This is a genomic window from Mycolicibacter minnesotensis, assembly GCF_010731755.1.
Taxonomy (GTDB): domain Bacteria; phylum Actinomycetota; class Actinomycetes; order Mycobacteriales; family Mycobacteriaceae; genus Mycobacterium; species Mycobacterium minnesotense.
Window position 1 is genome coordinate 623443 of the sequence record NZ_AP022589.1, and the last position, 56374, is coordinate 679816.

A 56374-nucleotide genomic window follows, 5' to 3' on the forward strand; every position below is an offset into this window, starting at 1 on the left:
ACCACATCGACACCGCGGCGCTCAAGGGCCTCGCGCAGGAGCTCAAAGTGGCCCATCTCGGCGGCGGCCATCGCCGCCATCGAGATCCGGCCGCGCAGGTCGGGCGCCATCCGGGCTTCGTCGGTGAGCCGGTAGAACGCGGCCACCTCGCCGTAGGCCAGTGCCGCGAACAGCTCGTTGACACCGGGATGATCGGCGGACAGCCGTGGCGTGCACGGCTGCGTTTCCGCGTCGGCCGAGGGAACCGAATTCATCACCACACTGTAGGCGTTCCGCGGCAATGGGCCGCTTCCCGGCCCGACCAGGTACTATGACTCTCAGGCATTGCCCCTTCGGCACTGCCGCGCAATGTGCGTACACGCGGGTGGCCCGCCTACAGGCGAGTGCAGGGCCCCCGACGGAGCCTTTTGAAAACGGGCGAAGTATTGACCGTCGAAGTGTGTGCGCCCCGACCCACACCGCGATCGACTGACATACCGCGCCGACTTCGAAAGGCACCCGCCAGCGCATGACCCCATTGATTTCCACCACTGTCCCCACCGCTCCCCCGACCTTCGCCGAACTAGGCGTTCGCGACGAGATCGTTCGCGCGTTGGCCGAGAACGGCATCGAGCACGCCTTCGCGATCCAGGAGCTGACGCTGCCCCTTGCGCTGGCCGGCGACGATCTGATCGGCCAGGCCCGCACCGGCATGGGTAAGACCTTCGGCTTCGGCGTCCCGCTGCTGCAGCGGGTCAGCACCAGCCCGGACCGGCCCCTGACCGGCGCACCCCGAGCGTTGGTTGTCGTTCCCACCCGCGAACTGTGCATCCAGGTCTCCGGCGACCTGGCCGATGCAGCCAAGTACCTGACCGCCGGGGACCGCCCGCTGTCGGTGCAGGCCATCTATGGCGGCCGTCCCTACGAGCCACAGATCGCGGCCCTGCAAGCCGGCGCCGACGTCGTGGTGGGCACCCCGGGCCGGCTGCTCGACCTGGCTCAACAGGGCCACCTGCAACTGGGCGGACTGTCCGTGCTGGTGCTCGATGAGGCCGATGAAATGCTGGACCTGGGCTTTCTGCCCGACATCGAACGCATCCTGTCCCGCATCCCCGACGATCGCCAATCGATGCTGTTCTCGGCGACCATGCCCGGACCGATCATCACCTTGGCCCGTAGCTTCATGAACCAGCCCACCCACATCCGGGCCGAGGCTCCGCATTCTTCAGCAGTGCACGACGCCACCGAGCAGTTCGTGTACCGCGCCCACGCGCTGGACAAGGCCGAACTGGTCGCCCGGATACTTCAGGCGCGGGGCCGCGGCGCCACGATGATCTTCACTCGGACCAAGCGGACCGCACAGAAAGTCGCCGACGACCTGGGCGAGCGCGGCTTCAAAGTGGGTGCGGTGCACGGGGACCTCAATCAGGTGGCCCGCGAGAAGGCACTCAAGGCGTTCCGCACCGGCGACGTCGACGTGCTGGTGGCCACCGATGTGGCCGCCCGCGGCATCGACATCGACGACGTCACCCACGTCATCAACTACCAGTGCCCCGACGACGAGAAGACCTACGTACACCGGATCGGCCGCACCGGCCGCGCCGGCAAGACCGGCGTCGCCGTCACCCTGGTCGACTGGGACGAACTGGCCCGCTGGACGCTGATCGACAAGGCACTCGATCTGAGCTGTCCCGACCCGGCGGAGACCTACTCCAGCTCGCCGCATCTGTTCACCGAACTGGATATCCCCACCGACACCAGCGGCTCGATCGGTAAGACCCGCCGGTCGCCGGCCAAGCGGCCCGAAGGCGGCGACGAAGAACGCCGCGAAACCTCGGCTGACCGGCAGCGTGCGCCCCGCAACTCGACTCGGTCGCGGCGACGCACCCGGGGCGGTCAGACCGACGCCGACGACGGCGCCGCGCAGGCCGTCGAATCGGGCGAGACGGGACCCGCCACCAGCTCTGACGCCGGTGCACCCAGTGCACCCCGGCGTCGTCGCCGGCGCCGCCCGAACAAGCCGGCGGCCGCTGCCGCGAACGGCAGCTGAGCTAGGCCGCCGACGTGGTGCGACCCGAGCGCCGCACCCCCGGCGATCTGGTCGCGGCGGCGGTGATCGCGGTCGTGATCGTGGTCGTCGGGGTGGCCATCTGGTGGACCAGCGATGCCCGCGCCACGGTCAGCCAGGCTGCATCGGACTCAGCGACCAATCCCCCGTCGGCCGTGATGGTGCCTGCGGCACTGGCACAGGCATGGACCGCTGCGAGCCCGGCAACCTGGGCGCCGGTGCTGGTCTCGGGGACAGTGATCACCGGCGATGGCCGGCGAATGAGCGGACGCGACCCAGCTACCGGTGAGGAACGCTGGAGCTATTCCCGTGACGTCGACCTGTGCGCGGTGACCTGGATCTATCGCTACGCCGTCGCGGTGTATCCCGATGCCCGCGGCTGCGGCCAGGCCAGTGCGATCGTCGCCGCCACCGGGCTGCGCGGGCCGGCCCGCACCAGCTACGCCGACCCGACGGTGCGGGTCACCTCCGAGGGCAGCGCGGTGCTCTCCGCCGGTCCCACCCGCCTGGAATTGTGGCGTTCGGACCTGGTCCGGGTGCTCTCCTATGGCGAGATCGACGCCAGGGTGAAGCCCTCGGCGCGCGGCCGTGGCCAGGGCTGCACCCTGGTGTCGGCAGCGGCGGCCTCGTCGGCGGTCTCGGTCCTGGAAGCCTGCGCCGGCCAGACCGACCTACAGCTGACCCTGCTTCGTCCGGGCAAAGAGGAAGACGACCCGGAGACCCAGCGCATTCCCCAGCCCGGGGTGGCCGCCGACTCCGGCGCCCGGGTGCTCGCGGTGACCGACTCGGATTCGGGGCCCAACACAGCGATCTATCTGCCCACTCCGCAGCCCCGGGTCGAGGTTGTCGACCAGACGGGCAGCACGATCGCCAAGACCTTGCTGCCGGGCAATCCCAGCGCCGACAGTGCCGCGTTGCCGGTATCGCGACCCACCGGTCTGATCTGTTGGTGGACCGGCGACGCGGTCATGGTGTTCGACTCCGGGACCCTGGCCTACCGCTACACCATCGCAGCGTCGGGTGCCGCGGTGCCGCTGGGGCCGGCCGCCCGGATGGCCGATCACCTGCTGATCCCGGTCACCGACGGGGTCGGAGTCTTCGATCAAGCCACCGGCGCAGCCGAACGCATCATCCCGGTCAGCCGCCCTCCGGGGGTTTCCACGGTATTTCCGGCCGTGTCAGGTCCGATGGTGCTGGAACAGCGCGGCGACACCGTGGTGGCACTGGGCTGAACCGCTCGAGAGCAGCGACCCGCTGCTGATCAGACCTCGGGGGTGAAGGTCGGCAGTTTTTTGCCGCTCTTCCAGTACTTGAGTAATGCCTCGGCCAGCTGCCGATACGCCTGCGCGCCCTTGTTCTTACGCGCGGCGATCACCGACGCGCCCGATGCGCTGGCCTCGGCGAAACGCACCGTACGCGGGATCGGTGGGGCCAGCACCGGCAGGTCATAACGGTCGGCGATGTCGAGCAAGACATCACGGCTGTGGGTGGTGCGCGAGTCATACAGCGTCGGCAAAGCACCCAACAACGTCAGCTTCGGATTGGTGATCTGCTGAACGTCGTTGACCGTACGCAGGAACTGGCCGACGCCGCGATGCGCCAGCGTCTCGCATTGCAGGGGCACGATCACCTCGCCGGCCGCGGTAAGTCCGTTGAGGGTCAACACGCCCAGGGAGGGCGGGCAGTCGATGACGGCGACATCGAACTGGTCTTCCAATTTGGCCAGCGCACGCTGCAGGGCGTATTCCCGGCCGGCCCGCATCAGCAGCATCGCCTCGGCCCCGGCCAGGTCGATGTTGGCCGGCAGCAGGGTCATTCCCTCCTCGGTCTGGACCAGCGCTGCGTTCGGCTCCACCTCACCGAGCAGCACTTCGTGCACCGAGACCGGCAGCTTGTCGGGGTCCTGCCCCAGCGAGAACGTCAGACAACCCTGCGGGTCGAGGTCGACCAGCAATACCCGCCGACCGAGCTCGGCCATCGCCGCGCCCAGCGACGCCACCGTCGTAGTCTTGGCCACGCCGCCTTTCTGGTTGGCAACCGCCAAGATCCGCATCCCCGTCACACCGACATACTGGCACGGCTTGCCCGGCTAGAGCACCAAACGGGGGTCGATGTCCGCCGTCGGGCAGAATCGACGGGCGTGGGGATCGAGGAGCACCGACTTCTGCTGCTGCGCCACGGTGAAACCGAGTGGTCCCAAAGCGGTCGGCACACCGGACGCACCGAGCTGGAGTTGACCGAGGTGGGCCGGCGCCAGGCCATCGCGGCCAGCGCACCACTGGCCGATCTGGCACTGCAGGACCCACTGGTGCTCTGCAGCCCGCGACGACGCGCGCAGGTGACCGCAGAGCTTGCCGGGCTGCACGTCGATGAGACGATCGAAGACCTCGCCGAATGGGACTACGGCCGCTACGAAGGCCTGACCACCGCACAGATCCGCGCCGCCGAATCCGACTGGCTGATCTGGACGCACGGCGGTGCCGGCGGCGAGACAGTGGCGCAGGTCAGCGATCGCGCCGACAGGATGGTGGCGGTGGCGTTGCGGCAGTTGGCCACGCGTGACGTGGTGTTCGTCAGCCACGGCCACTTCTCCCGGGCGGTGGTCACCCGTTGGCTCGAGTTCCCGTTGGCCGAGGGAGCACGCTTTGGAATGCCGGTGGCCTCGTTAGCCGTCTGCGGTTTCGAGCACGGCGTGCGCCAGCTCGTCGCCCTCGGGTTGACCGGGCCGAAAGCCGCAGGACGGTGAGGCCGTCCTGGACGCCGCCGGCGTTCGTGCTTTCCGGACCGGCCGGGACTATATCGGCCGAGGCGGCGGTAGCCGGCTTTGCCGACGTCGCCGACGCCCAGGCCGCATTGTCCGCGGGACGAGCCCCGATTGTGTTAGGCGCGTTGCCTTTCCGTCCGGGCGCTGCCGCGGCACTGTTTGTCCCGCGTGGTCTGCGCCGCGAGCGCTCGCTACGGCCCGCGCCCATTGTCGGCATACCGGAGGTCCGCGTCGTCGAACGTGTTCCCTCACCCGCAGAGCACCGCGTGAGGATCCGGCGGGTGCTGGAGGAGCTGAATGCGCCGCACAGCACCCTGCAGAAGGTGGTGCTGGCTCGCGGACTGCGTTTGAGCGCCGACGCACCGCTGGACGCCGATGCTCTGTTGCGCCGGTTGGTCGCCGCCGACCCGAGCAGCTACGGCTACCTCGTCGACCTGAGCGCCGCCGGGGCCCCGTACGCCGGCACGATGCTGGTGGGCGCCAGTCCAGAGCTGTTGGTCGCGCGCGACGGCGACCGGGTGACCTGCCGGCCGTTCGCCGGTTCGGCCCCGCGCTCGGCCGACGCCGATGTCGACGCCGCCAACGCCGCCGCATTGGCCGCGTCCGGAAAGGACCGTCATGAGCACCAGTTGGTGGTCGACCAGCTCCGCAGCGCGCTCGCACCGCTGTGCGCCGAGCTCGACGTCGCACCGGAGCCACTGCTCAGCAGCACCGCCGCGGTATGGCACCTGAACACCCCGATCACCGGCCGACTACGCGAAACTGCCACCACCGCACTGGATCTGGCACTGGCTTTGCACCCGACAGCCGCCGTGGGCGGGGTACCGACCGCAGCTGCGGTGGAACTCATCACCGAGGTGGAAGACGACCGGGGCTTCTACGCCGGCGCGGTCGGCTGGTGCGACGCAGCCGGCGACGGCCGATGGGTGGTGGCGATCCGCTGTGCGCAGCTGTCCGCCGACCGCCGATCCGCACTGGCGCACGCCGGCGGTGGAATAGTCGCCGAATCCGATCCGGACGAAGAACTGGCCGAAACCGTGACGAAGTTCGGCACGATCCTGTCGGCTATGGGCGTTGCTCGGCCCAACGCAGCGCTGCCGGACTGAACAAGGCCGCCAGGACTGCCACCGCGACCACACCGACCGCCACGCCGTATCCCCAGCGTTGCGAGCCCACGCCCAGGTACCAGGCGACCGGCAACAGCAGCAGATTGGCAAACACCGCAATGCCGCGCCCGAACCGCCGGCCCCGCAGCAGCGCCCACCCGGCCGCCGAGACCGCGGCTCCGACCAAGGCAAACCACGCCGCGGTTCCATAACCGTTGGCGGCCTCTTGATCGGCACCGGCCAAGGCCCTCACCACCAGGATTGCCGCAACCAGCCACGCGGCCGCGCCCTGCACTGCAACGATCAGGCCCGCGCCGAATACGGCGCGCGGTGGGTCAGCGACGGCTTTCACGCCGCCAGCGTAACCACCCTTCCCATAGACTCGTCAGTCGTGCGTGCCGTGCTGATCGTCAACCCCAATGCCACGTCCACCACGCCCGCGGGCCGAGATCTCCTCGCTCACGCGCTCAAAAGTCGCCTCGACCTGACCGTGGTGCACACCGACTATCACGGTCACGCCAACGAGATCGGTCAGGCCGCATGCCGTGACGGTGTCGACCTGGTGATCGCGCACGGCGGCGATGGGACCGTGCACGGTCTGGTCAACGGCATGCTCGGGGCGCCCGGCGCGCGGCCGCCGGCGAATCTGCCGGCGGTGGCGGTGGTGCCCGGCGGGTCGGCCAACGTCTTCGCCCGCTCGCTCGGGATCGCGGCCGACCCGATCGCCGCCACCAACCAGCTCATCGAGTTGATCAATCCGCCGGGCGGGCCCGCCTGGCGCCGGATCGGTCTCATCGACTGCGGCGAACGGTGGTCGGTACTCAACGCGGGCATGGGCGTCGACGGCGAGGTGGTGGCCGCGGTGGAGGCCGAACGGGAGAAGGGCCACGTCGTCACCCCGCTGCGCTATATCCGGGCCGCGGTCCCTGCGGTGCTGGCCACCGCCCGCCGGCCACCGACGCTGACGCTGCACATGGGCGACGACCCGCCCGTCGACGGGGTGCATCTCGTCTTTGTCTCGAACTGCGCGCCGTGGACCTATGCCGACGACCGGAGCGTGTGGACCAACCCCGACACCACCTTCGAGTCGGGAATGGGCGTATTCGCGACCACCAGCATGAAAGTTCTACCCACACTGAGGCTAGTTCGGCAGATGCTGGCGAAACGACCGAAGCTGCGCGCCAAGCAGCTGATCCGCAACGACGACGTGGCCACACTGCACGTGGATGCGGGCGACACACCGATAGCGACGCAGATTGATGGCGAATATCTGGGCCTGCGTACCACAATGACGTTCCGGGCCGTCCCTGATGCATTGAGCGTGGTCGCCCCACCGGCAAATAAATCCCGCTGACCTGCGGAGATATCGCCCAAATCGGTCAATGAGCGCACAGTTAAGCCCACTGTAGTACACGCCCGCGGGCACGCTCGGAGCAGCCCCGCGCAAACGTGACGTTGACCACGTGATAAAGCGCACCCTTGACATCTGTCCAGGCTGTGACACGATCGAGCGATCGGATGCAAGCCGTATTGATTTCTTGCGCCGCTTATACACAGACGAAAAGCACTAGCGCAACGCTGCGCGCAAAGTAAGGAGTTGGAAGCCATGGATTGGCGCCACAAGGCGGTCTGTCGCGACGAGGACCCGGAGCTGTTCTTCCCGGTGGGAAACAGTGGGCCGGCTCTCGCCCAGATTGCTTCCGCTAAGCAGGTCTGCACCCGTTGCTCGGTAGTGACCGAGTGCCTGACCTGGGCGCTGGAGACCGGCCAGGACGCCGGCGTGTGGGGCGGCATGAGCGAGGACGAGCGCCGCGCACTCAAGCGCCGCAACGCCCGCACCCGGGCCCGCAGCGGGGTCTAATCCCGCCGAGAAAACGACGCGGCCCCGACTTTGGTCGGGGCCGCGTCGTTTTGTGTCGGGACTGGTCAGCGCCTCACAACGCCTGACGGAGCCGGCGCCCCCCGACCGGAATGCGCAGCACCATCTCGGTCCCCCCACCTGGCGCGTCCTGTGCGGTCAACGTGCCATTGAGGTCCGCCGACACCAGCGTGTTGACGATCTGCAAGCCGAGCTGGTCAGAGGTTTCCAGGCGAAATCCCTCCGGCAGCCCGTGGCCGTCGTCGTGGACCACAACGTCGAGCCAACGCGCCGAGCGTTCCGCACGTATCGTGACGGCGCGCCGATCGGCGTCCGCGGAGAAAGCGTGCTCGATCGCGTTCTGCACGAGTTCGGTGATCACCATGATCAGCGCGGTGGCCCGATCGGCATCAAGCGATCCGATCGATCCGTCGCGCGCGACATGGATCGGGATATCGACGCTGGCAACGTCATTCATCATCGGCAGGATGCGGTCGACAACCTTGTCGAGGTTTACCACCTCGTCGACCGACATCGACAGTGCGTCGTGGACCAGCGCGATCGAGGACACCCGTCGCACCGACTCCAACAGCGCCTCGCGCCCTTCGGTGCTGGCCGTGCGGCGCGCCTGCAGACGCAGCAACGCCGCCACGGTCTGCAGGTTGTTCTTCACGCGGTGATGGATCTCGCGGATCGTGGCGTCCTTGGACAGCAGCGCGCGGTCGCGTCGCTTCACCTCGGTGACATCGCGAACCAGTATGGCCGCCCCCGCAGGTTGGCCGTGGACGATCAGGGGCAGGGTGCGCAGCAGGACCACCGCGCCGGCGGCGTCCACCTCGAACCGCATGCTCGCTCCCCCCGACAGCGACTCCCGCACGTGTTCGGCCAATTCGTGCGCCTCGAACGGGTCGGAGATCAGGGGCCGGGTGACGGCGACCAGGTCGTGGCCGGCCAGCTCGGCGGCCAAGCCCATCCGGTGGTAGGCCGACACCGCGTTGGGGCTGGCGTAGCGCACGGTGCCGTCGACGGCCAGCCGGATGAATCCGTCGCCGACTCGCGGGCTGGAACGCGACACGGCGATGTCGCCGACATCGGGGAAGGTGCCCTCAGACAGCATGTGCAGCAGATCGGCCGCGCAATCCAGGTAGGCCGCTTCCAGCCGGCTGGATGCCCGGCCGCCCGTCAGTGCGGTCTGATGGGTCAGCACTGCCACGATCCGGTCACCATGCCGAATCGGCACAGCTTCCATGTTGCGTTGTCCAGCAGCGCCTTCGGAACCTTCCCGCCAAATCTTTCCCGACTCGAATGCCGCGACCGCTAACGGCATCGAGTCCTGCACGGCGACCGTTCCCACAGCGTCGCTGAGCAACACCGTGGGGGCGGTGTTGGGCCGGCACTGCGCCACGCATACCAGCGCGCCATCGACGTCGGGGTCGCGGCGCACCCACATCAAGTAGTCGGCGAACGACAAGTCCGCCAGCAGCTGCCACTCCCCCACCACGGCATGCAGGTGGTCCACCGCGCTACCGGGCAATACGGTGTGTTCGGCTAGCAGATCGCCGAGAGTGGACATCGGTCAGATGACGCCGTTGCGACCGGCTGCGTTCAGCTGATCACGGCGATGAGGTCGCCGGCCTGGATCACGTCACCGACCTGCACGGCCACCTCGCTGATGGTCCCCGCAGTCTCAGCCAGCACCGGGATCTCCATCTTCATCGACTCCAGCAACACCACGGTGTCACCTTCGTTGATCAGGTCGCCCTCGTGGACCACGACTTCGAGCACGCTGGCCACGATCTCCGCGCGAACGTCCTCGGCCATCTTCACCTCGTTCATCACCCTGCCAACGATTGCATAAGCCCAAAAAGCTTGGACCTATCGAACCACAAGCCCGCCGGCGGTTGAGCACGGCGCTCGGGTAAGTGAACTCCAAGATAATTAAGAGGACTTAGAGAGTTCGATCTGTGATCATGTCGTGTTTCTGCTGTGACAATTGCATAGCACCGTTACTCGAGTGTTTTTAACGCGTGACGAAACCGCCGTGACGCGGCACAAGTCGACATCGAACTTGAGGAGTACCGCGTTGTCTGTAAACCGTCTTACACAGCCCCGTGTCCGGCTGACCCTGGTGTGCGCCGGCGCGATGGCGCTGGCAACGCTGGGGTTCGGCGTCGCCTCCGCCAAGGCAGCCCCAGCCCTGATTGATGACCAGATGCCGATTCCGGCTCCGATCAGCTCCCCGGCCCCCCTCGGCGCCCCCAGCCCGCTGGGCGTACCCGGCGCACTCGGCGCCCCCAGCCCGCTGGGCGTACCCGGCGCACTCGGCGCCCCCAGCCCCCTGGGCGTACCCGGATCTGCCGTCGGAGGCTCCTCAGCCGGCGTGAACGCCGCGAACTCATTCCTGCAGGCGTTGAATGGCATGCTCAACCGCGTCGTCCCCGGCGTGGGGTCGATCATGCCCACCGATGTCAGTGCGCTGACGCCGCCTGGTGCGCCCATGTCCGCAGGGCCTGCCCTGGAGACCCCGCCCGCCCCGGCGACGCCTCCGGCCCTGGTTCCGCAGACCCTGGCAGGCGCTCGGAACTTCTCGGTGCACTAAGGCGGTGAGTCGGCCGTCGGATTCGCCCGACGGCCGGCTACACCGGCCAAGTCATCAGTGTTGCGCCGCAACGACCGCGTCCAACACCTCGAGTCAAAGCCCGGTGTGGCGACGGCTTCAATCCGCAGATGGCCGGTTTACCGCCATTTTTCCGCCCAGGCAGACCGGTCATCCGCGCGCGATTATTGCCACACCCCGTCGTGTGAGAGACTGGTCAGTCAGAAGATCTGCTAGGAGGAGCCACCATGGCCAAGCGAGGCCGCAAGAAGCGCGACCGCAAGCACAGCAAGGCAAACCACGGCAAGCGGCCCAACGCCGGCTCGAAGTCCGTATAAACCTGGCCGACCCAGCCACTCAACCTCGGCCCGCCGAGGGCTGGACTGTCCGCAAGGTGTGAAGCTCTACCCAAACCGCCCAGGCTCGTCGAGCCCGGGCGGTTTCTTCATCGGACGTGATCTACTCGCCCGCGGGGAACGTCCCGTGAACAATGGTGGTGCGGCTGATCTCCAGCCGCACCCGTTCGTACAGATGCCGCGGCGCCTTGTCACCACTGCACTTGCGGGCGATCAGCGTCTTGATCTGCTCCTCCACCCCATAGTGCCGCAGACAACCCGGGCACTCTTCGAGGTGCTGGCGCAGCTTGGCCTTGGTCTCGGCGGTGCATTCGCCGTCGAGCAGCGTCCACACCTCGGCGATCACCTCTGAGCAGTCGGCGTGGGATCCGCCGGCCGCGGGGGACGTGTTGCAGTCCTGCGGGTGCTCGGTCACGACGACACCTCCTCGGATTCCTGCCCGTCGCGGATAAATCCACGGTCGCGGGCGACATCGGCCAGCAGACTTCGCAACTGGCGTCTTCCGCGGTGCAGGCGCGACATCACTGTGCCGATCGGCGTATCCATGATCTCGGCGATCTCCTTGTACGGGAATCCTTCGACGTCGGCGTAGTACACCGCCATCCGGAACTCTTCGGGCAGCTGCTGCAGCGCCTCTTTGATCTCGGTGTCGGGCAACGATTCCAAAGCCTCGACCTCCGCCGAGCGAAGACCGGTCGACGAATGCTCGGCGGTGGCCGCCAGCTGCCAGTCGGTGATCTCATCGGTCGGGTACTCGGCAGGCTGACGCTGCTTCTTGCGGTAGCCGTTGATGTAGGTGTTGGTCAGAATGCGGTACAGCCACGCCTTGAGGTTGGTGCCCTCCCGAAACGAGCGAAATCCGGCGTAGGCCTTGACCATGGTCTCCTGCAACAGATCTTCGGCATCGGCGGGATTGCGCGTCATGCGCAACGCGCCACCATAGAGCTGATCGAGCAGCGGGATCGCGTCTCGTTCGAACCGCGCGGTCAGCTGCTGATCGGTCTCATCAGACCGGACAGGGCCCGTGGATTCAGCAGAAGCCTTAGACCCGATACCACTCTCGCCGTCAGCCATCTCGATCGCCGCAGTCCCTTCTGTCGCGGTGCCCGCAACCCGTCCAGCCATGGGCTCGACTTCCAGCAGATCGATTGTCGCTGACACCCGGACTCCTTCCCGATCCTAGGACCGCGATCACCGCCCGTATGCAGCGACCACGCAACTGCCCTAGTCAACAGCGTCGGCCACCGAGGTAATTCCCGCCGTATCCTTACCCGGTGAGTCGCGCGGCAACCCCGGCTATCGCTGCATTGATCGCCGCACAGGTCCCCCACGAAGTGCTGCGCTACCGACATGATCCAGATCGACAGTCGTTCGGAGCAGAGGCCGTTGAACAGCTGGCCGACGCCGGCCCGGCCGGTGTGCGACCCGAACAGATCTTCAAGACATTGATCGTCGCCCTCCCGCGGGGCCTGGGGGTCGCGGTGCTGCCGGTGCCGGCGAAGCTGTCACTGAAGGCGGTTGCCGCAGCGCTCGGCGTGCCCAAGGTGACCATGGCCGACCCCATGGCGGCGCAAAGATCGACCGGCTACGTGTTGGGCGGTATCTCACCGCTGGGGCAGCGCAAAGCCCTGCCGACGGTGGTGGACGCTTCGGCTCTCGACTTCGATCGGGTGCTCTGTAGCGCGGGGCAACGCGGCTGCGACGTGGCGTTGGCGCCCGCGGATCTGATCCGCTTGACGGCTGCGTTGACCGCCGACGTTCAGGCCCACTGACCGCGCGCCCCGGCCCGTTCAGCCGCCCAGAACCGGCCCGGGGTCACGACGCGGCACGCGCCCGAGCGCTTCGTCGATGTTCGCGGCCAGCGACAGCTCGGAGTCGAGCCCTGCCGCGTTCACCACCCGCGTGACCACCGGCTGATCGCTGACCAGATACAGCATGATGCCGCGGACACGGCATCGGGCCGCTTCATCGACCAGCACCGCGAACGCGCAGACAGCCATGAATTCGAGAGCCTTGGCGTCGATGACCAGCGGACCCGGAGCCACGGTCGCCGTTGCCGCCTCGGCAATCAACCGGCGCCAGAGCGCAACGTTGGAGGCATCGACGCTGCCGCCGGCGTGCACCAGCAACGCCGTGCCATCGCGTTCCACGACAGCACCCAGACGTTCCCCCGGATAGCTCGTCCCGATGCTGCACGAGAGACCGGGGCCGGCGAGGCTGGAGCTGGCAGCCACCGACGCGCCGAGAGCACAGCGGGCACGTTTACGACGTAAACCGAACGGCATGCGACCGAAACTACGCCGGTTTGTTTACGTTGTAAACCCGAATCTGGCTGGACGCACAACGCGCCCCGCCCGAGCAGGCCCGGGCGGGGCGCGTCGCTGACCGCTCAGTCCCTGAACGCGTCCTTGATGTTCTCGCCGGCCTGCTTCAGGCTGGACTTGCCCTGATCAGCCTTGCCCTCGTTACGCAGACTGTCATTGCCGGTGACGTCACCGACCACCTCTTTGGCCTTGCCCTTGGCGTCCTGCGCAACGTTCTTGGCCTTATCTGCCAGCCCCATCGTGAAGCTCCTCCCTGGTGCAACTCTTGCGACCGGGGACATACCCATGGCATTTACGACGTAAACACGTCCACGAGGCGTCTCAGTGCCGCGCAAGCAGCAGCTCAAGCCGGTCGAGCATGGCTTCCAGGGCTTCTTCGAACTCGGCGGTGCTGTGGTCTTGGGACAGCATCGGTTGCAGACGGTGCAGATGTCGATAATCCGTCAGATCGCGACCGGACCGGTCGGTGTCGTCAAGAAGCGCCTCGTCAGGATGCAGTTCAGCCCCGTGCGCGGAGACTTCCAACAGCAGGTGACCGATCAGGAACGTGGTGTAGGAGCGGTAGGCGGCCACCGCCGCGATGTCATCGAATCCGTAGGAGATCAACGTGTCGAGAAAGCTTTCCATCCAGCGCAGGCTGCGCAGCGGCGGGCGGACCCACGGGGCATCCGGGGCCTGGGTGGCGACCAGCGGAAAGACCTCGGGATGGTCGAGCGCAATCTGGCGCACACCGTGAGCCAAGCGCATCAAGTAATCCTGCCAACCGTCCTCTTGTCGCCGCGCGGCAAGTTGATCGCTGTAAAGCCGCTCGATGATGTGGTCGACGACGCCGGTCAACAAATCGCCGCGCCCGTGCACATAGCGGTAGAGCGCCATCGCCTCGACCCCGCAGGCGGCGCCCAACCTGCGCATGGTCAGCTTCGCCAGGCCGTGCTCGTCGATGAACGCGATGGCCATCTCCAGGATCCCGTCACGGCTCAACTGCAGCGAAGGACGCGCGCCGTCAGCCGGAGCGTCCACCTCGGGGTCCACCAGATCACCTCTTCTCCGCGTTCTTTGCGCTCGACGTGGCGACTGGCGCCCTAGTTTACGTCGTAAGCCCGGTTGCAGAGACAAAAGCTCCGGGTCTGCCGAGCGCCCGCCGGACATCGCAGGCATCGCAGGCATCGCAGGCATCGCAGGCATAGGGTGACACCCATGCCAAACCCAGGACCCCTCGCAGGCAAGACCATGTTCATCTCGGGAGCCAGCCGCGGTATCGGGTTGGCGATCGCCAAACGCGCAGCCGCCGACGGCGCCAATATCGCGCTGATCGCCAAGACCGCCGAACCGCACCCCAAGCTCGACGGCACCATTTACACCGCGGCCGCCGAGATCGAGGAGGCGGGAGGACAGGCCCTGCCTATCGTCGGTGACATCCGGGACGGCGAGTCTGTGGCAGGTGCTGTGGCCACCACCGTCGAACGCTTCGGCGGCATCGACATCTGTGTGAACAATGCCTCGGCGATCAATCTCGGGTCGATCCTCGAGGTACCGCTCAAGCGCTTCGACCTGATGAACGGCATCGAGGTGCGCGGTACCTACGCGGTGTCGCAGGCCTGCATCCCGCACATGATCGGCCGGGACAACCCCCACATCCTGACGCTGTCCCCGCCGATCCGGTTGGAAGCGCAATGGCTCAAACCCACCGCCTACATGATGGCCAAGTTCGGAATGACGCTGTGCGCACTGGGCATGGCCGAGGAACTCCGCGGACACGGGATAGCCTCCAACACCCTGTGGCCGCGCACCATGATCGCGACCGCCGCGGTTCAGAACCTGCTCGGTGGGGACGAGGCGATGGCCCGGTCCCGAACACCTGAGGTCTACGCCGATGCCGCTTACGCGATTGTGACCAAGCCGGCCCGCGAATACACCGGCAACTCCCTGCTCTGCGAGGACGTGCTGGTGGACTCCGGTGTCACCGATCTGTCGGTCTATGACTGTGTTCCCGGCAGCGACTTGGGCGTGGACCTGTGGGTCGACACCGTCAACCCGCCTGGATACGTACAGCCCTAGCTTGGGTGGGCCGCCACCCCGGGAATCACCAGCCGGAAGCAGGCACCACCTTGGTGGGGCACGCAGGTCAGCGTCCCGCCGTGCGCGACGGCAAGTGCCCGGGCGATCGGCAGACCTAGCCCGGCACCACCGTGGTCACGGCCGCGGGCGCTGTCTAGCCGTACCAGCCGATCAAAAATGCGCTCCGCATCCTCGTCGCGAACGCCGATGCCGGTGTCGGTGACCACCACCGCGACGCTGTCGTTGCCGACGCCCTCGTCGATTCGGACATCCACGGTGATCTGCCCATCGGGCAGGGTGTGACGGCGCGCGTTGTCGAGCAGATTGGACAGAATCTGCGCGACCCTCGTGGGGTCGACCCGAACGGCCACCGCGTCTACGCCGGTACGCACCAGGCGCAGCTTTGGAGCAAGCAGCGCTGCCCGATCCAGTTGATGATCGACGATCCCGATCAGGTCGGTGTCCTTGAGCTCCAGTGGCAGTCCCGCATCGATGTAGCTCAAGTCCAGCATGTCGGTCACCAGCCGGGTGGCGCGCCGCGCCTCGGTCAACAGCAGACTGGCCCGGCGGTGCTGACGGAGCACGTCAGCTTCGATCGCATCGTCGCTCGCTGCCGTACCGACGTGCTGGCTGACATTGCCGGCGATCTGCTCCGCGGCGGCCTGCATCCCCGCGATCGGGGTGCGCAGCTCATGGGCGGCGTCGGCGAGGAACCGTCGCACCGCGGCCTCCGCTCGCTGTGCCCCTTGCGCCGCAAGGTAGGCACGCTTCTCGGAGGCCTCCAACTCATCAAGCATGTCATCGAAAGCTTCTGCCGCCCTGCCCAGTTCGGTCTTGGGGCGATCGGGGCGCAATCGGCGGCCGCGATCGCCCGTGGTGATGTCACGGGCAAGGTCGGTGAGCCGGTCCAGCGGTGCGAGCAGAACACGACTCCCGCCGGCCAGCAGGATGGCAGCGAGCACCAAAGTCCCCAGGCCCGCTGCGATCATCAGGCGCCGCAACCTGAGCAGTGTCTCGTCGGACTCGGTCGTGTCGACGGTCAGAATCACCCTGTCACCATTGGCCAACGGGTGCACCAATACCGCCTGGGAGTCACCGGGCTCCAACAGCGGGGCCGAGACCTTCGCGCCGGTGGTCGCGTCGGGATCGATCGCGGGATCACCGAAGGTTTCGCCGTCGGCGGTGACGACAAGCGCGCCGAAGATGCCGCCATTGAGGTGATCGGCCAATTGCTCGGCAGAGATCCCCAGTGCCACGAGGGAGTCCGCTCGGGCCTGCGAAGCCGCCAACCGTTCATGCACGCTGCGATTGGCAAGCGCACCCAAGCTGGTGTTGATCACCAGCCCCATGGCCACCATCAGCACCGCGAGTAGAGCCAAGACCAGCACCGTCAGTCGGCGCCGCAGCGAAGGCGTTGTGGTCATCGCGCCGACAGTTCCAGTCGGTACCCGATCCCGCGAACCGTATGCAGGATCCGCGGACCATGCGACTCGAGCTTCTGACGCAGCCCGCTGATGTGGACTTGAACCAGGTTGGGGTCGTAGGCCTCATATCCCCACACCGCGTTGAGAATCTGGGCACTGCTGACAATGCGGCCACGTTGTTCGACCAGGTAGACCAATATCTTCAGTTCGGTGGCGGTCAGGCCCAGTGGCGTCCCTGACCTCGCGGCGACCCCGGCATCGACGTCGACCATCAGGTCTCCGAACTGCACGGCTGCCGGCAACCGGCCCCGCCGGCGCAGCACGGCGCCAACCCTGGACACCAGCTCGGCGAGCTCGAACGGCTTGACCACGTAGTCGTCGGCGCCCCCGTCAAGACCGCGCAGCCGGTCAGGCAAGCCGTCCCGCGCGGTCAGCAACACCACGCCGACCGCACCCCAGCGCAGCACCACATCCATCAGCGCAAAACCGTCGCGGCCCGGCAACATGACGTCAAGCACCACCAGGTCCGGCCGGAATCCATCCAGCACCTCCTCCAAGCCCTCACCATCGGGCTGGGTGTCGGTCAGATATCCGGCATCCGAGAGCGCCTCACTGACCATCTCGCGGATGGTCTCGGAATCCTCCACCACCAAGACACGTGGCAGCCCCACGCTGAAAGGCGTACCGCCGCGAGGTTGGGCGGGCCGGGAATTTGCCATGGTCCATTGATAACACCGTCGCGCTGCTATGGGCAGATCCGGCTGAGCGCGTTCCTCGCTCGCGATCGCCTCTTCAGGTTCGCTTCAAGTTGGCTGGCTAGGGTCGCCGGAACCGAGTGCACTCGACACCCCGTCGCATCTGCGGACACCGGGGCCTTCCGGAGAGACAATGACGCCTAACACCAACAGGATTGTCTGACAATGGATTTCGCAATGCTGCCGCCCGATGTCAATTCAAGCCGGATGTATTCCGGCGCGGGTGCCCAGCCACTGATGGCTGCAGCCTCGGCTTGGAAGGCTCTGGCCGCCGAACTCACCAGCATGGGCCTGGCCTACGACGCGATGATCGACGAGCTGTCCGACGACCGGGTCGGACCGATGACTGCCGCTGCGGCGGCGTACGCCCAGTGGCTGCATACCACCGCAGCCCAAGCCGGACGCGCGGCATCGGCGGCCCGTTCCGCAGCCGCCGCCTACGACACCGCCTTCGTCATGACCGTGCCACCCGCACTGGTCACTGCCAACCGCGCTCAGCTGAAATCGCTGGTGGCCAACAATTTCCTGGGCCACAACACCGCAGCGATCGCGGCCACCGACGCCCAGTACGCCGACATGTGGGCCCGCGATGCCATGGCCATGTACGGCTACTACGTCTCGTCGACTGCCGCGGCCGGGCTGCACCCCTTTACCCAGCCCCCACACACCACGATCTCGACGCCGGCCTCCAGCCCGTTCGGCACGCTTGCCATGGACCCGGCCGCAGCTTTCGGTGTCGACCTGAGCACTGTCGGCAAGATCGAGGACACGCTGTTGCTCGAGGTCGCCGCCTCCCCCGCGTCGGCTTCGGTGGGCGCCGAACTGGGCGTGGCGGCCACCCTCAATGGGCTGTCGGTCCCGCAGTCTTGGGCAACGGCAGTCCCGGCCAGGGTGATCGGCCGGGCGGTGTCGATCGCCGCAGACACCGTATTGCGGGCCGCCGCCGGGACCACTGCACTACCCCTGGTCGCCCTCGGCCCGGCCAGCCGGGCCACCGCCGGTTTTCGTCGGGTTCGCGGTGCCTCCGCCGGCCCGAAACCACCCTCGAATGGATCACCCCGCGCAATCGTCAGACAGCGCGGCCGATCCGAGCAACCGAAGAAGCAGGCGGCACGGCCGCCGAAGGGGGCCGTCCCACGCATCTTGGGAGAGCTACGGGAACTTGCCGACCCACGGGATACGAGAATCCTCTCCGATGAAGAGCGCACTCGGACAAAGCGGCGCCTGCACGGTCGGTAGTTGCCGGCACCGTCGGCACGGCCGCTAGAGCAGATAGCCCTGCCGGGGCTCCGGCAGGGCCGGCGCGATCAGCTCGGGAGAGTTATTGCGCACGCTGTTCACCAGAGTCGACACCTCGCGCAGCGCGATGCCGGTCACGTCGGGCGGGCGGGCCAGCAGCGTGGTGTCGATCACGGAGTCGGGATCTAGCCAGCTGTCCCATCGGTTTTCGGGCAACAGCAACGGCATCCGGTCGTGTATCTCGGCAAGCTCACCGACAGCCTCGGTGGTGATGATCGCGACGCTGAGCACCGGGGCGGAGAGCCGATCAGGCCGCCAGGCCGACCACAGACCGGCCGCGAACAGCATCGCACCGTCCCCGTGGATGTAGAACGGGGTCTTGCGGACCCGAGACTTGGCCCTGGCCCCCGCCGGATCACCGGGCTCAAGCGGGTCTGGGCGCCATTCGTAGTAGCCGTCCATCGGCACCAGGCACCGTCGCCGCTCCGCGGAGGCGCGGTAAGCCGGCGACGTGGTGACCTTGTCTGCACGAGCATTGATCAGCAAGGGGCCGCCGGCCGCCGGCGCACCACCGGGGCCTGGTTTCGTCCACGCCGGGAGAAGTCCCCAGCGCATCAGCCGCAGGCGCCGGGTGGGCTGGTCGGTGGGCGTATGCGGCGGCCCCGGCTCGGAATGCCGGCTGATGACGGTCACGATTCCGTCGGTAGGCGCCACGTTGTAGTTCGGGCCGGAGTCAGCGGCGGCGGGAATCTCGTTGATCGCGTCGATACTCGTGGCCAGCAGAGCCGGATCGGTGGTTATCGCGAAACGACCGCACATACCTTCATGGTGACAGCTCGTCGATCCGGGTGGCGGCCACCGCCCAAAAGGGCATATGCACCAGGTTGTCTTCGAGCAGTGGTTGCAGATAGGCGAACCGCTGGGCCAGTGCGCGAACCCCAGCCAACAAGTCCTCACGACCCATCGCCTCCATCACCGCGACCATCTCGGTGAAGGCGTTGGGGTCGAATGTGCCCTGGAAGGTCGTGGTCCCGACGTGATCGATGCGCCACCCTGCAGATTCCAGCAGCGGACCGAAACGCTCGGGCGACATTCCGTCCAATTGCCAGCCGTTGACGTTGTGGCGCCCCGCTTCGAACAGAAACAGTCGAGCCTGGGGTTTCGTCGCCCGGTGCAGATTGCGCGCGTAGCGCAGCTGGGTCTCCTCGTCATCCTGGAACAGGTGGTAGAAGGCGCTGTCGACGACGGTGTCGAACCGGCCCTGGAATCCGACGAGATCGACCGCATCGGCCACTTGGAAGTCCACGCTGACACCGGCCTGGGCGGCGTTGCGTTGCGCAAGTGCGATTGCAGCCGGGGAATGGTCCAGCCCTGTTGTTGAATAACCATGGGCCGCATAGTGAATCGCGTGGTGTCCCGCGCCGGTTCCCGGATCGAGAACCTCGCCACGCAGCGCGCCGTAGGCCACCAGTTGCTGCACCGCGGGCTGCGGACGGCCGATATCCCACGGCTCGGGAGGACTGGCAACGGGTGCGCCCTCAAGCCCTGTGTGACTGTTCATCGCCCACCACTGTGCGGCAGTCTGGTTAACGAAATCGGAACGCGCGGTGTACGAAAGCCGACAACGCCCGCGGAGTGGCAAGATCGCCGCTGTGCGCCTCTCCGTCCTGGATCTCACGCCGGTTCGCAGCGACCAGTCCACCCCGGACGCACTGGCGGCCACGCTGCGACTCGCCAGGATCGCCGACGATCTCGGCTATTCCCGCTACTGGGTCGCCGAGCACCACAATGTCCCCTCGGTAGCCGCGACCAGGTAGCCGCGACCAGCCCGGCCGTGCTGATCGCGATGATCGCCGCCGCCACCTCGCGGATGCGAGTGGGTTCGGGCGGGGTGATGTTGCCCAACCATGCCCCCTTAGCAGTGGCCGAGCAGTTCGCCCTGCTTGAGGCCGCCCACCCTGGCCGTATCGACCTGGGTGTCGGACGCGCTCCCGGCGCCGACCCGGTGGCGTCGACGGTGTTGCGCGCCGGTCGCGGTGATCTCGGCAACCACGCGCTCGACGCATTTCCCGACAATCTCTCCGACGTGATTGCGCTGCTGGGCACCGCCGGCGTGTCGGTGCAGCTCGCAGACGGCCGCTACGTCCTGAGGGCGACGCCGCACGCGTTGACCAGACCGCAGGTGTTCATGCTGGGCTCCTCGATCGACTCGGCCCGGCTGGCCGCAGAAAAGGGCTTGCCCTACGTATTCGGACATCACCTGTTCGGCGAACAGACCGGCGAGGCCCTGGACTGCTACCGATCGCGGTTCGTGCCGAGCGAACTTGCCGCCGAGCCTGCCGCGTTCCTCACTGTGAACATCGTCGTTGCCGAAACGCACCAGGAAGCAACGGCTTTGATCCTTCCTCACCTGCATCTGCAGTCCCGAGCCGGGACCGGGCATCCCCCGGGACCGCTGACACTCGTCGAGGACGCTGAGCGAGTCGCTCTCACGCCGCAGCAGCAGCGCATCGCACAAGGTGAACTCGAACGTGCCGTGGTCGGCACGCCGGATCAGGCTCTCGCACAGCTGCAGGAATTGGGCCACCGATTCGGCGTCGACGAGTTGATGCTCAACCCGGTCGCCTCAGCGCGCCTGGGCACCGATCCGGCGGGCGCACCCGGACGCGAATCCACCCTGCAACTCCTGGCTGAGGCAGCTCGCCAATAGTGAACGGCAGGTGTCGGCAACCAACCCCAGGGGGCCGCTCGGTGAACAAATCAGGCGTCTTGCCAACAGTCAATGAACGAGCGCTGGGAGTCTCCGTACAGTCCGTTTTCCGACTGCGTTAGCGGGCTTTGGAGCACATAGCGTCGGTGACGCGCCCAACGGCGCTCGCGATCCGCAACGCAGCGATCGCGACAGTTGAGAAGACTTCGCGAGGAGCCGTCATGTCATTCGTCACAACGCAGCCCGAAGCGTTGCTGGCCGCCGTCGCCAACCTGCAGACCATCGGTTCGTCGATGGCCGCACACAGTGCCGCGGCGGCGGCACCCACCACGGGTGTGGTGCCCGCCGCCGCCGACGAGGTTTCTGCCCTGACCGCCGCTCAGTTCGCCGCCCACGCCCAGGCCTATCAAGCCGTGAGCGCGCAGGCGATGGCCGTCCACGAGATGTTCGTGCACACCCTGGGCAGCGGAGCCAGCGCCTACGCCGCCACCGAAGCTGCCAACGCGGCAGCGACCGGTTAGGGCTGCGAGATGGACTACTTGTCGTTGCCCCCCGAGGTGACCTCAACCATGATCTACTCCGGGCCCGGCTCGGAGCCGCTGGTCGTGGCCGCATCGGCGTGGAGCTCGCTGGCCGCGGAATTGAAATCCGCTGCGGCCGAGTACCGCGCAGTCATCAACCGGCTGACCTCCGAGGAATGGCTCGGGGCGGCTTCGGCGTCGATGGCAGCGGCGGCGGCGCCGTATGTGAACTGGATGGAGCTCACCGCGGCGCAGGCCGAGCAGGCCGCCACACAAGGCCGGACGGCCGCGGCGGCCTATGAGACAGCGCACGCCCAGACCGTGCCGCCGGTTGCGGTCACCGCGAACCGCGAACTCCTGCAGGAGCTGGTGGCCACCAACATCCTCGGGCAGAACACCCCGTCGATCGCGGCCACCGAGACCGAACACAGCGAGATGTGGGCACAGGACACGCTGGCGATGTACGGCTACCACGCCCAGTCCGCCGCCGCGACCCAGCTGACCGAGTTCACTTCACCCCCCAACCCGACCAACCCCACCGGCGACGCCGCAAATGCCAATGCGGTCGCGGCGGCGACCGGCAGCGCTACGGCAACCCAAACGCCCACGGCGTCGAACACGTTGCAGGACCTGCTGAACTCACTGTGGCCCAAGGCGGCCGACGGCACTCCTTATGGCGCCAGTGACGTCCTGGCCGACCCGAACTACAACCTGTCTAACCAGCTGCTGAGCCAGGTGGTGAGCAACTCGAACCTGCAGTCCAACAACATCTGCGCCGTCTGGCGTGGTGTCAGCGGTGTGCTCGGGGTGCAGAAGCTGTTCGCCGACGGCGCGAAAGAAGCCGCGAAAGCGGCTCCGGCCGCGGCCTCTGCGGCGAGTGGCGCTGCCGCCGGCGCGGCGAGCGCCGCCTCGGGTGCCGCCGGTGCGATCGGCGGTCTCTCGGTTCCGGCGAGCTGGGTGCCGCCGCTGGCCGCGGCGTCCGCGATCGGCCCGGTCTCCGGCGGCTCCTGGGTCCCGGTGGGGCCGGCAGCAGCGGCGGCACTGCCTTCTGCGGGTGGCATTCTCGGCGGCGCTCCGATCGCACCGCCGACGGGCATGCCGGGTATGCCGGGTATCCCGGCCGCCGGTGCCGCAGGCGCGGGCTTCCGGGGGTTCGGTGGACCCCGTTACGGAACCGCCCTGACCGTGATGCCTCGACGCCCCTTCGGCGGATAGCACCAAGACAACGATGATCGACTACGGGGCGCTGCCTCCGGAGATCAATTCCGCGCGCATGTACGCGGGAGCAGGCTCCGGTCCGATCTTGGCAGCAGCAGGTGCCTGGGATGTGCTGTCCCAGCAGTTGAGCATGACTGCGGCCGCAGTGGACATGACTATCGCCGACCTGACCAGCGGTCCGTGGCGTGGGCCATCGGCCATCGCCATGGCCGCGGCGGCGTCACCCTTCACCGCCTGGTTCAAGATGACCGCCGCGCAGGCCGAGCAGGCCGCCGTGCAGGCCAAAGCCGCCGCGGCCGCCTTCGAAGCCGCGTACGCGATGACGGTGCCACCCCAGGCGGTCCTGGCAAACCGCGCGCAGCTGATGATGTTGGTCGCCACCAATTTCTTCGGCCAGAACACTCCGGCCATCGCGGCTACCGAAGCCCACTACGCATCGATGTGGGCGCAGGACGCTGCGGCGATGTACGCCTACGTCGCGGGTTCGGCGGCAGCGGCACAGTTGCCGGATTTCACCTCGCCGCCACAGACCACCAATCCGGCTGCACAGGTGGGTCAGGCCACCGCGACCGCGCAGGCAGTCGGCAACTCCACGGCCACGCAGGCGTCAGCGCACACGCTGAACACTTTGCAGTCACTCGCGCAGCCCGGCGTGGCTGCCGCCACGACGGCGGCAGATGCCACCACTACCCCGCCTGCCACCGTGTCGCCGTGGACGGCTTTCCTGCAGCAGATAGTTCCTCCGCTGACGACGTTCACCAGCCTCGAGAATTCCAACCTGGGAGCTTTCCGACTATTGGACATGGCCGGACAGCTGATCAACGGCGAGGAGGTCTCCGGTCAGGCGGTGGCCGATGTCCGAGCGCTGCTGACCGATCTGACCCAGGTGGCCGAGGTCGCAAAGGCCGGAACTGCGGCCACCCACACCCCGGGTTTCGGTGCTGCCACACCGTCAGTCGGCGTGGGCCGCGGGCTGCAGGTCGGCGCCCTGTCGGTGCCGCACAGCTGGCCGATGGCCCCCACATCGGCCAATCAGGCTGCCGCGACGCTGGTTTCGAGCCGGGTGGCGGCTGCCGAGGCCGGCATGATGCCCCGCGGTCAGATGGCGGGGTTGGCCGGTTTGGCAGGGCTTCCCGGTGCCAGTGCCGCCGCCAACGGCGGGCCCACCGGGTTTCGGTTCGTTCCCCGATACGGGTACCGCCACCGGGTGATGAATCGGCCGCCCAGCGCGGGGTAAGGGTGGGCGGGTCTGCTCAGATCACGGCACCCAGCAGAGCCAACGGCAGAATCCCCATGTTGAGCGCCAAGGTGGTGCCGAACGCGTCCAGGAGATTGCCGTCGGCCAACTCGGCCGTGAAGACCTCGTAGTTGACCTGGGGCAGATTGAACAACAACGCGGTGCCGACATCCACGATCGGAATGCCGGTATGGGGCGGGAAGGCGCCGAAAAGGTCCTCCAGCGTAGGGAAATACGAGAAGAACTCCGCCGTCTCGGAGTCAGAGATGGCGTTGATGAATCCCTCCATCTCGGCGAAGAAAGCCGGCGGAGTGGTCGTCGGGTTGAAGATCTCGTCGACGAAGTCGGAGACGCCTTGCTGCCAGGCGTCTCCCAGGGCCTGCGGAAGTTCTTGTATGAGAGCGGCGAGGGTGGCCGAATCTGGCAGGAAACCCAAGGGAGTGGCGATGTCGGCGGGGCCTTGGCTCCAGCCATGCTCGATGCTGCCGTAGCCCAGGTTCACCAGGATGCGCATCACCGGTTCGAACAGATCGTAGAGTGCCTGCCCCCCGCTCCCGAAGAACAACAGCGGGTACAGCAGCGGCAACCCCTCGGTCGGAATCATGTAGTAATCGGTGACTGAATCCGCCGATGCCGTCGGCAGCAAGATCGCATTGGCGATCTGGTCGTCCGTCAGCCCCAGGTAGGTGGTGTGCTGAAAGGCGATGCCGAAGATCGCGTTGAGGACCGACAGGAAGTTGATCGGGTATTGCGGGAAGTCGGCGAAGCCGTCGTATTCCCGGTTGTAGACCTCGGTCGGGTATAGGTCAGACGGTCCCGCTCCACTGAACGTCAGCCCCAGACTCGGCAGGCTCACCGGCCCGAGTTCGGGCAGGTTGAAGCGCGAGAGCATGCCACCGTTGGGCGCGCTGACGTCACCGATCATCACGAAATGCACGTAGTCGCTGGGCACCCCAGCTTCTGCGAGCTGGTATTGCACCATCGACTCGATGATGGCGCCCTGCGACCATCCGAAGACCACGGCGGGGTTCTCCGCGCTCAGATCTCCGTTCTGATACTCGGCCATGATGGCCTCGTAAAGGATCTGCTGGCCCTGCGCGACCGATTCGTCGAGAGTCCCGCCGAACGGGCCCAGGAACGGGTAGAGCTGTTGGGGCATGGAGAGCACCTGCGTGGTACCGGTGAAACCGAGCGGCTCCAGGTACATCGACACGGCGGCATCGACGTAGGTCGGGCCAGGCGTGGCCAGTCCGCTGCCACCGATGATGAAGGCCGTCCCGCCGCCGAGGGAGGGCGCCGCGGTGGCGATTACGGCGTGCCGCACCGCACCCAGCGGGTCGATCTCCGGCATCACCTGCGTGACGGCCACGGGCCCGGCGCCAACCAGAACGACAGCGATGGCCGAGTACACGCGACGTATGCGTTGCATGGCCGGAGGCTCCTTCATTCAGCCCGGCGAGGCGGGCTTCCAACGGGCCGCTCAACTCCCTGAAAGCTGTTGAGCACCCATGAATTTCTTGAAAAATAACATAGATACAGGGTGAACCCGCAGCGCATAGGCACTTTTCCCAACCCCGATCAGCGGGGCGGTTACCGCGCGGCCGCGGTCAGGCCGGCTTGGCCGGTTTGGCGATGTCGGCAGCCGGCTTGAGGTCGGCGAGTACCTCGCTGAACCGGCTGGCTACCACCGGAACCCAGATCTGGGCACCCCGCTGGCCGCACTCGTTGCTTTCTACGGTGGCCAACATCGCCCCGTGCAGAACGCCCGGGATAGTCGGCTCCAGCGACAACACCTGCGTGGTGGTCTGACTACCCTGCCGCCCGTCGACACCGACGCAGGGTGTCTGCAATGTCTGCGGGCGAGAACGCCATTCGTCGCCGGTGAACTCGAAGATCAGTTCATTGGCGCCCGAGGGCGTCTTGACAGTCTTGTGGTGGTCCTTGGCGTCCAGCATCATGGCCGACGCCGTGCAGGGGTCCGCGTCGCACGATGACTTCACCGCCCACCAGGTGCTGACGTTGGGCGGCTCTGGATTGGGCACGCCGTTGTACTTCTCCCCGGCCCGGTTGGCGTCGACCCGGAACGTCCCGTCAAACGCAGGCGCCTTGGGCGATGGGGCCACGGTCGCCGCCGGCACTGCCCCTGCGGCGCCCGTCGCCGTTTCGACAGGCTCCTCGGCCAGCAGGCGCGGGACCAAGGCCGCCACCGATCCCACTACCGCCAACCCCAGGGGCACCAGAACCGCCGGCCGGGCCAGTTTCGCCCACCTGCTCGCCGGGCGTGGTGCGGCGGCGCGCGCAATGCCTCGCGCCATCGTCCTGGCGGAGTCGGAGTCGTCGGCTGAGGCAGGATCAGCAAGCTGCTCGGTCAGTGCCGCAACGAAATCCGAACAATCCCGGAATCGCTCGGCGGGATCTTTGGCCAGCGCCGCGGCGAGCACGTCGTCGAACGGCTCGAGCTCGGGCCGCCGCTCGCTGAGCAACGGCGGCGGAGTGTTGAGGTGGTGACTGATCACCGTCACCGGATTCTCGTGGTGATACGGGGGCGTTCCGGTCAGCATCTGGAATGTTGTGGCCGCCAAGGCGTACTGGTCGGCACGTTCCAGACCTTCGGCGCCCATCAGTTGTTCGGGCGCGGCATAGGCGATGGTGCCGATGGCCAGGTTGCTCGCGGTCAGGCCACTGGGTCCGCCCAGCTGTCGGGCGATACCGAAGTCGGCCAGCACCGCGGTCAGGACCTCATCGCCGTCCTCGGTCACCAAGATGTTGCTGGGTTTGACGTCGCGGTGCACCACGCCATGGTCGTGGGCGTAATCCAAAGCATCGGCGACGCTGTTGACGATCGGAAGGACGACATGGGCCGGCATCCCAGCCGGGTATTTGCGGGTGATCAGCTCGCCGAGAGTCTCGCCTTCGATGTAGTCCATCGAGAGCCACAGCCGGCCGCGGTACTCGCCACGGTCGTGCACTCGCACGATATTGGGGTGCACCAGCACCGCCGCGGCTTCGGCCTCGCGCCGAAACCGCTCTTCATAGTCGTCATCGGCGCTCAACGAGCGGCGCAGGATCTTCAGCGCCTCTCGGCGGGGCAGCCGGGGATGCTGCGCAAGGTACACCTCGCCCATGCCGCCGGCACCCAACAGTTTCAAGATGGTGTACTCAGCGAAAATCGAGCCCGCCGCCAGAGCCATGCCGCCGACAGTAGTGAACCTGGGTGAACAGCGGGGTGATACCAGGCGGCCAGCCGGCAAAGAACCCTTCACCTCGTCCTCCGTCGAGGCTCGCTGAACCGCCCGGCTGCCGTCCGGAACCCCACGCTGGCAGGATGAAACCGTGACAACCTGGCCGGCACCTACACCCACCGCTCCCATCGATGCAACGGTGGCCGTGCCCGGCTCAAAGTCGCAGACCAATCGGGCGCTGGTGCTGGCCGCGTTAGCCGCGGGCAGCGGCAGTGGCGTCTCCACGCTCTCGGGCGCATTGCGCAGCCGCGACACCGACCTGATGCTCGACGCCCTGCGAGCCCTGGGCCTGCGGGTCGAGGCGGTAGCCCACCACGTGACCGTCAGCGGCAGCATCGACCCCGAGCCGAACATCCGGCTGAACTGCGGCCTGGCGGGCACCGTGCTGCGCTTCGTCCCGCCGCTGGCCGCGTTGGGCACGGTGACGGTGACATTCGACGGAGACGAGCAGGCCCGGGCACGTCCCATCGCGCCCCTGCTGGACGCGATGCGCCACCTGGGCATCGAAGTCGACGGAGACGGGCTCCCGTTCGGGATCCGCGGCACCGGCTCCGTCGCCGGCGGCACCGTGGCCATCGACGCCTCCGCGTCGTCGCAGTTCGTCTCCGGCCTGCTGTTGGCCGCCGCGGCGTTCGACGAGGGGTTGACCGTGGTGCATACCGGGGACAGCTTGCCCTCCGCACCGCACATCGCGATGACGGTGGCGATGCTGCGCCAGGCCGGGATCGAGGTCGACGACAGCTCCCCGAACCTTTGGCGGGTCAGTCCTGCGACGGCGACGGCGCGCGATTGGGAGATCGAACCGGACCTGTCCAACGCCACCCCATTCCTGGCGGCCGCGGTGGTCACCGGAGGCCGCGTGCGGATCGCCGGGTGGCCGGCCGTCGGCGTGCAGCCCAGCGAAGCCATCATCGAAGTCATCGGTGCCACCGGCGCCCGGATCACCCACACCGATTCCTACCTGCAGGTCGAGGGCCAAGGCGCCTACGGTGGGTTCGACGTGGATCTGCAGGCGCTCGGCGAGCTCACCCCGACGGTGGCCGCCCTGGCAGCACTGGCAACGCCGGGTTCGGTTTCGCGGCTCAGCGGTATCGCGCACCTGCGCGGGCACGAGACCGACCGACTGGCGGCCCTGACCACCGAGATCAGACGTCTGGGGGGCGATGCCGTGGAGACCCCTGACGGCCTGGTGATCACCGCGACTCCACTGCACGGTGGAACCTGGCACTCCTACGCCGACCACCGGATGGCCACCGCGGGTGCGATCATCGGCCTGCGCGTCCCCGACGTCGAAGTCGAAGATATCGAGACCACCGCCAAGACTCTCCCGGCGTTCCCCCGAATGTGGGCCGACATGCTGGCGGACGCGGGGGCCGACGCTTGAAACCGGAGGACTACGACGAATCCGACGTCAAAGTCCGCTCCGGGCGGGGCTCGCGGCCGCGCACCAAAATCCGCCCCGAGCACAACGACGCCCAGTCGGCCATGGTGGTCAGCGTGGACCGCGGGCGCTGGGGATGCGTGTTGGACAACGCTGATGACTCCGCCGATCTCCAGGTCACCGCAATGCGCGCCCGCGAGCTGGGTCGCACCCCGATCGTGGTCGGCGACCGTGTCGATGTGGTGGGCGACCTTTCCGGTCGACCAGACACTCTGGCCCGGATCGTTCGTCGCAGATCACGACGAACCGTGTTGCGGCGCACCGCCGATGACACCGATCCCACCGAGCGCGTGGTGGTCGCCAATGCCGACCAGCTGCTGATGGTGGTGGCGCTCGCCGACCCTCCGCCGCGCACCGGCCTGGTCGAACGCGCGCTGATCGCCGCCTACGCCGGGGGGCTGGCACCGATTCTGTGCCTGACCAAGACGGATCTGGCGGATCCCGAGCAGTTCGCCGGTCAGTTCGCCGACCTGGATCTCACGGTGGTCACCGCGGGCCGTGACGACCCACTGGATGCGGTCGCACCCCTGTTGGAATCTCAGGTCACCGTCCTGCTGGGCCACTCCGGTGTCGGGAAGTCGACCTTAGTGAATCGGCTTGTCCCCGAGGCTGATCGCGCCGTCGGCCGGGTCACCGATATCGGCCGGGGACGGCACACCTCCACGCAGTCGGTCGCGCTGCGGCTGGCGAAATCGGGGTGGGTGATCGACACCCCGGGGATCCGTTCGTTCGGCCTGGCCCACATCGCGCCCGACGATGTCCTGCTGGCATTCTCCGACCTTGCCGAGGCCATCGGCGACTGTCCACGCGGCTGCGGTCATCTCGGCCCGCCGGCAGATCCCGAATGCGCCCTGGACGCCCTGACCGGCGCTGCGCATGGCCGGGTCGAAGCCGCACGACGGCTGCTTACGGTGCTACGCGAGAGCTGATCCGGGTTTCACCACCGCTTTGGACGGCCTCATCGGCCGCCGAAATGCCGCGACTGCGGTTCGCACACGGTGAACGACCGGGGCTCAAAGTGAACACCAGGCGTCATCGAATTTACGACTTTGGCCCGCCGATGAACATTGGCTCCGCAGGGATGAACAGATCGTGTGTGAGCTGTCCCGACCCGTATTCGCTACCTAGGCTGGCAGTGTCCTGGAAATGTCCTAGCAAATGCCTGTAGCTCATTGCAGGCAAGGAGGAGTGAGACGTGTCAACCGTTATTGCGCAGCCGGAAGTCTTGGCTGCCAGTGCCCGCGAGCTGCAGGCCATAACCTCGGACATGGCGGCGGGAAACGCAGCAGCGGCTACCCCCACGACCCAGATCACCCCTGCAGGCGCCGACATGGTGTCCGTCATGACTGCTACCGCCTTCGCGGCGCACGCCGACCTCTACCAGCAGGTCAGCGCTCGGGCCACTGCCCTGCGGCAGATGTTGGAGACGGTGTTGAGCATCAGCGCCGGTACCTACGACGCCACCGAGGCCGCCAACGCGGCTGCGGTCTCCGTGAGCTAGGACCGACACCATGGACTTCGGCATGTTGCCGCCTGAGATCAACTCAGCCCTGATGTACTCCGGCGCCGGCTCGGCGCCCCTGTGGGCAGCCTCCCGCGCCTGGGAAACCCTCGGCGCCGAGATCTACGCCACCGCAGCCAGTTACACGGCCGTACTGACTGACCTGACCGCGGAGTGGCAGGGTCCGGCCGCAGCGGCAATGGCGAAGTCGTTCGAGCCGCACCTGGAATGGCTCACTCGGTCGGCCGCGCAGGCGGAGCAGATCGCCGCGCAGGCGGGCGCTGCAGCCGCTGCTCACGATGCGGCATTCGCCGCGACGGTTCCGCCGGCGGTGGTCGAGGCCAACCGCGAGACGCTGATGTCGTTGATGGCGACCAACGTCTTGGGCCAGAACACTCCGGCGATCGCGGCCACCGAAGCCGCCTACGGCGAGATGTGGATGCAAGACGCCGTCACTATGTATGGCTACGCCGGACAGTCGGCGGCCGCGTCGCAGGTGACGCCGTTCACGGCGCCGGCCCCCACCGTCAACCCGGCCGGAGTGGCAGCCCAGGAGGCTGCCGTTGCCGCTGCCGTCGGATCAGCGCCCGCGACCGACGCCGACACGCTGGCGTCCTTGATCTCATCGCTGCCCAACCAGCTGGGCGCCCTCGCCGGCCCAGGTGCCACGAGTTTGCTCGAAGATCTGCTGAACCCGATCACCTGGAACGGATCAACCATCACGTTCAACGGCATGTACGGCGACTTGATGCGGGGCCTGACCGGGTCAGCCACACTGAGCGCGTCCAGCCCGTTCGACGCGTTCATCCGGATGGTGTCGCCTATTCGATTGTTCAGCACGGCCTTCAAAGACATCGACGGTCTATCGCATTCACTTCTCCCCGCGACCAAAGCTGTCGAGAAGGTTGCCGAAGGTGCCGCCAAGGCGGCCGAAGGTGCCGCCAAGAGCCTGGGTGCCGGAATCGCGGGAACCGTCGGGCACGCCTCGCTGGTCGGCCCGCTTTCGGTGCCGCAGACCTGGGCAGCGGCCCTACCTGCTGCCGCCGTTCACTCCGCTCCGGTACAGCTGGCCAGCTATGTCAGCTCTGCCGGGGCCGCCGCTGGCGAAGCCGGCCACAGCGCGCTCGGCGGGATGCCGATGGCGGGCGCCGGTGGTGGCGGGCGCGGCGGGTTCGGCGCCTTTGGCACCCCCCGCTACGGGTTCCGGCCGATGATGGTCGGCCGACCACCCGCCGGCGGCTGACCGGGCAACCCCTGGTCTCACCGCTCCGTTTCCCTCGCATATGCCGCGCCATGATCCGCTCTGGCGCGGCATAAGCATTTCTGGGTAAAGCCAAGTCGTATAGCCACGTCCTGGCTGCGCAGGGGAATGTCATGCCCGGCCCGGGCGGGGCCGCCGCCTATCGCGGCCGTGCAATACGGCGGTGGATCAGGCGGCCTGGTCCATCCGCTTGTCACGACGCCACCCGCGGACCGCCGAAATGGCCGTCTTCAGGCCACGACGGCGGCCGGTCGCCGGGTCGACCCGCGTGAAATCGGACCCCAGCTCGGCGAACATCTTCTCGCTGCGGGTCTCGGGCGCATCGTCGGCGGTATCGCGCAGAAAGCGATCCGGCAACGACAGCTTGGCGATCGTGCGCCAGGTCTTGCCGTACTGCACCAGGAACGGTCCAGAGGTGTAGGGCAGGTCGTAGCGCTCACACACTGCACGAACCCGCTCTGCGATCTCGGGGTAGCGATTGCTCGGCAGGTCGGGAAAGAGGTGATGCTCGATCTGGTGCGACAGGCTGCCGCTGAAGAATCGCATCGCCGGCCCGGCGTCGATGTTCGCGCTGCCCAACAGTTGCCGCAGGTACCACTGCCCCTGAGATTCACCCACCATGTCCGTCTTGGTGAATTTCTCTGCGCCATCAGGGAAGTGACCGCAGAAGATGATCGCGTTGGCCCACAGGTTGCGAATCACATTGGCGATCGCGTTGGCCTTCACGGTCGAGGCGAACGTGGCCCCTGGCGACAGCGATGTCAGGGCTGGAAAGGCGACATAGTCCTTGAGCACCTGGCGGCCGGCTTTGCCGCCGAACTCCCGGACCCGCTCCAGGCTCTCCTGACGGTCACTGCGGCCCTTGAAGATCTTGCCGAGTTCCAAGTGCTGCAACCCGACGCCCCACTCGAAGCCGATCGCCAACATGGCGTTGTAGAACAGATTGAAAAGGTTGAAGCGCTGCCAGGGCGTATCGCGAGTCACGCGCAGCAGGCCGTAACCGACATCGTCGTCCATGCCGAGAATGTTGGTGTACTTGTGGTGCGCGAAGTTGTGGGTGAAGCGCCAATGCTTGGCGTAGCCGGCCATGTCCCACTCCCAGCCGGTGGAATGGATTTCGGGATCGTTCATCCAGTCCCACTGACCGTGCATGACGTTGTGGCCGATCTCCATGTTCTCCACGATCTTGGCCACGCCCAGAGTCGCGGTACCGGCCCAGCGCGCCCAGCGCCGATTTCCCGCCGCCAGCAGCAGCCGGCCGGTGACCTCGAGCGCCCGTTGGGCGGCAATGGTGCGATGGATGTATCGGGCGTCGCGCTCCCCGCGGTCGGCTTCGACGTCCCGGCGGATGGCATCCAGTTCTGCGGCAAGGTTCGCCACGTCGGCGTCACTGAGGTGAGCGAACACCTCGACGTCGGTTACCGCCATCAGACCGCCTTTCGTGAACGCGTATCGTCCATACGTACGCTATACACCTACGCTATCGTAACCTACGCATCCGTAGGTTACCAGCGGGTAATCGTCAGGCGTCTAGTTCGCAATCGCCGGCCGCAGCGCTGACGCACGTCTGGACACGAGTGCCCGGCTCATGATCGGCACCGGTGCGCAGATCGCGTACCTGTCCGGCGACCAGCATCACCACGCACGACTGACAGATACCCATGCGACATCCGAAAGGCATCGAAACGCCGGCGTTCTCGCCGGCCTCGAGCAGCGTCGTCGCGGCATCTGCTGCCACACTCTTGCCGCTCGCGGCAAAGGTGACCGTGCCACCGCCCTCGGCCACCGCGGTGCGGGCCACGGCGAATCGCTCCACGTGCAGGTGGTCGGCGATACCGGCGGCAGCCCAGGCGCGCTCGGCGTCGGCCAACAACGCCGCGGGCCCACACGCCCACGTCTGCCGCACGCGCCAATCAGGCACTTCCCCGTCGAGGACCTCGGGCCCCCGCAGCTCGAGCCGGCCCTGGTCGCGTGTGGTGCGCAACAGCAGCCGGTAGCCAGGATGCGCACGCGCCAAGGCGGCGAGCTCGTCGGCGAACAGCGCGTCGGCGGCCGTGGGCGCCGAATGCAGGTGGACTACGTCGGCGATGGCGCCTCGGCGGGCCAGTGAGCGCAGCATGGCCATGATCGGGGTGATTCCGGATCCCGCGGTGACGAACAGCAGCGCAGCTGGGGGCGGTTCAGGCAAGACGAATTCGCCCTGCGGGGCAGCCAGCCGCACCACGGTCCCCGGGGCGACACCGTCCACCAGATGGCTGGACAGAAAACCCTCCGGCATCGCCTTGACGGTGATCGAGATGGTGCGCGCACCGCGCAGCGGCGCAGATGTCAGCGAATAGGACCGCCAGCGCCACCGCCCGTCGACCCGCAGACCGATGCCGATGTACTGGCCGGCCTGGTAATCGAAGTGGAAACCCCAGCCGGGCTTGATGGTCAGCGTCGCCGAATCCTCGGTCTCACGCCGAACCGCCACCACCCGGCCCCGCAGTTCCCGCGCTGACCACAACGGATTGGCCAGCCGTAGGTAGTCGTCCGGCAGCAACGGGGTGGTTATCTGTGTTGCGATACGACGCAGAGCATTCCAGCCTGGATGGCGATCGGACCCCGCGGCGGTCGGGCGCCTGGTGTCACCGATCTGCGCGACGATCGCCGAATGCTTCTTGCTCACGAAGACTTCCCTGCTCGCTACCGAAGGTTGACAAACCTACGGTACCGTAACCTCACCTCGGCGGCATCAGAGCAGGTCGAGCAGGAACGGCAGCTCCTGGGTCGCGTACCAGGCCAAGTCATGATCCTGCGCGTCCCCAACAGTCAGCTCGGCGTCCTCGTCGCCCAGATCGGCGTCGTCGATCACCGCAATGGCCGCCCGCACGGCCGGTTCAGCCGCAGCGTTGTCCACATACGCCGCGACGACGTCCGTGATCGCCACCGGCCCCGCCAGCCGAACCACCGCCACATCCAGGTCGGGCCGGGTAGTAGCCCCGTCCACCTCAGCCACCAATACCGCACGGCGGGTGGGCAGCTTCTCGCCTGCCGACGCACCGTCCTCGGCACCGAGCAAGCGCAGCGAGGCCAGCGCCGCCTCGCCGAGCGCAACTTCGGCCAGCTCATCGTCGTCGCCGTGGGCATAGGCCTCGCGCAGTGCGGGCGTCACCGCGAACGCCGTCCCACTGACCGGACGCATTGAACCATCGGCGACCAATTGGGCCAGCATGGCCAGTGTCGCCGGGATGTATACCCGCATAAGCCCAGACCTTAGTCCGCTCGGTCAGCCTTAGCGTGATCGACAAACGGTCGGCACATAGTTCCGGCGGTCATGGCCGAACCCGGCCCCGTGCTCCGAGCGGAACCGCGATAGGCGCCACTACCTCGACGACCGCTGAAGAACATTCCGATGAGCGGAAACCCGACACCCAGCGCGCCAGCGGTCGGCATAGTCTCGCCGCGCGGGCCGACAACGATCGCCATAGTTAGGAGCACAGTCAGTGGATGAAAGGGTGGTCAGATCCGGCCCGGCTCAACAACGCGCGAGGATCGTCCTGGCCGCTCGGCAACAAGCGGTGAACGGCTATGCGTCGGTGCACATCAGATCGGTCGCGGATTCAGCGGGAGTAAGCCCAACCGCGCTCTATCAACATTTCTCTTCGAAGGATGACCTGCTCGTCTACTGTCTGCACAGTTGGCTAGACGATTTCAAAGCCGCGACGACCCCGACGCCATCCAGACCAGCTGATCCCTACCGGCGGCTGCAGCTCGTCGTCGACGCACTGACCGAACGAATGTCGTCCACGCCGCGGTTCGCCGATACCGTGGCACGTGCCTACCTACATGCAGTCGGTTCGGCCGCCCGTGGAGCCACGTTGGTGCGGGAAACACTGATAGCGATCTTCGTTGAAGCAGTGGGCGACCCGAACTCCCCAGATCACGAACACCTGCGCCACGTCGCTGCGCTAGTCGCCGACGTCTGGATCACGAATATTCTGGCGATCGCACAAAATCGGACGACACCCGAGGAGCTGCAGAATCGCCTCTCCTGGACCATATCGGCCATCCGCAGCAACTCAGCACGCCAAAGCCGACCGACAAATGTTCTCCGGCAGCGGATTCGAACCTCCTGACCGCCCCGGCCAGTTGTTCCAGGATCGCCTGGGCCTGCGGCCGTGTCGTCATGCCGCGATTATTTCGCGGCCCGCTCCCGCTGAATCTCCAGCGCGATGTCGATCAGCTGGTCCTCCTGGCCACCGATCAGCTTGCGCTGGCCCACCCGCAGCAGCAGCTCATGCGCCGGCACGCCGTAACGCTCGCCCTGGCGCACCGCGTGCTTGAGGAAGCTGGAGTACACCCCGGAGTAACCCATGATGAGCGCGTTGCGGTCCAGCACGCACTCGGCCGGCATGGCCGGACGCACCACTTCCTCGGCGGCATCAGCGATGTCGAAGAAGTCGATGCCGGTCTTGATCCCGACCTTGTCGAAAACCCCGATCAGTGCCTCGACCGGAGCATTGCCCGCGCCCGCACCGAACCGGCGCACCGAACCGTCGATCTGCTTGGCCCCGGCGCGTGCGGCCTCCAACGAGTTGGCGACCCCGAGTCCGAGGTTCTCGTGGCCATGAAAACCAACTTGAGCAGCCGATCCTAATTCGGCGACCAGCGCCTGGACCCGGTCGCGAACTCCTTCGAGCACCAAGGCACCAGCGGAGTCGACCACATAGACGCACTGGCATCCGGCATCAGCCATGATGCGGGCCTGAGCCGCCAGCTTCTCCGGGGTGACGGTGTGGGCCATCATCAAGAAGCCGACGGTTTCCAGGCCCAACTCGCGCGCCAGGCCGAAGTGCTGGATGGAGACGTCAGCCTCGGTGCAGTGGGTGGCGATACGGCAGATGGAGCCACCGTTGTCCTGCGCCTCTTTGATGTCCTCCTTGGTGCCCACGCCGGGCAGCATCAAGAAGGCGATCTTGGCGTCCTTGGCGGTCTGCGCCGCGAGCTTGATCAGTTCCTGCTCCGGGGTTTTGGACAACCCGTAGTTGAAGCTGGACCCGCCCAGGCCGTCGCCGTGGGTCACCTCGATCACCGGCACGCCGGCAGCATCCAGGGCGGCGACGATCGCGGTGACCTCGTCGGAGGTGAACTGGTGACGCTTGTGGTGCGAACCATCCCGCAGCGAGGTGTCGGTGATCCGCACATCGAAGATGTGGTCGCTCATTTCGCTCCTCCAGCCTTTGCCGCCGCCATCTCGCGGGCAATCTCCTCGCCGACCTTGGTCGCGGCGGCGGTCATGATGTCCAGGTTGCCCGCATAGGGGGGCAGATAATCACCGGCGCCCTCGACCTCGACGAACGTGGTCACCACCGCACGCCCGCCGGAGTTCAGCGACGGCTCGTCGAACTGCGGCTCGTTGAGCAGCCGGTAGCCCGGCACATAGGTCTGCACCTGGGCGACGACATCCTTGATCGACGCGGTGATCGCGTCGCGGTCGGCGTCCTCGGGGATCTGGCAGAAGATGGTGTCGCGCATGATCATCGGCGGGTCGGCCGGGTTCAAGATGATGATCGCCTTGCCGCGCTGCGCTCCACCGATGGTCTGCACGCCGGCCGAAGTGGTCTTGGTGAACTCATCGATGTTGGCCCGGGTTCCCGGGCCGGCCGACACGCTGGCGACGCTGGCCACGATCTCGGCATAGGGCACGGTGCCGCCTTGGGCTGTGACCGCGCGGGTGACGGCGTACACGATCGGAATGGTGGCCTGGCCACCGCAGGTGATCATGTTGACGTTCGGCGCGTCGACATGTTCGTGCAGGTTCGCCGGCGGAATCACCGCCGGGCCCACCGCAGCCGGGGTCAAGTCGATGGCCCGGATACCGGCGGCCTCGTACTTGGGCGCGTACGCCTTGTGCACATAGGCGCTGGTGGCCTCGAACACGAAGTCCGGCTTCTCATCCAGAGCCAGCAGCCAGTCCGCCCCTTCGGCCGAGGTCTCCAGGCCGAGCTTGCGCGCCCGCGCCAGCCCCTCAGACTCGGGGTCGATGCCGATCATCCAACGCGGCTCCAGCCACTCCGAACGCAGCAACTTGTACAACAGGTCAGTACTGATATTACCCGACCCGACAATCGCAACTGAGGCCTTAGCAGCCATAACGCTTCCCGTCTTTCCCCACGATGCACCGTGATATCAGCGCACAACTACGTGGACCCTCTCGCAATCCGCCTCCGTTGCGCGGATCGTCGTCCACCCACTGGACGTCAGATACCTCACAGGTTCAAGTCGCCCCCGGAGAACTCCTTGAGCGCATATTCGAGAGAAACTTCACCAGGTAGCGAGGCAAACCCCAGACCGGCACAGCAGCGGGCCAAGACTCCGCACGAAAGTACGCGTCAGAACCGCCGTCAACGAAAATCATGCTGCCGCATAGAAAATCAGCAGCATCGGAAAGCATGAACACCATCCAGTCCGCAAGCTGTCCGGCGTCACCATAGCCGCCGACAGGAACCGGAAATGCCTTGATCGCCTTGGCCTCGGCGGGATTGGCCAGCTGTTCGGCCAATAGCGGAGTCATGATGGCGCCGGGTGCAATCGCATTGAGCCTGATGCCCGCACCGGCCCATTCGCCGGTGACCGCGTGACGTCGAACCCAGCGGGACAACGCAATCTTGGAGGCCGCGTAGATCATCGGGGCGGATCGGCTGCCGAAGATGCGGACCGCACCGAGCGCTTTGTCGACATCTCCGGCGAGCAGGGCGCGGATCGCACGGCGCGGTACCAGTGGCGTCGTGGTGGTGGAGTTGCTCGCAATAACAACCACCTTGGCGTTTACCGCGCGAGCCAATGCGGGCCGCAAGACGGTCAAAACGTCAACCACGCCGAAGTAGTTGACCTGGGCGATCAAACGCTGACGTCCGGGGATGGGGCCCAATCCGGCAGCAAGGACAGCACCATCGAGGATCCCGCCACAGGCGTCCAGAGTCGCCTGGGCAGCCGCTCGTCGCCCTATGTGCGTCGACAGATCAGCCATGACGTCCGCATCTCTGATGTCGATCCCGATGACGGTATGACCGGCCGCACGGAGCTTTTCGGCAGCCTGGCGCCCCATGCCCGATGCAGATCCGGTCACTACGTACGTTCCCACTGCGCACCTCTCGCTTCCACCACTGGCTTTTGAAAACGTCGGAGACAGCTACCTGACGTCACCAGTCCACCCACGCGGTGATGCTCCGTAGCAGCGCATCGAGGTCCCAGACATCGGCACTGCCGGTGAAACAACGCCGGCCGGCAGCCACGACCAGTTCCACCGTTGTCGCGCGATCGTCAACTGCGCCGGTGACCGCGGCGACCTTGCCGGCAAGCCTCGGCATCATGACGCCTTGAGCAGCCGGAATCCCTTGTACCCGGCGCCGGCGACTTCGGCGCAGATATCGAGGTAGGTGGCGAATCCCCCGATGAAGAGCATGAACACCCGCGCCTTTCCAGGCACATTGGCGCCCACGTACCAGGAGTTCGCGTGGGGAAACAGCGTGGCGTCGGCACGCTGGTTACAGTCGGCGATCCAGGTGTCGACGGCGTCCGCGGTGGCCTCGATGGCCGCGTAGCCGTGCTGGTCGAGGTAGCCGACGGCGTCACAGATCCAGTTGATGTGTGCCTCGGCGTGCAAGACCATGTTGGCTAGCACGGCCGGCGCCCCGGGACCGGAGACCAAGAATAGGTTGGGAAATCCGTCGACACCGAGCCCGAGATAGGTGCGGGGGCCGTGCGACCAGTCGTCGGCCAGTTTCCGCCCGCTGCGACCGACAATGTCGATCTTGGCCAGTGTCCCGGTCATGGCGTCGAAACCGGTGGCCAACACGATCGCGTCGAGATCGTAATGCTTTGCAGAGGTCGTGATACCGGAGGCGTCGATCGACTCGATGGGCGTCTTGCGGACGCTGACCAGGGACACATTCGGCCGGTTGAAGGTCTGGAAGTAGTTGGTGTCAGTGCAGATTCGCTTGGTGCCGATGGGATGGTCGTTGGGGATCAGCAGCTCGGCGACCTCAGGGTCGTCGATCACCGCGCGGATCTTCTCCTCGTAGAACTTACGGGCCTCTTCGTTGGCCTCGATGTTGATCATCTGATCGGCAAAGGTCTTGGAGAACAGCACGCCGCCCAGATGCCAGCGTTCCTCGAAGGCGGCGTGACGCTCCTCGGGCGTGGCTTCCATGGTCAGCTTTGGATGGGCCACATGCGGGGATCCTCCGCCGCTGCGCCACGACATCCGGCGCCGTTCGTCGTAGTTCGCCTTGGCGTGCGCGATCTCCTCGGCGGTCAGCGGACGATTGCCCGCCGGCACGCTGTAGTTGGGGGTGCGCTGAAAGACGAAGAGTTCGGCAGCCTGCTCGGCGATGATCGGAATTGACTGCACGCCTGAGGAACCGGTGCCGATCACGCCGACCCGCTTTCCGGTGAAGTCGACGCCTTCATGCGGCCAGTGCGCGGTGTGATAAATGTCGCCGCCGAACGTGTCCAGACCCGGGATGTCCGGCGTCAACGGCGAGGACAGTGGCCCGGTGGCCATCACCACGAAGCGCGCGGTGACCATCTCTTCGCTGTCGGTGGTCACCGTCCAGCGCAGGGTGTCCTCATCGAGAACCGAAGAGACGACCCTGGTGTTGAAGGTGATTCCCGATCGCAGATCTAGCTTGTCGGCGACCCACGTCATGTAGTCCAGGATCTCGCTCTGCGTCGCGTACTTTTCGGTCCAGGTCCACTCCTGCTGCAACTCCGGGGAGAACGAATAGCAGTAGTCGAGGCTCTCGACATCGCATCGCGCCCCGGGATACCGGTTGAAATACCAGGTTCCGCCGACTTCGGGTGCCGCTTCGAAGACACGAACCGACAGGCCCTGCTCCCGGAACTTGTGCAGGGCGTACAGGCCGCCGAACCCGGCACCCACCACAATGACGTCGATACTGCTCTCGGTCGCGCTGCTCACGGGGGCCACCGTAAATGGTCCGCGGCTACCCGAGGCCGGGCATCTCCCGGTCAACGGGCATCGAGAAATTTCTCCCGGCCACCGGTGAGAACATCCCACCGAGCCTGCCGTACAGCTCACAATGTCGGCCATGACCGATGCAGAATCCACCGGCCGATCCGGGCTCAGCCTGCGCGCAGTATCACTGACCGTCACCGCCGTTATCGAGGAGAGCCCGGACGCGAAGTCCGTTGTGCTCGAAGTTCCCGGCGAGCATCGGGACCGATTCGATTACCGCCCCGGCCAGTTCCTGACCCTGCGCGTCCCCAGCGAGCTGACTGGCTCGGCAGCGCGCTGTTACTCACTCGCGAGTTCTCCGCACACCGACGACGCGCCCAAGTTCACCGTCAAACGCACCAGCGGCGGCTACGTGTCGAACTGGCTGTGCGACAACCTGTCCGCTGGCGACACGATCGACGTGCTGCCGCCTTCAGGGCAGTTCACACCACAAGACCTCGATGCGGACTTCCTGTTGTGGGCGGCCGGCAGCGGGGTCACGCCGGTGATCTCGATCCTCAAATCGGTACTCGCCGCGGGCACGGGCCGAGTGGTGCTGTGCTATGCCAACCGCGACGAGGCCTCCGTCATCTTCGCCGCCGAACTGCGCGCCCTGGCGGCTCGCTACGCCGGCCGACTCACCGTGCTGCATTGGCTGGAGTCCATCCAGGGCCTGCCCACCCGCGCCCAGATGGGCGGCTTCGCCCGTCACTACACCAGCTACCAGTCCTTCATCTGTGGTCCGGCGCCGTTCATGGAAGTCGTCAAAGATGCGCTCGGCGAGGCGGGTGTGCCGCGGGAGAACATTCACCTCGAACTGTTCCAGTCGCTGACCGGCGACCCGTTCTCCGACAGGCCGATCGACGAGATCGCCGACGACGAAGACGCCGCCGAGACCGAGATCAGCATCGACGGCGAGGTCCACCAGCTCGGCTGGCCCAAGAGCCACAATCTGGTTGACGTCATGCTCGCCGCGGGCCTCGAGGTGCCGTTCTCCTGCCGGGAAGGCAACTGCGGGTCCTGTGCGGCCACGGTAGTCGAAGGCGAGGTCGACCTGGGCAACGCGGCGATCCTGGAGAAGGAAGACATCGCCGAGGGCTTGTTCCTGGCCTGTCAGGCACGCCCGCTGTCGGGCAAGCTGAAAATCGAGTTTTGACCTCGACGGTGAATGTCGTCCGCTCACCGGGACGGGGACGACGGCCGCGCACTCGTCGCGGTCACCATCTCTGACATGACTACACGGGTGATTGACAGCATCGCGGAACTCGCCGACAAGCTGCGAGGCCAGGCCGAGGAAGCCGAGAAGATCGGCAAGCTGACCGACGACACGGTCAAGTCGATGAAGGAAATCGGCAGTATCCGGTTGCTGCAGTCCAAGAAGCACGGCGGACTCGAGGTTCACCCCCGCGAGTTCGCCGAGACGGTGATGGCGACCGCCGCACTGGATCCGTCGGCCGGCTGGATCAACGGCGTCGTCGGTGTTCACCCTTACCAGCTCGCCTATGCAGACTCGCGGGTCGGCGACGAGATCTGGGCTGACGACGTCGACACCTGGGTGGCGTCGCCGTATGCCCCGCAGGGCGTCGCCAAGCCCGTCGACGGGGGTTACCTCTTCAACGGCCGCTGGCAGTTCAGTTCCGGCACCGACCACTGCGACTGGATCATCCTGGGCGCCATGATCGGCGACGCCGACGGTAAACCGCTGATGCCCCCGCAGATGCTGCACATGATCCTGCCCCGTAAGGATTACGAGATCGTCGAGGACTCGTGGGACGTCGTGGGCCTGCGCGGTACTGGCTCCAAGGACGTCATCGTCTCCGACGCCTTCGTGCCGAGCTACCGGACTATGGATGCCCTGCAGGTCATGGACGGCACCGCCCAGCGCGAGGCCGGGATGACCGAACCGCTCTATCTGATGCCGTGGTCGACCATGTTCCCGCTTGGCATCTCCTCGGCCACCATCGGGATCGCCGAGGGCGCGCTTGCCGCCGCCCTCGACTATCAGCGTGCGCGGGTGAACTCCAGCGGCGTAGCGATCAAGGACGACCCCTACGTGATGTACGCGATCGGGGAGGCTGCTGCCGACATCAACGCCGCTCGCCAGGAACTGTTGGCCAACGCCGAACGGGTCTACGACATCGTCGCCTCGGGCAAGGAAGTTTCGTTCGAGGACCGCGCCGCCGGGCGACGGACGCAGGTACGCGCGGTCTGGCGGGCGGTGTCGGCCGTCGACGAGATCTTCGCCCGCTGCGGCGGCAACGCAGCGCGGATGGACAAGCCGCTGCAACGCTACTGGCGCGACGTCCACGTCGGTCAGGCGCACGCCATCCACGTTCCCGGCACGGTGTATCACGCCTCAGCACTGAGCTCGCTCGGCGTCGACCCGCAGGGTCCGCTGCGGGCGATGATCTAGGGGTTGACCTGTGAGTGTGATCAAGAGCCTCGGCTACGTTTCCGTACAGACCACCGATATCGACAGGTGGCGCCACTTCGCCTTCGGCGTACTGGGTTTCGCCCAGGGCACTGGACCCGAACCGGACTCGCTGTACCTGCGGATGGACGAGCGCTCCGCGCGGATCATCGTCTCCCCGGGTGACACCGACAAGATCGTCACCGTCGGCTGGGAGGTCCGTGACCATGCCGGCCTGCAGGCGGTAGCGTGCGCCCTCGAAGCTGCGGGTGTCCCGCACAAGCAGCTGTCGCTGGCCGAAGCAGACGCCCGCCGCGTCGAGGAGGTCATCGCCTTCGAGGATCCCGCCGGCACGTCGCTTGAGGTGTTCCACGGCGCGGTGCTCGACCACAGCCCCGTCGTGACACCTTTCGGAGCAAGGTTTCTGACAGGTGATCAGGGCCTGGGACATGTGGTACTGCCCGCACTGGATGTCAACGGCCTGTTCGAGTTCTACACCGAGGTAATGGGATTCAAGTCACGCGGCGCCTTCCGGGTGCCGGTCCCAGCGGAGTTCGGGCCGGTACGCGTGCGCTTTCTGGGCATCAACGAGCGTCATCACAGCTTGGCGCTGTGCCCCGCGGCGACGTTGCGCGACCCCGGGCTGATCCATCTCATGGTCGAGGTCGACAGTCTCGACAACGTCGGACAGGCGCTTGACCGAGTCACCAAGGACGGCTTCCAACTGTCGTCGACGCTCGGGCGGCACACCAACGACAAGATGGTGTCGTTCTACGTCCGCGCACCCGGCGATTGGGACATCGAGTTCGGCACCGAGGGCATGCGAGTCGACGAGACTTACTACACCGCTGAAGAAATCACGGCAGACAGCTACTGGGGCCACCAGTGGGTTGACGACCTGCCCGCAGCGATGCGCCCGTGACCACTGACTTCACCCCGGTCGCCGCCGCCGAAGTGGCCGGCTGGGACTACGAAGTCGACGTTGCCATCGCAGGGTTCGCGATGGCGGGTGCCGCTGCGGAGGTAAAAGCCGCCCGCGGCGATCCGGTGCTGCACAAAAAGGCGCAGTGGCTGAAACCGGTCAATGCCCCGGTCGGCGCCATCGACCTGCGGGAATGCACCGGCGGATTCACCCTCGGCGCGCTGGCCACCACACTCGACGCCCAAGTGCTCCGCGTCAGCGGGGAACCCCTCGCGGGCCTGTAAGCAGCGGGACGGTCAGCCGCCGGGCTCGCGGCCTGGGGCTATGCCAGCGGGGTGTAGCTGGGCGACGGGAGCTTCTACGGCCGCCGGGCTGGGCGCAGCCCAGCCCGCGCCTGACGAAACGTCGCCCAGCGTGGCCGACGTTCGACGGTCTAGCAACATACGTTTGCCATCAACTATGTTTCCGCAGCTTTAACGTCGTATATCACGTTGCTCTCGACGCCACTTGGGCGCCGACTGCAGCTGCGGGCCGGATCAAGTTCCGGCAGAAGTGTGACAGCAACAACACCGGTGTGGTACACATATGCCCATTAGTCATATGCCTATTAGTAATGTAGCCACGGAGGTTCCCCACATGCCCACGACCGCCGCATTGCCCAGGACCGCGACCAACGACGCACCGGCCGAAACCCCCAGCGCCGTGATCGACCGGGTATCCCTGGTCCTCGATGCGTTCGACGGTCCCGGCCGCCTGACCCTGGCACAGATCGTGCGCCGGACCGGCCTCCCCCGCTCGTCGGCCCACCGCATGCTCGAGCGCCTCGTTCAGCTTCGCTGGCTGCGCCGCAGCGGCCGGGACTACGAACTGGGCATGCGTCTCGTCGAACTCGGATCCTTAGCGGTTCACCAGGACCGCCTCCACAAGGCGGCGCAGCGCAAGCTGCACGAGCTGCACGCGGCGACCGGCCTGGTGGTCCACCTGGCCGTTCTCGACGGACCGGACGTCGTGTACATGGACAAGGTCGGCGACCGGATGGCGGCGGCCATCCCGACCCGTGTCGGCGGCCGCAAGCTGGCGCATTGCACGGCCGTGGGCAAGGCGATGCTGGCTTTCGCCGATGAGCGTGACGTCGGGGCGCTGAACACCGATCTGCTCCCCCGCCAGACCAAGTATTCGATCTCCACCCACGCACAACTCCGTAGCGAGCTGCTGAAAGTCCGTTCCCATGGCGTCGCCTTCGACCGGGAGGAGTCGCTGCCAGGTTTCGGCTGCGTCGCCGCGCCGATCGGCGAGCCGGGTGAAGCTGTTGCGGCCATCTCGGTCTGCGGCCCGATGAATCGGATCAAGCTGGACCAGCGACTCGTCGCTCCGGTCCGTATCGCCGCGATGGGAATCTGGCAGGCCGTCGACTGCGGACCTGTTCGGGTCTCCCCGACCCTGCAGCAGATGCGGCCGCTGCGGGCAGGTCCGGCAGTCCGCGGAGGAAGCCTGCAGCTCGCATGATTCTGGATGCGCAGATCGCGCGGATCATCGAGGCGCTCAACGCAGGATTCCCGCCAGTGCACACCATGACCGGCGAGGAGGCGCGGGCCGTCATCCGCTCGCGTTTCACGCCGTCTGCTGCCCCCGAGCCTGTCGCCGACGTGTATGACCGCACTGTGGCCGGCCCGGACGGGCCGCTGGAGATCCGGGTCTACCGCCCGAGTGCCGCAGATTCCGGCCCGGTCCCGACCCTGGTGTACGCCCACGGCGGAGGTTGGGTGTTCTGCGACTTGGACAGCCACGACAACCTGTGCCGCGATTTTGCCAATCGGCTACCGGCCGTGGTGGTTTCCGTGCATTACCGGCGCGCGCCCGAAGAGGGACGGTGGCCTGCCGCAGCTGAGGATATGTATGCAGCCACCGTTTGGGCCGCCGACCATATCGGTGAGCTCGGCGCCGACCCGAGCAGATTGCTGGTCGGCGGCGACAGCGCGGGTGGCAACCTCGCCGCCGTGACCGCGTTGATGGCACGCGACCGCGGTGGACCGCGCCTGGGCGGCCAGCTGCTGCTCTATCCGGTGATCGATGCCGACTTCGACACGGCCTCCTACCGACGATTCGGCCGCGGCTTCTACAACCCCCAGCCCGCGCTGCAATGGTATTGGGATCAATACGTTCCCTCGGTCGCCGACCGGTCCAACCCCTACGCATCTCCCCTGCACGCCCCGGACCTGTCCGGGCTACCGCCAGCAGTCGCCGTCATAGCGGGTCACGACCCGTTGCGTGACGAGGGCCGGTCCTACGCCGACGCCCTACTGCGCGCGGGCGTTCCCACCGCGGTGCGCTACTTCGAGGGTGGAGTGCACGGCTTCATGACGATGCCCACCCTCGACATTTGCCACCGGGCCCGCGCCCAGGCGTGCGCAGCTCTCACCGAGATTCTGGGCCCGGCCGTCACGAAATAACCGCCGGGCCTTCGGTCTGTGCAGGTTTCATCGGGGCAGTCAGCGGCGCGGCGTCGCCGTAGCGTTGTTCCGGATCGAGCACACAGTGGGTGCGCGTGAAGACGGTAACCATGCATTTGTTGTTGTGGTCGCAGCGGCTGCGTGCCCGGGGATCCTCGATCATCCGGTTGACCAGGTCTGGTTCGCGCAACAGCGCTCTGCCCATCGCCATGAAGTCGAATCCCTCGCGTATCCCGGTTTCCAGGTGCTCACGGTTGGTGATGCCGCCCAGCAGAATCAGCTTGGTGTTCTTGATGACCGGCACGAATTGGCGCGCGGCAGAGAGCATGTAGAGATCTTCGTAGGGATAGCTGCCCATCGCCCACTTCCCCATCACGCGCACCCCGGGACGCAGCGCCGGCGGCATCACCCGCGCGAATTCGCGCACCGGAACATCACCCCGGAACAGATACATCGGTTTGAACACCGACGAGCCCTGCGTCAGCTCGACGGCATCCAGCGTCCCGTCGATATCCAACAGCTGGGCGGTGCGCAACGCCTCGTCAATCCAGATGCTGCCCGGCAGGCCGTCGTCCATGTCCAGCTTCGCGATCACCGCGATCCGCCGGCCCACGACGTCGCGGACTCGCTGCGCGATCTGCCGTACGAACCGCGATCGGTTGTCGATGTCCCCCCCGTATTCGTCTTTACGCCGGTTGATCAGCGGGCTCAGGAAAGAACTCGGCAGGTAGAGGTGCCCGAAATGCAGCTCTACCGCGTCGAATCCGGCATCGACGGCCACCTGCGCCGCCGCGCCGAATTGATCTATGACGGTGAAGATCTCGTCGCGGTGAATCTCGCGGCAGTAGGCGAATGACGTGGGATTGACGAAACGGCTCGGCGCCACCGCGGTAACGCCGGTCAACTTCTTCTGCGCCACCACGCCGGCGTGGCCCAGTTGCGCGGAGATGGCGGCGCCAGTGTCATGCACCGCGTCGGTGAGCTTCGTCAGGCCCGGCAGGGCCTTGGCGTCCATCACGATCTGCCCCGGTGCACTGGCCCCCTGCTTGGACACACAGCAGTACGCGACCGTGGTCATGCCGACCCCGCCCCTGGCAAAGCTCACGTGGAAGTCGATCAGATCGTCGGTGACCAACCCTTCGGGCGAACGGCCTTCGGATGTCGCGGCCTTGATGACGCGATTGCGCAGTCGGACCGGTCCGAGCCGAGCGGGGGCGAACGGATTCAGGCTGGGATCGTTCATCGCCTAACCGTCCTCGCCGCGGGTGGGATCCGTCAACGCCACTCTCCCGATGTCCGGGACTGCAACCGGTCCCATGGCGGGGCCGCCCCTAGCCTCGTCTGCATGGCTGACGGTGAAGTCTTCGTCATCGACCGGATCGTGACCAGGCCCGGGCTGGCGCGACGATTCGTGGATCGCTATCTCGCGGAGTACGCGCCCGGCGCCCGGGGCCGCGGAATGACACTGCAGAGCGTGCTCGTCAGTCCACCCATCTGGTTCGCCGATGAGTCGAACACCATCACGATCACCTGGTCACTGCCCGACCCACTGGCCTGGTGGCAGATGACCTGGAAGGGACGGCCGGATCCCGCGTTGGGGCAATGGTGGTCGGACATCGACGAATTGGTGGCGGAGCGCAGCCGCTCGGTGGCGGCCGCAGCCGGTGACGTCGACGCACTGTGCGAGATGAACGCGGCAGCCGATGTTTAACGTCACCCGACTACTCGACGTCGAATCCGGCGAACGCGACCGGGTGCTCACCGCCATCCGCACGGTGGCCGAACGCAGCGGGGCTCTGCGATGGATCGTCGAACCGACCGATACCGGCTCACGCAACGGCGGGGATGTGTTGGCGCATCTGCGTTTCCCCGATGAATCAGCGTGGCGGATCGCCGAACCGCAGCTTGCGGCTGCGCTGGCCGACCCTGCGATCACCCGAATCAACGGCGCGACGTATGCGGGCACTCCGATCGGCACCGGTAAGCCCGCGACGGTGTACCGGACGCTGCTGCTACGGGTGCAACCGGACACCTCGACGCAGACTCTGACGCGGTTCGAGTCGGAGCTGAAATCGATGCCCGGCTATGTCGGGACCATGTGCGCGTGGCAGCTGAGCCGGGTGACCGAACCGACCGGATCCACTGAGTGGACGCATGTGTTCGAGCAGGAGTTCACCGATGTCGCCGGGCTGATGGGGCCATATCTGATGCATCCGATCCACTGGGCGGTGGTGGACCGGTGGTTCGACCCCGAGACCACCGAGGTGATCGTTCGCGATCGGGTGTGCCACAGCTTCTGCGCGATCGACCGTGCCGTCCTTCAACCGTGACGACCCGCCGGAAATCACAGTCCGGCAGGCAGGATGTTGGGATTGGCGGCCGCGGGCGGCTCGAGCGACGGAAGCACGGTGGCGCCATCCAGGCTGTGCACGGCGAGCTGCTGGGACCAGGGGTAATGCAGGCTGAACGCGACGAGGCCGGTGCGCTCGGCGGCCGGTAGATGGCACATCGCCAACACCGTTTCGGCCAGATACTCCACCGGCTCGGTCGGGAACGAATCGGGTATCAGGCTGTCTGCACCCGGTGTCCGGATAGCGCTCGAGGGTCCTACGACGTTGACGGCGATGTTGGAATCCACCAGTTCAGCCGCAACGCCCTGGGAGAGCCGGTGCAGTGCCGCCTTCATCGACGCGTAGATCACATCCCCGGACGACTTGTTGTAGTCGCGGTAGGGGCGCTCCGGAGCCAGGCCGGTGACGGATCCGATGTTGACGATCCAGCCCGCACCTTGCCGGCGCATGTGTGGAATCGCCTGCTGAATCAGCACAAACGGCGTGCGCACATAGTGTTCGACGGTGCGATCGAAGGTCTGGATCGGCATTGTTTCGATGACCGAGTAGTCGGCATATCCGGCGTTGTTGACCAAGATGTCGATGCGGCCCGTCCGGTCGACCACCTCGTCGATCAAGCCGGCACGCTGGCGGGTGTCCTCCAGATCGGCGGCGATGCCGAATGCCTTGCCGCCCGCTGCCTCGATCAGTTCGACGGTCTCGGCGATCGTGCCCGGCAGGGCCTCCGTGTGGCCTGCGCGGGTCGACGGCGACGTGCGGAGAGAGCGTGCGGTGACGGCTACCGTAGCTCCTTCGGCAGCCAGTCGCTGAGCGACTGCCCGCCCGATTCCCCGACTGCTTCCGGTCACCAATGCGGTTTTACCGCTGAGCAATCCGGTCATCGGAGGATGAAGTCTCCCTCGATCGGAGCACGGTGACTCTGCCAGACATCGATCAGCCGGAACGGGAAGGCGGTGACAATTCGACCGCCACCGGAGCGGTAGTAGGTGTGGGCGGTGGGCGTGTGGCACCACACCGTGTCGGCCATCGCCCTGTCGATCTCGCTGACGTAGGTCTCGAACGCTTCCGGGGTGACCTCGATGGTCGGCACGCCGCGCTGCGCCATCAGCTGGAGGCATTCCATCACGTAGTGCACCATCACCTCCACACCGAAGTTGTGTCCGGCACCGTGCCCCGGGCTGTAGTTGGGCGCCGACGAGATGAACATGTTCGGGAAGCCGGGAACCATGCCACCGCGGTAGGCACTTGGACTGTCTCCCCAGACCTCACTGAGCTTGACACCGTCGCGGCCCCGGATATCGACCGTCGACAAGAAATCGAGGTGGTAGCCGGTGGCGTAGATGATGACGTCCAGGTCGATCTGCCGACCGTCCTGGGTAACGATCCCACGTTCGTTGACCCGCGCAGGCTCGCTGGCCTCCACGTCGACGTGCGGCTTGGCCAACGCAGCGTAGTAACCGCCGGGGTCACGAATGATGCGCTTGCCGTAGGGCGCGAAGTCGGGGGTGACCTTCTTCGCCAACTCCGAGCCCGCGCCGAATACCCGGTCGATGTAATCCAGGCACATCCGCAGCAACACGTCGTTGGCCGGCGAGATCGACAAGTGGTCGGCCGCCCATTCCGGGTCCCGCAGGATCACCGGATAGTTGTTGTCGGCGGTGCCCCAGAACGACTTGAGCCGATTCCAGTTGGCGTAGAACGGGATATGAGTGTTGAGCCAGCGGCGGGACTCGGGCACGTCGTCGGTGAGTCGCTTGCGAGGCGCCACCCAGTGCGGCTGACGTTGAAAGACCGTGAGGTGCTCGACCTCGCCGACGCAGGCGTCGACGATCTGCACCGCGGTGCATCCGGCGCCGATGATCGCCACCGTCTTGCCGCGCAAGTCCAAGTCCGAGTCCCACTCGGCGGAGTGGATGCTCACGCCGGCGAAGGAATCCTTGCCCGCAAGGTCAGGCCACCGTGGGCGGTTGAGGTAGCCGACAGCCGGAATCACCGCATTGGCATAGCTGACCTCACGGGTGCCGTCTGGACCGACCGCGTGGATCTGCCACAGCCGGCGTTCCTCGTCCCACAACAGCGCCTCCACCTCGGTGCTGAATCGGGTGTGGTCCCGCAGATTGTTTTCGGTGGCGACCGACTCCAGGTACTTCTGGTACTCAGCGCCCTGCGGATAGTAGCTCGACCACCCACCGTTGATGTCGCGCGACAGCGAGTAGTAGGCCGAGGGCGTGTCAACACCGATGCCCGGGTACACGGCGGTGTACCAGGTGCCACCGACCTCGTCGTTGCGGTCGATGATCTCGTAATCGATTCCGGCATCAGCGCATTCCAGCGCGGCGGCCATCCCCGCAATCCCGGCGCCGATGATGACCACCTTGAAGTCCGTCGGAAGCTCGGCGGTCCGAGGCAGCACCGGCTGCGACGGGTGGAAGCCGCCCTGCTCCAGCAGCAAGCCGACATACTCGACACTCACCTTGGTACCCAGCGCCAGTGGCGCGACTCGGGCGAACAGCGCCGGGTCATCGCTGGGCAATGCACCGGCCGGACGCGGTTGGTCGAGCGCGGCAATCACCGCGTCCACCAGCACCTGGCGGGTCTCGTCGTCGGTGACGCCGATCTGCTCCGGGGGGTCGGGCTTGAACGAGATCTTGTCGGCAAACCGGTCGACCACGGCGGGATCGCCGGTCAGTTGGGCCAGCACCGCAACCAGGACCCCGGCATCCGCCTGACGCAGGTAACTGCGCAGCTCAGCTGGCCCCGAGCCCATGTGGTCGGCCGTCACGGTCGCATCGGTCGTCATCGAACCTCCTTGCTCGTGCCCCGAGTATGTGGCCGTCGCGGACGATCCGACCGGCCCGTGTCTACTGAGCGGGACGCGGCTTGCCCGCAACCGCCGCGGCGGCCCTACAGTCCGGGGCATGAACGAGCTCGATGCCGTCCTCGGTTCGGCGCGCAGTCACGCGCTGGGCGACATTCCGCGACGCTCGGCCCGCAGACAACCGGACAAGGTAGCTGTGATCGACGGCGATGTCTGTCTGACTTTCGCCGAATTCGAGCGCCTTGTCGATCGTGCCGCAGCCGCGTTGCAGGACAACGGCTTCGGTCCCGGCGACCGGCTCGCGCTTCTGGCGCACAACTGCTGGCAGTACGCGGTGCTGGCCTTCGCGACCGCTCGCGCCGCCGTCGTGCTGGTGCCGATCAACTTCATGCTGACCGCCGAGGAGATCTCGTTCATCCTGGACCACAGCAAAGCCACCGGGATGCTCGTCGAAGCCGATCTGGTGCCCACCGCCCAGGCAGCGATGCAGCTCGGCGGGAGTGTGCGTACCACTGCCGCGATCGTCCTGCCCGGGCAGATGCTGCCGCCCGGCTGGGATGACTTCGATCAGTGGCTGGCAACCTCCTCAGCGGCTCCCGCGCCGTATGTCGCCGACGATCAAATGATCCGGCTGATGTACACCAGCGGGACCGAGGCGCAGCCCAAGGGTGCGATGCACTCGACTCGCAGCCTGATGGGCAACTACATCAGCTCGATCATCGCCGGCTCGATGGAAGGCACCGACATCGCCGTTCACTCGCTGCCGCTGTATCACTGCGCGCAACTCGACAACTTCTTGACCCCTGCCGTCTACCTCGGTGCCACCAGTGTCATTCTTCCCCGAGCGGATCCCGAGCTGGTGCTGCGCACAATCGAAAAATATGGCGCAACCAGCTATTTCGCGCCACCAACCGTGTGGATCTCACTGCTGAGGTCGCCGTCTTTCGATGCTGCGAGTCTCGCCAGCCTGCGCAAGGGGTACTACGGCGCCTCAGCGATGCCGGCCGAGATCCTGGCCGAGATGCGCGAGCGACTGCCCGAACTGCGCCTGTGGAACTTCTACGGTCAGACCGAGATGGCGCCGCTGGCATCGGCCCTGGGACCAGAGGACCAAGACGCACACGCCGGATCGGCGGGCCGACCGGTGATCAATGTGGAGACGGCGATCCTCGACGACCAGGGCACCCCGGCGGACCCCGGCGTGGTGGGCGAGATCGTGCATCGAAGCCCCCACCTGATGCTCGGCTACCTCGATGACGAGGCGAAGACCACGGAAGCTTTCCTCGGCGGCTGGTTCCACTCGGGCGATCTGGGCTACTACGACGAACACGGCCTGCTGCATGTAGTGGATCGCCGTAAGGACATGATCAAGACGGGCGGAGAGAATGTTGCCAGTCGTGAAGTCGAAGAGGTCATCTACCGGCACCCAGGCGTGGAGGAGGTGGCGGTGTTCGGTCTGCCCCACCCGAGGTGGGTGGAGGCGGTCGTCGCCGCGGTGGTGCTCCGCGACGGCATTCTGATCGACGAGGGCGAGCTTTTGGGACACTGTCGGACACATCTGGCCGGTTTCAAGACACCTAAGCAGCTGTTCTTCGTCGACTCGCTGCCCAAGAACCCCAGCGGAAAACTGTTGAAGCGCCTGTTACGGGAGCGGTTCAGTCCCACGCAGGCCGTTTCCGGCTGATCGATCCAGTACGGCTCACGCGATGACCGCTGGGCGGGAAGCGCAGATCAGTCTCCGCTGCCAAGCAAATAGTGTGCCGCGAGGGCGGCGCTGCGACGGCCCTGGCTTCGATGACATCGCCGAGACAGACACCCGAGATCGAATCTGATTTCAAGGGAAAGGAATTCACCTGTGAGCTCAGCGCAGAACACCGGACGTATCGCCCGCTTCGATGAGCCGGGAAAGCCGTTTGAGATCGAGACCGTACCGGTTCCCGAAGCCGGCCCAGGACAGATCCTGATCCGGGTGAGCCGCGCCAACATCTGCGGTTCTGATGTCCACGCCTGGCACGGCACCTTCGCGACTCGCGGTCTCGGAGGGCAACTTCCCACCGTTTTGGGCCATGAAATGGTCGGATCGGTGGCCCAGCTCGGCGACGGTGTCACCGCTGACTCCAACGGCAAGCCGCTGGAAGTCGCAACACGGGTGGTGTTCCCCTACTTCTTCTGCTGCCACACCTGCCGCAATTGTCTGGCCGGGCGCCGTAACGCCTGCCTGAACCTGACGATGGCGATGCTGGGCCGTGCCGATGAACCGCCGTACTTCGTGGGCGGCTACGGCGACTACTTCCTGTTGCCGGCCGGCGCCGTGGTCTACACAGTGCCGGACTCCATCTCCGACGAAATCGCCGCAGGCGCCAACTGTGCGCTGTCGCAGGTGATGTACGGACTCGAGCGGGTCGATCAGCAACTGGGTGAGTACGTCGTGGTCCAGGGCGCCGGTGCGCTCGGCCTGTACGCCGTCGCAGTGGCCAAGGCCCGTGGTGCCGCCAAGGTGATCGCCATCGATGGCGTCCCGGAGCGGCTCGAACTGGCCAAGGCCTTCGGCGCGGACGTCGTCATCGACATCACCGAGGTCACCACCGACAAGGAGCGCGCCAAGATCGTCCGCAAGCTCACCGACGGCCAGGGCGCCGACGTGGTGGTCGAGGTGGTCGGCCACCCCTCGGCTATCGACGAGGGCCTGAAGTTGCTCGGCCAGTTCGGCCGCTATGTCGAGATCGGCAATATCAACATCGGCAAATCCTTCGAGTTCGATCCGTCTCGATTCGTCTTCGGCAACAAGACCATGGTCGGGGTCTCGCTCTACGATCCGGCCGTCCTGTCTCGGGCCCTGGACTTCTTGGCTGAGTACCAAGACAGACTGCCCTTCGACCGACTCTCCGCCGCCTGTTACTCACTCGACGACATCAACGACGCCTTCGCCGCCGCCGAAGGTAAGCGCGATGTTCGCGCCAGCATCGTGCCCTGAACCCCTGACCGGAGAGCAACCATGAGCAACCACGACTACACGCGCACCAAGCTTTTCATCGACGGGCAATGGGTCAACCCCGATGGCACCGGCACGATCGAGGTGATCGATCCCGCGACGGAGCAGGTGTGCGGCTCTGTTCCCAGCGGTAGCGAGGCGGACGTCGACGCCGCGGTCGCCGCGGCGCGCGCTGCGTTCGATCCGATGATCGGCGTCACCGAGCGGCGCGAACGCCTCGACGCGGTGATCACCGCGATGGAGAAACGACTGCCTGACATCGCCGAGACCATCACCCGCGAAATGGGCGCCCCGATCCGTATCGCGCAGAGCGTTCAGACCCAGGTACCCCTGGCGGTCGCCCGTGGATTCGCCGATGCCCTGGCCACCTTCGAATTCGAAGAGCGAATCGGCAATTCGATGGTGCTGCGGGAGCCCTACGGTGTGGTCGCGGCCATTACACCGTGGAACTACCCTTTGTACCAGGTGGTCGCCAAGGTCCTGCCTGCCATCGCGGCAGGTTGCACCGTGGTCCTCAAACCCAGCAACGAGGCGCCCCTGTCGGTGTTCGAGTTCGTCGACGCCATCGAGGATGCCGGCCTGCCGCCGGGCGTGGTCAACCTCGTCTCGGGCCCGGGCGCACTGATCGGCGAACGGATGTCGGCTCACCCCGACGTCGACTTGGTCTCCTTCACCGGCTCCACTGCCGTGGGAAGCCGAGTCGGGGAACTCGCGGGAAAGTCCATCAAGAAGGTAGCCCTGGAGCTCGGCGGCAAGTCGGCCAATGTGATCCTCGACGGCGCCCACCTCGCCACCGCGATCAAGGTCGGCGTCGGCAATGCGTTCCTCAACGGTGGACAGACCTGTATGGCGTGGACCCGGATGCTGGTGCCGCTGTCCCGTTACAGTGAGGCATTAGAGCTCGTGGAGGCCGCGGTGTCGAAATACTCCGTCGGAGATCCGTGGGATCCGGGCACCCGGCTCGGTCCGTCGGCCTCCGAGTCGCAGTACCACAGCGTGCTCGGCTTCATCGAGCGCGCGCCGGGCGATGGCGCCCGGCTGCTGGCCGGGGGTTCCCAGAGGCTACGCGACGTGGGTTACTACGTCGCCCCCACGGTGTTCGCCGACGTCCACCCGAACTCCGAACTGGGGCAAGAGGAGGTGTTCGGGCCGGTGTTGGCTGTCATTCCGTTCCGCGACGCCGACGAGGCGCTGGCCATCGCCAACGGCACACCCTATGGCCTGTCCGGTGCGGTGTGGGCCGCTGACGACGACACCGCGATCGGATTCGCCCGGCAGGTGCAGACCGGCCAGCTCGATATCAACGGCGGCAAGTACAACCCCGCGGCGCCGTTCGGCGGCTACAAGAAATCCGGGATCGGGCGGGAACTCGGGCGGATCGGCTTTGAGGAATACCTGCAGATCAAGTCGATCCAGCTACCGTGAGTCCGGCGTCAGGGGTTGTCCGCCCTGGCCCGCCGTCCCCTCATCCGACGAGAATTCGAGGTTTCCAGTCATGAGCATGACAGCAGGGCCGCTGGCCATCACGACACACGACGGAGTGCAGGTCTGGACCATCAACCTGCCCCACCTCGGCAATGCCATCACCGATCAGGACTTCATCACCGCTTTCGAGAGTGCGGTCGACGCCGCAAATTCCGACAGCACCGTGCGAGCGGTGATCCTCACCGGTGAAGGGAAAATCTTCTCGGCCGGCGGCAACGTCAAGGACATGGCCAACCGTGAGGGCATGTTCGGCTTGGACGCCATCGAGCAACGCTATGCCTACGTCG

The 56374-nt window shown here is 66.4% G+C and carries 57 protein-coding genes and 2 pseudogenes (2 of these 59 running past the window's edge); 32 read left to right on the forward strand and 27 right to left on the reverse strand.

Annotated elements, in window-relative coordinates; all coding sequences use genetic code 11:
- Window positions 1-254: the 5' end (the start) of a ferritin-like fold-containing protein gene (locus G6N09_RS03105; protein WP_083027586.1), read on the reverse strand. The gene continues 442 nt to the left of window position 1, outside the view; only the first 254 of its 696 coding nucleotides appear in the window; it begins with the start codon at window positions 252-254; its stop codon lies beyond the left edge, outside the window.
- 254 nt (window positions 255-508) lie between these two features.
- Between G6N09_RS03105 and G6N09_RS03110 the strand changes: the two genes are divergently transcribed.
- Window positions 509-2029 (forward strand): DEAD/DEAH box helicase, encoded by a 1521-nt coding sequence (locus tag G6N09_RS03110; protein WP_083027550.1) that lies wholly within the window; start codon window positions 509-511, stop codon window positions 2027-2029.
- A 14-nt stretch (window positions 2030-2043) separates the two neighbouring features.
- Window positions 2044-3279 carry an Rv3212 family protein gene (locus G6N09_RS03115; RefSeq protein ID WP_083027551.1) on the forward strand — a complete coding sequence of 412 codons (1236 nt, stop codon included), beginning with the start codon at window positions 2044-2046 and terminating at the stop codon, window positions 3277-3279.
- A 29-nt stretch (window positions 3280-3308) separates the two neighbouring features.
- Here G6N09_RS03115 and G6N09_RS03120 read toward each other — a convergent pair whose 3' ends face one another.
- Complete coding sequence (locus G6N09_RS03120; RefSeq protein WP_109559005.1) at window positions 3309-4100, reverse strand: ParA family protein; 792 nt, start codon at window positions 4098-4100, stop codon at window positions 3309-3311.
- A gap of 87 nt (window positions 4101-4187) precedes the next feature.
- On the opposite strand from G6N09_RS03120, the gene G6N09_RS03125 reads away from it, so the two are divergent.
- Both G6N09_RS03125 and G6N09_RS03130 read left to right on the forward strand, forming a co-directional pair.
- A complete protein-coding gene (locus tag G6N09_RS03125) occupies window positions 4188-4793 on the forward strand; it encodes an acid phosphatase (RefSeq protein ID WP_083027553.1) in 606 nt (201 codons plus the stop codon).
- The gene (locus G6N09_RS03130) at window positions 4790-5917 is read left to right on the forward strand and encodes an isochorismate synthase (protein WP_083027554.1); all 1128 of its coding nucleotides are present in this window, start codon (window positions 4790-4792) and stop codon (window positions 5915-5917) included. Before G6N09_RS03125 ends, G6N09_RS03130 begins: the two co-directional genes overlap by 4 nt.
- On the opposite strand, the gene G6N09_RS03135 is transcribed toward G6N09_RS03130, so the two are convergent.
- Window positions 5877-6269 (reverse strand): hypothetical protein, encoded by a 393-nt coding sequence (locus G6N09_RS03135; protein WP_083027555.1) that lies wholly within the window; start codon window positions 6267-6269, stop codon window positions 5877-5879. The two genes, G6N09_RS03130 and G6N09_RS03135, sit on opposite strands and share 41 nt — an antisense overlap.
- A 39-nt stretch (window positions 6270-6308) precedes the next feature.
- On the opposite strand from G6N09_RS03135, the gene G6N09_RS03140 reads away from it, so the two are divergent.
- Window positions 6309-7271: a diacylglycerol/lipid kinase family protein gene (locus tag G6N09_RS03140; RefSeq protein ID WP_083027556.1), complete on the forward strand. Its 963-nt coding sequence runs from the start codon at window positions 6309-6311 to the stop codon at window positions 7269-7271.
- Between the two features lie 252 nt (window positions 7272-7523).
- The gene (locus G6N09_RS03145; RefSeq protein ID WP_024443658.1) at window positions 7524-7778 is read left to right on the forward strand and encodes a WhiB family transcriptional regulator; all 255 of its coding nucleotides are present in this window, start codon (window positions 7524-7526) and stop codon (window positions 7776-7778) included.
- A gap of 73 nt (window positions 7779-7851) precedes the next feature.
- On the opposite strand, the gene G6N09_RS03150 is transcribed toward G6N09_RS03145, so the two are convergent.
- Both G6N09_RS03150 and G6N09_RS03155 read right to left on the reverse strand, forming a co-directional pair.
- Window positions 7852-9348: a two-component system sensor histidine kinase PdtaS gene (locus tag G6N09_RS03150; RefSeq protein WP_083027557.1), complete on the reverse strand. Its 1497-nt coding sequence runs from the start codon at window positions 9346-9348 to the stop codon at window positions 7852-7854.
- A gap of 32 nt (window positions 9349-9380) precedes the next feature.
- Window positions 9381-9596: a biotin/lipoyl-binding carrier protein gene (locus tag G6N09_RS03155; RefSeq protein ID WP_083027587.1), complete on the reverse strand. Its 216-nt coding sequence runs from the start codon at window positions 9594-9596 to the stop codon at window positions 9381-9383.
- 262 nt (window positions 9597-9858) lie between these two features.
- On the opposite strand from G6N09_RS03155, the gene G6N09_RS03160 reads away from it, so the two are divergent.
- Together G6N09_RS03160 and G6N09_RS20420 are read left to right on the forward strand one after the other, a co-directional pair.
- Complete coding sequence (locus G6N09_RS03160) at window positions 9859-10374, forward strand: hypothetical protein (RefSeq protein WP_163752639.1); 516 nt, start codon at window positions 9859-9861, stop codon at window positions 10372-10374.
- 245 nt (window positions 10375-10619) lie between these two features.
- The gene (locus tag G6N09_RS20420; RefSeq protein WP_098004059.1) at window positions 10620-10709 is read left to right on the forward strand and encodes a 50S ribosomal protein bL37; all 90 of its coding nucleotides are present in this window, start codon (window positions 10620-10622) and stop codon (window positions 10707-10709) included.
- A gap of 121 nt (window positions 10710-10830) precedes the next feature.
- Here the strand turns inward: G6N09_RS20420 and rsrA are convergent, their stop codons facing one another.
- Both rsrA and G6N09_RS03170 read right to left on the reverse strand, forming a co-directional pair.
- Entirely contained in the window at window positions 10831-11142 is a 312-nt protein-coding gene (rsrA, locus tag G6N09_RS03165) for a mycothiol system anti-sigma-R factor (RefSeq protein WP_083027559.1), read from the reverse strand.
- Window positions 11139-11801 (reverse strand): sigma-70 family RNA polymerase sigma factor, encoded by a 663-nt coding sequence (locus G6N09_RS03170; protein ID WP_170309974.1) that lies wholly within the window; start codon window positions 11799-11801, stop codon window positions 11139-11141. The genes rsrA and G6N09_RS03170 overlap by 4 nt, the downstream gene beginning before the upstream one ends.
- A 200-nt stretch (window positions 11802-12001) precedes the next feature.
- Between G6N09_RS03170 and G6N09_RS03175 the strand changes: the two genes are divergently transcribed.
- Window positions 12002-12499, forward strand: coding sequence for an aminoacyl-tRNA deacylase (locus G6N09_RS03175; RefSeq protein WP_083027561.1), 498 nt, complete (start codon window positions 12002-12004; stop codon window positions 12497-12499).
- 18 nt (window positions 12500-12517) lie between these two features.
- Here the strand turns inward: G6N09_RS03175 and G6N09_RS03180 are convergent, their stop codons facing one another.
- The 3 genes from G6N09_RS03180 to G6N09_RS03190 form a co-directional block, all read right to left on the reverse strand.
- Window positions 12518-12877: an anti-sigma factor antagonist gene (locus G6N09_RS03180; RefSeq protein WP_234807100.1), complete on the reverse strand. Its 360-nt coding sequence runs from the start codon at window positions 12875-12877 to the stop codon at window positions 12518-12520.
- A 239-nt stretch (window positions 12878-13116) separates the two neighbouring features.
- Window positions 13117-13290 (reverse strand): CsbD family protein, encoded by a 174-nt coding sequence (locus G6N09_RS03185; RefSeq protein WP_083027563.1) that lies wholly within the window; start codon window positions 13288-13290, stop codon window positions 13117-13119.
- Between the two features lie 82 nt (window positions 13291-13372).
- Window positions 13373-14008, reverse strand: coding sequence for a TetR/AcrR family transcriptional regulator (locus G6N09_RS03190; RefSeq protein WP_109559009.1), 636 nt, complete (start codon window positions 14006-14008; stop codon window positions 13373-13375).
- Between the two features lie 240 nt (window positions 14009-14248).
- Between G6N09_RS03190 and G6N09_RS03195 the strand changes: the two genes are divergently transcribed.
- Window positions 14249-15109 (forward strand): SDR family oxidoreductase, encoded by an 861-nt coding sequence (locus G6N09_RS03195; protein ID WP_109559006.1) that lies wholly within the window; start codon window positions 14249-14251, stop codon window positions 15107-15109.
- On the opposite strand, the gene G6N09_RS03200 is transcribed toward G6N09_RS03195, so the two are convergent.
- Both G6N09_RS03200 and G6N09_RS03205 read right to left on the reverse strand, forming a co-directional pair.
- Window positions 15106-16533, reverse strand: coding sequence for a sensor histidine kinase (locus G6N09_RS03200; protein WP_083027565.1), 1428 nt, complete (start codon window positions 16531-16533; stop codon window positions 15106-15108). The two genes, G6N09_RS03195 and G6N09_RS03200, sit on opposite strands and share 4 nt — an antisense overlap.
- The gene (locus G6N09_RS03205) at window positions 16530-17252 is read right to left on the reverse strand and encodes a response regulator transcription factor (RefSeq protein ID WP_083027566.1); all 723 of its coding nucleotides are present in this window, start codon (window positions 17250-17252) and stop codon (window positions 16530-16532) included. The genes G6N09_RS03200 and G6N09_RS03205 overlap by 4 nt, the downstream gene beginning before the upstream one ends.
- A gap of 201 nt (window positions 17253-17453) precedes the next feature.
- On the opposite strand from G6N09_RS03205, the gene G6N09_RS03210 reads away from it, so the two are divergent.
- Complete coding sequence (locus G6N09_RS03210) at window positions 17454-18527, forward strand: PPE family protein (protein ID WP_083027567.1); 1074 nt, start codon at window positions 17454-17456, stop codon at window positions 18525-18527.
- Between the two features lie 24 nt (window positions 18528-18551).
- Here G6N09_RS03210 and G6N09_RS03215 read toward each other — a convergent pair whose 3' ends face one another.
- Window positions 18552-19346: an SOS response-associated peptidase gene (locus G6N09_RS03215; RefSeq protein WP_083027568.1), complete on the reverse strand. Its 795-nt coding sequence runs from the start codon at window positions 19344-19346 to the stop codon at window positions 18552-18554.
- Between the two features lie 4 nt (window positions 19347-19350).
- Window positions 19351-20088 (reverse strand): class I SAM-dependent methyltransferase, encoded by a 738-nt coding sequence (locus G6N09_RS03220; protein WP_083027569.1) that lies wholly within the window; start codon window positions 20086-20088, stop codon window positions 19351-19353.
- Between the two features lie 91 nt (window positions 20089-20179).
- Between G6N09_RS03220 and G6N09_RS03225 the strand changes: the two are divergent.
- The 4 genes and pseudogenes from G6N09_RS03225 (at window position 20180) to G6N09_RS03240 (ending at window position 24213) form a co-directional block, all read left to right on the forward strand.
- Window positions 20180-21237, forward strand: a pseudogene (locus G6N09_RS03225) (LLM class flavin-dependent oxidoreductase).
- Between the two features lie 221 nt (window positions 21238-21458).
- Window positions 21459-21758 (forward strand): PE family protein, encoded by a 300-nt coding sequence (locus G6N09_RS03230; RefSeq protein WP_083027571.1) that lies wholly within the window; start codon window positions 21459-21461, stop codon window positions 21756-21758.
- Window positions 21759-21767: 9 nt separating this feature from the next.
- Window positions 21768-22973: a PPE family protein gene (locus G6N09_RS03235; RefSeq protein WP_083027572.1), complete on the forward strand. Its 1206-nt coding sequence runs from the start codon at window positions 21768-21770 to the stop codon at window positions 22971-22973.
- 13 nt (window positions 22974-22986) lie between these two features.
- Window positions 22987-24213, forward strand: a complete 1227-nt coding sequence (locus G6N09_RS03240) for a PPE family protein (RefSeq protein WP_083027573.1) — start codon at window positions 22987-22989, stop codon at window positions 24211-24213.
- Between the two features lie 16 nt (window positions 24214-24229).
- On the opposite strand, the gene G6N09_RS03245 is transcribed toward G6N09_RS03240, so the two are convergent.
- Window positions 24230-25642 (reverse strand): PE-PPE domain-containing protein, encoded by a 1413-nt coding sequence (locus G6N09_RS03245; protein WP_163752641.1) that lies wholly within the window; start codon window positions 25640-25642, stop codon window positions 24230-24232.
- Window positions 25643-25820: 178 nt separating this feature from the next.
- Complete coding sequence (locus G6N09_RS03250) at window positions 25821-27404, reverse strand: serine/threonine-protein kinase (RefSeq protein WP_083027575.1); 1584 nt, start codon at window positions 27402-27404, stop codon at window positions 25821-25823.
- 142 nt (window positions 27405-27546) lie between these two features.
- Between G6N09_RS03250 and aroA the strand changes: the two genes are divergently transcribed.
- The 4 genes from aroA to G6N09_RS03270 all read left to right on the forward strand — a co-directional run bounded on the left by aroA (window position 27547) and on the right by G6N09_RS03270 (window position 31640).
- On the forward strand, window positions 27547-28839 hold the full coding sequence (gene aroA / locus G6N09_RS03255; RefSeq protein ID WP_083027576.1) for a 3-phosphoshikimate 1-carboxyvinyltransferase: 1293 nt from the start codon (window positions 27547-27549) through the stop codon (window positions 28837-28839).
- The gene (gene rsgA, locus G6N09_RS03260) at window positions 28836-29825 is read left to right on the forward strand and encodes a ribosome small subunit-dependent GTPase A (protein ID WP_083027577.1); all 990 of its coding nucleotides are present in this window, start codon (window positions 28836-28838) and stop codon (window positions 29823-29825) included. Before aroA ends, rsgA begins: the two co-directional genes overlap by 4 nt.
- A gap of 266 nt (window positions 29826-30091) precedes the next feature.
- On the forward strand, window positions 30092-30397 hold the full coding sequence (locus G6N09_RS03265) for a PE family protein (RefSeq protein WP_083027578.1): 306 nt from the start codon (window positions 30092-30094) through the stop codon (window positions 30395-30397).
- Window positions 30398-30407: 10 nt separating this feature from the next.
- Window positions 30408-31640 carry a PPE family protein gene (locus G6N09_RS03270; protein ID WP_083027579.1) on the forward strand — a complete coding sequence of 411 codons (1233 nt, stop codon included), beginning with the start codon at window positions 30408-30410 and terminating at the stop codon, window positions 31638-31640.
- 186 nt (window positions 31641-31826) lie between these two features.
- Here G6N09_RS03270 and G6N09_RS03275 read toward each other — a convergent pair whose 3' ends face one another.
- The 3 genes from G6N09_RS03275 to G6N09_RS03285 form a co-directional block, all read right to left on the reverse strand.
- Entirely contained in the window at window positions 31827-33086 is a 1260-nt protein-coding gene (locus tag G6N09_RS03275; RefSeq protein ID WP_083027580.1) for a fatty acid desaturase family protein, read from the reverse strand.
- A 94-nt stretch (window positions 33087-33180) separates the two neighbouring features.
- Window positions 33181-34326, reverse strand: coding sequence for a ferredoxin reductase (locus tag G6N09_RS03280; protein ID WP_083027581.1), 1146 nt, complete (start codon window positions 34324-34326; stop codon window positions 33181-33183).
- 66 nt (window positions 34327-34392) lie between these two features.
- On the reverse strand, window positions 34393-34902 hold the full coding sequence (locus G6N09_RS03285; protein WP_083027582.1) for a DUF6912 family protein: 510 nt from the start codon (window positions 34900-34902) through the stop codon (window positions 34393-34395).
- A 241-nt stretch (window positions 34903-35143) separates the two neighbouring features.
- On the opposite strand from G6N09_RS03285, the gene G6N09_RS03290 reads away from it, so the two are divergent.
- Entirely contained in the window at window positions 35144-35776 is a 633-nt protein-coding gene (locus G6N09_RS03290) for a TetR/AcrR family transcriptional regulator (protein WP_083027583.1), read from the forward strand.
- A gap of 59 nt (window positions 35777-35835) precedes the next feature.
- Here G6N09_RS03290 and dmpG read toward each other — a convergent pair whose 3' ends face one another.
- The 5 genes from dmpG to G6N09_RS03315 all read right to left on the reverse strand — a co-directional run bounded on the left by dmpG (window position 35836) and on the right by G6N09_RS03315 (window position 40632).
- A complete protein-coding gene (dmpG, locus tag G6N09_RS03295) occupies window positions 35836-36864 on the reverse strand; it encodes a 4-hydroxy-2-oxovalerate aldolase (RefSeq protein ID WP_083028023.1) in 1029 nt (342 codons plus the stop codon).
- Window positions 36861-37793, reverse strand: a complete 933-nt coding sequence (locus G6N09_RS03300) for an acetaldehyde dehydrogenase (acetylating) (protein WP_163752644.1) — start codon at window positions 37791-37793, stop codon at window positions 36861-36863. Before G6N09_RS03300 ends, dmpG begins: the two co-directional genes overlap by 4 nt.
- A 124-nt stretch (window positions 37794-37917) precedes the next feature.
- Window positions 37918-38784, reverse strand: coding sequence for an SDR family oxidoreductase (locus G6N09_RS03305; protein ID WP_083023902.1), 867 nt, complete (start codon window positions 38782-38784; stop codon window positions 37918-37920).
- 58 nt (window positions 38785-38842) lie between these two features.
- A complete protein-coding gene (locus G6N09_RS03310) occupies window positions 38843-39013 on the reverse strand; it encodes a hypothetical protein (RefSeq protein ID WP_163752646.1) in 171 nt (56 codons plus the stop codon).
- Window positions 39010-40632: a flavin-containing monooxygenase gene (locus G6N09_RS03315; protein ID WP_109558850.1), complete on the reverse strand. Its 1623-nt coding sequence runs from the start codon at window positions 40630-40632 to the stop codon at window positions 39010-39012. Before G6N09_RS03315 ends, G6N09_RS03310 begins: the two co-directional genes overlap by 4 nt.
- A 121-nt stretch (window positions 40633-40753) precedes the next feature.
- Here G6N09_RS03315 and G6N09_RS03320 point away from each other — a divergent pair, with 121 nt between their 5' ends.
- The 6 genes and pseudogenes from G6N09_RS03320 (at window position 40754) to G6N09_RS03345 (ending at window position 46441) form a co-directional block, all read left to right on the forward strand.
- Complete coding sequence (locus G6N09_RS03320; RefSeq protein ID WP_083024028.1) at window positions 40754-41815, forward strand: ferredoxin--NADP reductase; 1062 nt, start codon at window positions 40754-40756, stop codon at window positions 41813-41815.
- A gap of 75 nt (window positions 41816-41890) precedes the next feature.
- The gene (locus tag G6N09_RS03325) at window positions 41891-43072 is read left to right on the forward strand and encodes an acyl-CoA dehydrogenase family protein (RefSeq protein ID WP_083024025.1); all 1182 of its coding nucleotides are present in this window, start codon (window positions 41891-41893) and stop codon (window positions 43070-43072) included.
- A 10-nt stretch (window positions 43073-43082) separates the two neighbouring features.
- Window positions 43083-43991 (forward strand): biphenyl-2,3-diol 1,2-dioxygenase, encoded by a 909-nt coding sequence (gene bphC, locus G6N09_RS03330; protein ID WP_083023897.1) that lies wholly within the window; start codon window positions 43083-43085, stop codon window positions 43989-43991.
- 89 nt (window positions 43992-44080) lie between these two features.
- A pseudogene (locus G6N09_RS03335) lies at window positions 44081-44332 on the forward strand (flavoprotein); the annotation flags it as partial.
- A 295-nt stretch (window positions 44333-44627) separates the two neighbouring features.
- Entirely contained in the window at window positions 44628-45497 is an 870-nt protein-coding gene (locus G6N09_RS03340; RefSeq protein WP_083023895.1) for an IclR family transcriptional regulator, read from the forward strand.
- Window positions 45494-46441, forward strand: coding sequence for a LipP1 family hormone-sensitive lipase (locus tag G6N09_RS03345; RefSeq protein ID WP_083023892.1), 948 nt, complete (start codon window positions 45494-45496; stop codon window positions 46439-46441). The genes G6N09_RS03340 and G6N09_RS03345 overlap by 4 nt, the downstream gene beginning before the upstream one ends.
- On the opposite strand, the gene G6N09_RS03350 is transcribed toward G6N09_RS03345, so the two are convergent.
- Complete coding sequence (locus G6N09_RS03350) at window positions 46431-47684, reverse strand: NADH:flavin oxidoreductase (protein WP_083023890.1); 1254 nt, start codon at window positions 47682-47684, stop codon at window positions 46431-46433. The two genes, G6N09_RS03345 and G6N09_RS03350, sit on opposite strands and share 11 nt — an antisense overlap.
- Before the next feature lie 102 nt (window positions 47685-47786).
- On the opposite strand from G6N09_RS03350, the gene G6N09_RS03355 reads away from it, so the two are divergent.
- Both G6N09_RS03355 and G6N09_RS03360 read left to right on the forward strand, forming a co-directional pair.
- Window positions 47787-48152, forward strand: a complete 366-nt coding sequence (locus G6N09_RS03355; RefSeq protein WP_083023887.1) for a hypothetical protein — start codon at window positions 47787-47789, stop codon at window positions 48150-48152.
- Complete coding sequence (locus G6N09_RS03360; protein WP_083023884.1) at window positions 48145-48771, forward strand: Dabb family protein; 627 nt, start codon at window positions 48145-48147, stop codon at window positions 48769-48771. Before G6N09_RS03355 ends, G6N09_RS03360 begins: the two co-directional genes overlap by 8 nt.
- Window positions 48772-48785: 14 nt before the next feature.
- Here G6N09_RS03360 and G6N09_RS03365 read toward each other — a convergent pair whose 3' ends face one another.
- Entirely contained in the window at window positions 48786-49673 is an 888-nt protein-coding gene (locus G6N09_RS03365) for an SDR family NAD(P)-dependent oxidoreductase (protein ID WP_083023882.1), read from the reverse strand.
- Window positions 49670-51592 (reverse strand): flavin-containing monooxygenase, encoded by a 1923-nt coding sequence (locus tag G6N09_RS03370; protein ID WP_083023879.1) that lies wholly within the window; start codon window positions 51590-51592, stop codon window positions 49670-49672. Before G6N09_RS03370 ends, G6N09_RS03365 begins: the two co-directional genes overlap by 4 nt.
- Before the next feature lie 118 nt (window positions 51593-51710).
- Between G6N09_RS03370 and G6N09_RS03375 the strand changes: the two genes are divergently transcribed.
- The 4 genes from G6N09_RS03375 to G6N09_RS03390 form a co-directional block, all read left to right on the forward strand.
- Window positions 51711-53294 carry an acyl-CoA synthetase gene (locus G6N09_RS03375; RefSeq protein WP_083023876.1) on the forward strand — a complete coding sequence of 528 codons (1584 nt, stop codon included), beginning with the start codon at window positions 51711-51713 and terminating at the stop codon, window positions 53292-53294.
- Between the two features lie 171 nt (window positions 53295-53465).
- Entirely contained in the window at window positions 53466-54584 is a 1119-nt protein-coding gene (locus G6N09_RS03380) for a zinc-binding dehydrogenase (RefSeq protein ID WP_083023874.1), read from the forward strand.
- Between the two features lie 21 nt (window positions 54585-54605).
- On the forward strand, window positions 54606-56027 hold the full coding sequence (locus G6N09_RS03385) for an aldehyde dehydrogenase family protein (RefSeq protein WP_083023872.1): 1422 nt from the start codon (window positions 54606-54608) through the stop codon (window positions 56025-56027).
- 76 nt (window positions 56028-56103) lie between these two features.
- Window positions 56104-56374: the 5' portion of a crotonase/enoyl-CoA hydratase family protein gene (locus tag G6N09_RS03390; RefSeq protein WP_083024020.1), read on the forward strand. 509 nt of this gene lie beyond the right edge of the window; only the first 271 of its 780 coding nucleotides appear in the window; it begins with the start codon at window positions 56104-56106; the stop codon falls past the right edge of the window.

Excerpts from the sequence above, each read along its gene's own strand:
- G6N09_RS03150 (WP_083027557.1), bottom strand. The coding sequence starts at position 9,348 with ATGTCCACTCTCGGCGATCTGCTAGCCGAACACACCGTATTGCCCGGT.
- G6N09_RS03345 (WP_083023892.1), top strand. The coding sequence starts at position 45,494 with ATGATTCTGGATGCGCAGATCGCGCGGATCATCGAGGCGCTCAACGCA.
- G6N09_RS03240 (WP_083027573.1), top strand. The coding sequence starts at position 22,987 with ATGATCGACTACGGGGCGCTGCCTCCGGAGATCAATTCCGCGCGCATG.
- G6N09_RS03230 (WP_083027571.1), top strand. The coding sequence starts at position 21,459 with ATGTCATTCGTCACAACGCAGCCCGAAGCGTTGCTGGCCGCCGTCGCC.
- G6N09_RS03370 (WP_083023879.1), bottom strand. The coding sequence starts at position 51,592 with ATGACGACCGATGCGACCGTGACGGCCGACCACATGGGCTCGGGGCCA.
- G6N09_RS03385 (WP_083023872.1), top strand. The coding sequence starts at position 54,606 with ATGAGCAACCACGACTACACGCGCACCAAGCTTTTCATCGACGGGCAA.
- G6N09_RS03285 (WP_083027582.1), bottom strand. The coding sequence starts at position 34,902 with ATGCGGGTATACATCCCGGCGACACTGGCCATGCTGGCCCAATTGGTC.
- G6N09_RS03190 (WP_109559009.1), bottom strand. The coding sequence starts at position 14,008 with ATGGCCATCGCGTTCATCGACGAGCACGGCCTGGCGAAGCTGACCATG.
- G6N09_RS03300 (WP_163752644.1), bottom strand. The coding sequence starts at position 37,793 with ATGGCTGCTAAGGCCTCAGTTGCGATTGTCGGGTCGGGTAATATCAGT.
- G6N09_RS03185 (WP_083027563.1), bottom strand. The coding sequence starts at position 13,290 with ATGGGGCTGGCAGATAAGGCCAAGAACGTTGCGCAGGACGCCAAGGGC.
- G6N09_RS03355 (WP_083023887.1), top strand. The coding sequence starts at position 47,787 with ATGGCTGACGGTGAAGTCTTCGTCATCGACCGGATCGTGACCAGGCCC.
- G6N09_RS03275 (WP_083027580.1), bottom strand. The coding sequence starts at position 33,086 with ATGGCGGTAACCGACGTCGAGGTGTTCGCTCACCTCAGTGACGCCGAC.
- G6N09_RS03310 (WP_163752646.1), bottom strand. The coding sequence starts at position 39,013 with ATGATGCCGAGGCTTGCCGGCAAGGTCGCCGCGGTCACCGGCGCAGTT.
- dmpG (WP_083028023.1), bottom strand. The coding sequence starts at position 36,864 with ATGAGCGACCACATCTTCGATGTGCGGATCACCGACACCTCGCTGCGG.
- G6N09_RS03110 (WP_083027550.1), top strand. The coding sequence starts at position 509 with ATGACCCCATTGATTTCCACCACTGTCCCCACCGCTCCCCCGACCTTC.
- G6N09_RS03195 (WP_109559006.1), top strand. The coding sequence starts at position 14,249 with ATGCCAAACCCAGGACCCCTCGCAGGCAAGACCATGTTCATCTCGGGA.
- G6N09_RS03375 (WP_083023876.1), top strand. The coding sequence starts at position 51,711 with ATGAACGAGCTCGATGCCGTCCTCGGTTCGGCGCGCAGTCACGCGCTG.
- G6N09_RS03145 (WP_024443658.1), top strand. The coding sequence starts at position 7,524 with ATGGATTGGCGCCACAAGGCGGTCTGTCGCGACGAGGACCCGGAGCTG.
- G6N09_RS03250 (WP_083027575.1), bottom strand. The coding sequence starts at position 27,404 with ATGGCTCTGGCGGCGGGCTCGATTTTCGCTGAGTACACCATCTTGAAA.
- G6N09_RS03360 (WP_083023884.1), top strand. The coding sequence starts at position 48,145 with ATGTTTAACGTCACCCGACTACTCGACGTCGAATCCGGCGAACGCGAC.
- G6N09_RS03220 (WP_083027569.1), bottom strand. The coding sequence starts at position 20,088 with ATGAACAGTCACACAGGGCTTGAGGGCGCACCCGTTGCCAGTCCTCCC.
- G6N09_RS03350 (WP_083023890.1), bottom strand. The coding sequence starts at position 47,684 with ATGAACGATCCCAGCCTGAATCCGTTCGCCCCCGCTCGGCTCGGACCG.
- G6N09_RS03245 (WP_163752641.1), bottom strand. The coding sequence starts at position 25,642 with ATGCAACGCATACGTCGCGTGTACTCGGCCATCGCTGTCGTTCTGGTT.
- G6N09_RS03365 (WP_083023882.1), bottom strand. The coding sequence starts at position 49,673 with ATGACCGGATTGCTCAGCGGTAAAACCGCATTGGTGACCGGAAGCAGT.
- G6N09_RS03215 (WP_083027568.1), bottom strand. The coding sequence starts at position 19,346 with ATGTGCGGTCGTTTCGCGATAACCACCGATCCGGCTCTGCTGGCCACG.
- G6N09_RS03200 (WP_083027565.1), bottom strand. The coding sequence starts at position 16,533 with ATGACCACAACGCCTTCGCTGCGGCGCCGACTGACGGTGCTGGTCTTG.
- G6N09_RS03210 (WP_083027567.1), top strand. The coding sequence starts at position 17,454 with ATGGATTTCGCAATGCTGCCGCCCGATGTCAATTCAAGCCGGATGTAT.
- G6N09_RS20420 (WP_098004059.1), top strand. The coding sequence starts at position 10,620 with ATGGCCAAGCGAGGCCGCAAGAAGCGCGACCGCAAGCACAGCAAGGCA.
- G6N09_RS03340 (WP_083023895.1), top strand. The coding sequence starts at position 44,628 with ATGCCCACGACCGCCGCATTGCCCAGGACCGCGACCAACGACGCACCG.
- G6N09_RS03320 (WP_083024028.1), top strand. The coding sequence starts at position 40,754 with ATGACCGATGCAGAATCCACCGGCCGATCCGGGCTCAGCCTGCGCGCA.
- G6N09_RS03170 (WP_170309974.1), bottom strand. The coding sequence starts at position 11,801 with ATGGCTGACGGCGAGAGTGGTATCGGGTCTAAGGCTTCTGCTGAATCC.
- G6N09_RS03155 (WP_083027587.1), bottom strand. The coding sequence starts at position 9,596 with ATGGCCGAGGACGTTCGCGCGGAGATCGTGGCCAGCGTGCTCGAAGTC.
- G6N09_RS03205 (WP_083027566.1), bottom strand. The coding sequence starts at position 17,252 with ATGGCAAATTCCCGGCCCGCCCAACCTCGCGGCGGTACGCCTTTCAGC.
- G6N09_RS03120 (WP_109559005.1), bottom strand. The coding sequence starts at position 4,100 with ATGCGGATCTTGGCGGTTGCCAACCAGAAAGGCGGCGTGGCCAAGACT.
- G6N09_RS03235 (WP_083027572.1), top strand. The coding sequence starts at position 21,768 with ATGGACTACTTGTCGTTGCCCCCCGAGGTGACCTCAACCATGATCTAC.
- G6N09_RS03325 (WP_083024025.1), top strand. The coding sequence starts at position 41,891 with ATGACTACACGGGTGATTGACAGCATCGCGGAACTCGCCGACAAGCTG.
- G6N09_RS03270 (WP_083027579.1), top strand. The coding sequence starts at position 30,408 with ATGGACTTCGGCATGTTGCCGCCTGAGATCAACTCAGCCCTGATGTAC.